The sequence below is a fragment of the Segetibacter sp. 3557_3 genome (assembly GCF_004354985.1).
Taxonomy (GTDB): Bacteria; Bacteroidota; Bacteroidia; order Chitinophagales; family Chitinophagaceae; genus Segetibacter.
The window spans coordinates 1-57,671 of the sequence record NZ_SMSK01000026.1; the positions used below are offsets into that span (position 1 = coordinate 1).

At 46.0% G+C, this 57,671-nt stretch carries 50 protein-coding genes and 2 pseudogenes (1 of these 52 running past the window's edge); 20 read left to right on the plus strand and 32 right to left on the minus strand.

Going from position 1 to position 57,671, the window contains the following annotated elements:
* From EXU57_RS23480 to EXU57_RS25985, 4 genes and pseudogenes are all read right to left on the minus strand, one after another.
* Positions 1 to 3,929: beta strand repeat-containing protein (locus tag EXU57_RS23480; protein WP_207955593.1), on the minus strand; the 3,929-nt coding region annotated here is incomplete at its 3' end.
* A 599-nt stretch (positions 3,930 to 4,528) separates the two neighbouring features.
* A pseudogene (locus EXU57_RS23485) lies at positions 4,529 to 5,782 on the minus strand (glutamate-5-semialdehyde dehydrogenase); the annotation flags it as partial.
* Positions 5,783 to 5,884: 102 nt separating this feature from the next.
* A complete protein-coding gene (proB, locus tag EXU57_RS23490) occupies positions 5,885 to 6,919 on the minus strand; it encodes a glutamate 5-kinase (RefSeq protein WP_133270713.1) in 1,035 nt (344 codons plus the stop codon).
* Positions 6,920 to 7,893: 974 nt separating this feature from the next.
* Positions 7,894 to 8,787: pseudogene (locus tag EXU57_RS25985) on the minus strand (sialate O-acetylesterase); the annotation flags it as partial.
* Positions 8,788 to 9,382: 595 nt separating this feature from the next.
* On the opposite strand from EXU57_RS25985, the gene EXU57_RS23500 reads away from it, so the two are divergent.
* The 4 genes from EXU57_RS23500 to EXU57_RS23515 all read left to right on the plus strand — a co-directional run bounded on the left by EXU57_RS23500 (position 9,383) and on the right by EXU57_RS23515 (position 12,886).
* A complete protein-coding gene (locus EXU57_RS23500) occupies positions 9,383 to 10,795 on the plus strand; it encodes an MATE family efflux transporter (protein WP_133270715.1) in 1,413 nt (470 codons plus the stop codon).
* Between the two features lie 91 nt (positions 10,796 to 10,886).
* The gene (locus tag EXU57_RS23505; RefSeq protein WP_133270716.1) at positions 10,887 to 11,405 is read left to right on the plus strand and encodes a hypothetical protein; all 519 of its coding nucleotides are present in this window, start codon (positions 10,887 to 10,889) and stop codon (positions 11,403 to 11,405) included.
* A 4-nt stretch (positions 11,406 to 11,409) separates the two neighbouring features.
* Positions 11,410 to 11,925, plus strand: a complete 516-nt coding sequence (locus tag EXU57_RS23510; RefSeq protein WP_133270717.1) for an AI-2E family transporter — start codon at positions 11,410 to 11,412, stop codon at positions 11,923 to 11,925.
* A 106-nt stretch (positions 11,926 to 12,031) separates the two neighbouring features.
* Positions 12,032 to 12,886, plus strand: a complete 855-nt coding sequence (locus EXU57_RS23515; RefSeq protein ID WP_133270718.1) for a murein L,D-transpeptidase catalytic domain family protein — start codon at positions 12,032 to 12,034, stop codon at positions 12,884 to 12,886.
* A gap of 333 nt (positions 12,887 to 13,219) precedes the next feature.
* Here the strand turns inward: EXU57_RS23515 and EXU57_RS23520 are convergent, their stop codons facing one another.
* Together EXU57_RS23520 and rpoN are read right to left on the minus strand one after the other, a co-directional pair.
* A complete protein-coding gene (locus EXU57_RS23520; RefSeq protein WP_133270719.1) occupies positions 13,220 to 13,876 on the minus strand; it encodes a hypothetical protein in 657 nt (218 codons plus the stop codon).
* A 15-nt stretch (positions 13,877 to 13,891) separates the two neighbouring features.
* The gene (rpoN, locus tag EXU57_RS23525; RefSeq protein ID WP_133270720.1) at positions 13,892 to 15,376 is read right to left on the minus strand and encodes an RNA polymerase factor sigma-54; all 1,485 of its coding nucleotides are present in this window, start codon (positions 15,374 to 15,376) and stop codon (positions 13,892 to 13,894) included.
* A gap of 156 nt (positions 15,377 to 15,532) precedes the next feature.
* Between rpoN and EXU57_RS23530 the strand changes: the two genes are divergently transcribed.
* The gene (locus tag EXU57_RS23530) at positions 15,533 to 15,862 is read left to right on the plus strand and encodes a hypothetical protein (RefSeq protein WP_133270721.1); all 330 of its coding nucleotides are present in this window, start codon (positions 15,533 to 15,535) and stop codon (positions 15,860 to 15,862) included.
* Positions 15,863 to 16,018: 156 nt separating this feature from the next.
* Here EXU57_RS23530 and EXU57_RS23535 read toward each other — a convergent pair whose 3' ends face one another.
* From EXU57_RS23535 to EXU57_RS23545, 3 genes are all read right to left on the minus strand, one after another.
* Positions 16,019 to 17,239, minus strand: a complete 1,221-nt coding sequence (locus tag EXU57_RS23535) for a DegT/DnrJ/EryC1/StrS family aminotransferase (protein WP_133270722.1) — start codon at positions 17,237 to 17,239, stop codon at positions 16,019 to 16,021.
* Positions 17,240 to 17,394: 155 nt separating this feature from the next.
* The gene (locus tag EXU57_RS23540; RefSeq protein WP_243745701.1) at positions 17,395 to 18,897 is read right to left on the minus strand and encodes a glycoside hydrolase family 10 protein; all 1,503 of its coding nucleotides are present in this window, start codon (positions 18,895 to 18,897) and stop codon (positions 17,395 to 17,397) included.
* Between the two features lie 13 nt (positions 18,898 to 18,910).
* Entirely contained in the window at positions 18,911 to 19,366 is a 456-nt protein-coding gene (locus tag EXU57_RS23545; protein ID WP_133270723.1) for a MarR family winged helix-turn-helix transcriptional regulator, read from the minus strand.
* Between the two features lie 362 nt (positions 19,367 to 19,728).
* Here EXU57_RS23545 and EXU57_RS23550 point away from each other — a divergent pair, with 362 nt between their 5' ends.
* The 3 genes from EXU57_RS23550 (at position 19,729) to EXU57_RS23560 (ending at position 22,799) form a co-directional block, all read left to right on the plus strand.
* Entirely contained in the window at positions 19,729 to 20,169 is a 441-nt protein-coding gene (locus tag EXU57_RS23550; RefSeq protein ID WP_133270724.1) for a MarR family winged helix-turn-helix transcriptional regulator, read from the plus strand.
* A 74-nt stretch (positions 20,170 to 20,243) separates the two neighbouring features.
* Entirely contained in the window at positions 20,244 to 22,037 is a 1,794-nt protein-coding gene (locus tag EXU57_RS23555) for an acyl-CoA dehydrogenase family protein (RefSeq protein WP_133270725.1), read from the plus strand.
* 219 nt (positions 22,038 to 22,256) lie between these two features.
* Positions 22,257 to 22,799 carry an RNA 2'-phosphotransferase gene (locus tag EXU57_RS23560; RefSeq protein WP_133270726.1) on the plus strand — a complete coding sequence of 181 codons (543 nt, stop codon included), beginning with the start codon at positions 22,257 to 22,259 and terminating at the stop codon, positions 22,797 to 22,799.
* A 171-nt stretch (positions 22,800 to 22,970) separates the two neighbouring features.
* Here the strand turns inward: EXU57_RS23560 and pgl are convergent, their stop codons facing one another.
* The 3 genes from pgl to gndA form a co-directional block, all read right to left on the minus strand.
* Entirely contained in the window at positions 22,971 to 23,684 is a 714-nt protein-coding gene (gene pgl / locus EXU57_RS23565; protein WP_133270727.1) for a 6-phosphogluconolactonase, read from the minus strand.
* On the minus strand, positions 23,681 to 25,207 hold the full coding sequence (zwf, locus tag EXU57_RS23570; protein ID WP_133270728.1) for a glucose-6-phosphate dehydrogenase: 1,527 nt from the start codon (positions 25,205 to 25,207) through the stop codon (positions 23,681 to 23,683). The genes pgl and zwf overlap by 4 nt, the downstream gene beginning before the upstream one ends.
* Positions 25,208 to 25,300: 93 nt before the next feature.
* Positions 25,301 to 26,725 carry an NADP-dependent phosphogluconate dehydrogenase gene (gene gndA / locus EXU57_RS23575; protein ID WP_133270729.1) on the minus strand — a complete coding sequence of 475 codons (1,425 nt, stop codon included), beginning with the start codon at positions 26,723 to 26,725 and terminating at the stop codon, positions 25,301 to 25,303.
* Positions 26,726 to 26,859: 134 nt separating this feature from the next.
* On the opposite strand from gndA, the gene EXU57_RS23580 reads away from it, so the two are divergent.
* Both EXU57_RS23580 and EXU57_RS23585 read left to right on the plus strand, forming a co-directional pair.
* Complete coding sequence (locus tag EXU57_RS23580; RefSeq protein WP_133270730.1) at positions 26,860 to 27,216, plus strand: carboxymuconolactone decarboxylase family protein; 357 nt, start codon at positions 26,860 to 26,862, stop codon at positions 27,214 to 27,216.
* Positions 27,217 to 27,365: 149 nt separating this feature from the next.
* Positions 27,366 to 28,427, plus strand: a complete 1,062-nt coding sequence (locus tag EXU57_RS23585; RefSeq protein ID WP_133270731.1) for a 2-oxoacid:ferredoxin oxidoreductase subunit beta — start codon at positions 27,366 to 27,368, stop codon at positions 28,425 to 28,427.
* 195 nt (positions 28,428 to 28,622) lie between these two features.
* On the opposite strand, the gene EXU57_RS23590 is transcribed toward EXU57_RS23585, so the two are convergent.
* Together EXU57_RS23590 and EXU57_RS23595 are read right to left on the minus strand one after the other, a co-directional pair.
* Positions 28,623 to 29,513 carry a cupin-like domain-containing protein gene (locus EXU57_RS23590; RefSeq protein ID WP_133270732.1) on the minus strand — a complete coding sequence of 297 codons (891 nt, stop codon included), beginning with the start codon at positions 29,511 to 29,513 and terminating at the stop codon, positions 28,623 to 28,625.
* A 103-nt stretch (positions 29,514 to 29,616) separates the two neighbouring features.
* A complete protein-coding gene (locus EXU57_RS23595; RefSeq protein WP_133270733.1) occupies positions 29,617 to 30,201 on the minus strand; it encodes a pseudouridine synthase in 585 nt (194 codons plus the stop codon).
* 742 nt (positions 30,202 to 30,943) lie between these two features.
* Between EXU57_RS23595 and EXU57_RS23600 the strand changes: the two genes are divergently transcribed.
* Entirely contained in the window at positions 30,944 to 31,894 is a 951-nt protein-coding gene (locus EXU57_RS23600) for a UDP-3-O-(3-hydroxymyristoyl)glucosamine N-acyltransferase (RefSeq protein ID WP_133270734.1), read from the plus strand.
* Here EXU57_RS23600 and EXU57_RS23605 read toward each other — a convergent pair whose 3' ends face one another.
* From EXU57_RS23605 to EXU57_RS23625, 5 genes are all read right to left on the minus strand, one after another.
* Positions 31,895 to 32,926, minus strand: coding sequence for an NAD-dependent epimerase/dehydratase family protein (locus EXU57_RS23605; protein WP_243745702.1), 1,032 nt, complete (start codon positions 32,924 to 32,926; stop codon positions 31,895 to 31,897).
* A gap of 14 nt (positions 32,927 to 32,940) precedes the next feature.
* Complete coding sequence (locus EXU57_RS23610; protein WP_133270736.1) at positions 32,941 to 33,813, minus strand: 3-hydroxyacyl-CoA dehydrogenase family protein; 873 nt, start codon at positions 33,811 to 33,813, stop codon at positions 32,941 to 32,943.
* A 148-nt stretch (positions 33,814 to 33,961) separates the two neighbouring features.
* Positions 33,962 to 34,774: a fatty acid desaturase gene (locus EXU57_RS23615; RefSeq protein ID WP_133270737.1), complete on the minus strand. Its 813-nt coding sequence runs from the start codon at positions 34,772 to 34,774 to the stop codon at positions 33,962 to 33,964.
* Positions 34,775 to 35,189: 415 nt separating this feature from the next.
* Positions 35,190 to 36,221 (minus strand): phenylalanine--tRNA ligase subunit alpha, encoded by a 1,032-nt coding sequence (pheS, locus tag EXU57_RS23620; protein ID WP_133270738.1) that lies wholly within the window; start codon positions 36,219 to 36,221, stop codon positions 35,190 to 35,192.
* A 74-nt stretch (positions 36,222 to 36,295) separates the two neighbouring features.
* Complete coding sequence (locus EXU57_RS23625; protein ID WP_133270739.1) at positions 36,296 to 36,997, minus strand: SDR family oxidoreductase; 702 nt, start codon at positions 36,995 to 36,997, stop codon at positions 36,296 to 36,298.
* Between the two features lie 135 nt (positions 36,998 to 37,132).
* Here EXU57_RS23625 and EXU57_RS23630 point away from each other — a divergent pair, with 135 nt between their 5' ends.
* Positions 37,133 to 37,828: a YjjG family noncanonical pyrimidine nucleotidase gene (locus EXU57_RS23630; protein ID WP_133270740.1), complete on the plus strand. Its 696-nt coding sequence runs from the start codon at positions 37,133 to 37,135 to the stop codon at positions 37,826 to 37,828.
* 7 nt (positions 37,829 to 37,835) lie between these two features.
* On the opposite strand, the gene EXU57_RS23635 is transcribed toward EXU57_RS23630, so the two are convergent.
* From EXU57_RS23635 to EXU57_RS23660, 6 genes are all read right to left on the minus strand, one after another.
* Entirely contained in the window at positions 37,836 to 38,084 is a 249-nt protein-coding gene (locus EXU57_RS23635) for a hypothetical protein (RefSeq protein ID WP_133270741.1), read from the minus strand.
* Between the two features lie 310 nt (positions 38,085 to 38,394).
* On the minus strand, positions 38,395 to 39,051 hold the full coding sequence (locus EXU57_RS23640) for a phosphatidylserine decarboxylase family protein (protein ID WP_133270742.1): 657 nt from the start codon (positions 39,049 to 39,051) through the stop codon (positions 38,395 to 38,397).
* 298 nt (positions 39,052 to 39,349) lie between these two features.
* A complete protein-coding gene (locus EXU57_RS23645) occupies positions 39,350 to 40,234 on the minus strand; it encodes a phosphatidate cytidylyltransferase (protein ID WP_133270743.1) in 885 nt (294 codons plus the stop codon).
* Between the two features lie 190 nt (positions 40,235 to 40,424).
* Positions 40,425 to 40,628, minus strand: coding sequence for a putative signal transducing protein (locus EXU57_RS23650; RefSeq protein WP_133270744.1), 204 nt, complete (start codon positions 40,626 to 40,628; stop codon positions 40,425 to 40,427).
* Entirely contained in the window at positions 40,625 to 41,557 is a 933-nt protein-coding gene (locus tag EXU57_RS23655; protein WP_133270745.1) for a CPBP family intramembrane glutamic endopeptidase, read from the minus strand. The genes EXU57_RS23650 and EXU57_RS23655 overlap by 4 nt, the downstream gene beginning before the upstream one ends.
* 25 nt (positions 41,558 to 41,582) lie before the next feature.
* Positions 41,583 to 42,791 carry a DEAD/DEAH box helicase gene (locus EXU57_RS23660; RefSeq protein WP_133270746.1) on the minus strand — a complete coding sequence of 403 codons (1,209 nt, stop codon included), beginning with the start codon at positions 42,789 to 42,791 and terminating at the stop codon, positions 41,583 to 41,585.
* A gap of 311 nt (positions 42,792 to 43,102) precedes the next feature.
* Here EXU57_RS23660 and EXU57_RS23665 point away from each other — a divergent pair, with 311 nt between their 5' ends.
* Together EXU57_RS23665 and EXU57_RS23670 are read left to right on the plus strand one after the other, a co-directional pair.
* A complete protein-coding gene (locus tag EXU57_RS23665) occupies positions 43,103 to 43,318 on the plus strand; it encodes a hypothetical protein (RefSeq protein WP_133270747.1) in 216 nt (71 codons plus the stop codon).
* Positions 43,319 to 43,354: 36 nt separating this feature from the next.
* Positions 43,355 to 43,642 carry a hypothetical protein gene (locus tag EXU57_RS23670; protein ID WP_133270748.1) on the plus strand — a complete coding sequence of 96 codons (288 nt, stop codon included), beginning with the start codon at positions 43,355 to 43,357 and terminating at the stop codon, positions 43,640 to 43,642.
* A gap of 85 nt (positions 43,643 to 43,727) precedes the next feature.
* On the opposite strand, the gene EXU57_RS23675 is transcribed toward EXU57_RS23670, so the two are convergent.
* Positions 43,728 to 44,054, minus strand: a complete 327-nt coding sequence (locus EXU57_RS23675) for an HPF/RaiA family ribosome-associated protein (RefSeq protein WP_133270749.1) — start codon at positions 44,052 to 44,054, stop codon at positions 43,728 to 43,730.
* Positions 44,055 to 44,221: 167 nt separating this feature from the next.
* On the opposite strand from EXU57_RS23675, the gene EXU57_RS23680 reads away from it, so the two are divergent.
* The 5 genes from EXU57_RS23680 (at position 44,222) to EXU57_RS23700 (ending at position 47,366) form a co-directional block, all read left to right on the plus strand.
* Entirely contained in the window at positions 44,222 to 44,776 is a 555-nt protein-coding gene (locus EXU57_RS23680) for a C40 family peptidase (RefSeq protein ID WP_165958273.1), read from the plus strand.
* Positions 44,777 to 45,024: 248 nt separating this feature from the next.
* Entirely contained in the window at positions 45,025 to 45,318 is a 294-nt protein-coding gene (locus EXU57_RS23685; protein ID WP_133270751.1) for a hypothetical protein, read from the plus strand.
* A 120-nt stretch (positions 45,319 to 45,438) separates the two neighbouring features.
* Positions 45,439 to 46,329 (plus strand): aldo/keto reductase, encoded by an 891-nt coding sequence (locus tag EXU57_RS23690; protein WP_133270752.1) that lies wholly within the window; start codon positions 45,439 to 45,441, stop codon positions 46,327 to 46,329.
* Between the two features lie 280 nt (positions 46,330 to 46,609).
* Positions 46,610 to 46,840, plus strand: coding sequence for a CDGSH iron-sulfur domain-containing protein (locus EXU57_RS23695; protein ID WP_133270753.1), 231 nt, complete (start codon positions 46,610 to 46,612; stop codon positions 46,838 to 46,840).
* A gap of 43 nt (positions 46,841 to 46,883) precedes the next feature.
* Positions 46,884 to 47,366, plus strand: a complete 483-nt coding sequence (locus EXU57_RS23700) for an ankyrin repeat domain-containing protein (RefSeq protein ID WP_133270754.1) — start codon at positions 46,884 to 46,886, stop codon at positions 47,364 to 47,366.
* Between the two features lie 179 nt (positions 47,367 to 47,545).
* On the opposite strand, the gene EXU57_RS23705 is transcribed toward EXU57_RS23700, so the two are convergent.
* The 4 genes from EXU57_RS23705 to EXU57_RS23720 form a co-directional block, all read right to left on the minus strand.
* Positions 47,546 to 49,549 (minus strand): thiamine pyrophosphate-dependent enzyme, encoded by a 2,004-nt coding sequence (locus EXU57_RS23705; protein WP_133270755.1) that lies wholly within the window; start codon positions 49,547 to 49,549, stop codon positions 47,546 to 47,548.
* Between the two features lie 12 nt (positions 49,550 to 49,561).
* A complete protein-coding gene (locus EXU57_RS23710) occupies positions 49,562 to 49,915 on the minus strand; it encodes a phage holin family protein (RefSeq protein WP_133270756.1) in 354 nt (117 codons plus the stop codon).
* Between the two features lie 184 nt (positions 49,916 to 50,099).
* Complete coding sequence (locus EXU57_RS23715; protein WP_133270757.1) at positions 50,100 to 51,380, minus strand: M16 family metallopeptidase; 1,281 nt, start codon at positions 51,378 to 51,380, stop codon at positions 50,100 to 50,102.
* A gap of 102 nt (positions 51,381 to 51,482) precedes the next feature.
* Complete coding sequence (locus tag EXU57_RS23720; RefSeq protein WP_133270758.1) at positions 51,483 to 52,721, minus strand: M16 family metallopeptidase; 1,239 nt, start codon at positions 52,719 to 52,721, stop codon at positions 51,483 to 51,485.
* 207 nt (positions 52,722 to 52,928) lie between these two features.
* Between EXU57_RS23720 and EXU57_RS23725 the strand changes: the two genes are divergently transcribed.
* Entirely contained in the window at positions 52,929 to 54,998 is a 2,070-nt protein-coding gene (locus EXU57_RS23725) for a DUF3857 domain-containing transglutaminase family protein (RefSeq protein ID WP_133270759.1), read from the plus strand.
* A gap of 5 nt (positions 54,999 to 55,003) precedes the next feature.
* Here EXU57_RS23725 and EXU57_RS23730 read toward each other — a convergent pair whose 3' ends face one another.
* Both EXU57_RS23730 and EXU57_RS23735 read right to left on the minus strand, forming a co-directional pair.
* Entirely contained in the window at positions 55,004 to 55,423 is a 420-nt protein-coding gene (locus EXU57_RS23730) for a DUF1810 domain-containing protein (RefSeq protein WP_133270760.1), read from the minus strand.
* 414 nt (positions 55,424 to 55,837) lie between these two features.
* Positions 55,838 to 57,671 carry the 3' portion of an endonuclease gene (locus tag EXU57_RS23735; protein WP_133270761.1) on the minus strand. It continues 932 nt past the right edge of the window, so 1,834 of the gene's 2,766 nt are visible here — the last part of the coding sequence; its start codon lies beyond the right edge, outside the window; it ends in the stop codon at positions 55,838 to 55,840.

Here is a 57,671-nt window from a genome sequence, read left to right on the forward strand (position 1 = left end):
CTGCCCGCAGTAGCCGTTCCATCAGCTGTTGCGATGTTAAAGCTTACTCCACCGGCTGGTGCTGGTGCACTCAGACTAACCGTAAAGGTGAACACGCTGGTTCCGGCATTACCCTCGGCTTGTGTTACGTCATTAATCGTAAGACTTGGAAGCGGGGTCGCATCGTCGTTGCTGATCGTACCAACACCCTGGCCATCTGCTATAACCGCCCCGGTTACACCGGTTACATTCACAAAGAATGTTTCGTTAGGCTCAACAGTATTGTCGCCATTTACGGTAACATCAAAAGTATAAGTTGAAGCTCCCGCAGGTATGGTTTGGTTTGTAAGCGAGCGTGCAACATAGTCGCTGCCCGCAGTAGCCGTTCCATCAGCTGTTGCGATGTTAAAGCTTACACCACCAGCTGGTGCTGGTGCGCTCAGGCTAACCGTAAAGGTGAACACGCTTGTTCCTGCATTACCCTCTGCCTGGGTCACATCATTAATAGATAGGTTTGGAAGTGGTGCAACATCGTCGTTGCTGATCGTACCAACACCCTGCCCATCTGCTATAACCGCCCCGGTTACACCGGTTACATTCACAAAGAATGTTTCGTTAGGCTCAACAGTATTGTCGCCATTTACGGTAACATCAAAAGTATAAGTTGAAGCTCCCGCAGGTATAGTTTGGTTTGTAAGCGAGCGTGCAACATAGTCGCTGCCCGCAGTAGCTGTTCCATCAGCTGTTCCGATGTTAAAGCTTACTCCACCGGCTGGTGCCGGTGCGCTCAGGCTAACCGTAAAGGTGAACACGCTTGTTCCTGCATTGCCCTCAGCCTGTGTTACGTCATTAATCGTAAGACTTGGAAGCGGGGTCGCATCGTCGTTGCTGATCGTTCCAAGACCCTGTGCCCTGGTTACGTTCGCACCGGTAACACTACTCAAGGTTACAAGGAAGGTCTCGTCAGCTTCAACAGTATTGTCGCCGTTTACCGTAACATCAAATGTATAAGTTGAAGCTCCCGCAGGTATGGTTTGGTTTGTAAGCGAGCGTGCAACATAGTCGCTGCCCGCAGTAGCCGTTCCATCAGCTGTAGCAATGGTAAAGCTTACTCCACCGGCTGGTGCCGGTGCACTCAGGCTAACCGTAAAGGTGAACACGCTTGTTCCTGCATTGCCCTCAGCCTGTGTTACGTCATTAATCGTAAGACTTGGAAGCGGGGTCGCATCGTCGTTGCTGATCGTTCCAAGACCCTGTGCCCTGGTTACGTTCGCACCGGTAACACTACTCAAGGTTACAAGGAAGGTCTCGTCAGCTTCAACAGTATTGTCGCCATTCACTGTTACATCAAATGTATAAGTTGAAGCGCCTGCAGGTATCTGGCCGGTTGCTGACCTTGCAACATAGTCGCTGCCCGCAGTAGCCGTTCCATCAGCTGTAGCAATGGTAAAGCTTACTCCACCGGCTGGTGCCGGTGCACTCAGGCTGACCGTAAAGGTGAACGCACTTGTTCCGGCATTACCCTCGGCCTGGGTTACATCATTTATAGATAAGTTTGGAAGTGGTGCAACATCGTCGTTGTTGATTGTGCCGACACCTTGTCCATCAGTAATGGTCGCACCTGTTGCCCCTGTTACATTCACAAAGAATGTTTCATTAGGCTCAACAGTATTGTCGCCATTCACTGTTACATCAAATGTATAAGTTGAAGCGCCTGCAGGTATCTGGCCGGTTGCTGACCTTGCAACATAGTCGCTGCCCGCAGTAGCCGTTCCATCAGCTGTAGCAATGGTAAAGCTTACTCCACCGGCTGGTGCCGGTGCACTCAGGCTGACCGTAAAGGTGAACACACTTGTTCCGGCATTACCCTCGGCCTGGGTTACATCATTTATAGATAGGTTCGGAAGTGGTGCAACATCGTCGTTGTTGATTGTACCGACACCCTGGCCATCTGTAATGGTCGCACCTGTTGCCCCTGTTACATTCACAAAAAAAGTTTCGTTAGGCTCAACAGTATTGTCGCCATTTACGGTAACATCAAAAGTATAAGTTGAAGCGCCAGCAGGTATCTGGCCGGTCGCTGACCTTGCAACATAGTCACTGCCAGCAGTAGCCGTTCCATCAGCTGTAGCAATGGTAAAGCTTACTCCACCGGCTGGTGCCGGTGCACTCAGGCTGACCGTAAAGGTGAACACACTTGTTCCGGCATTACCCTCTGCCTGGGTAACATCATTAATAGATAAGGTTGGTAATGGTGCAACATCGTCGTTGTTGATTGTACCGACACCTTGTCCATCAGTAATGGTCGCACCTGTTGCCCCTGTTACATTCACAAAGAATGTTTCATTAGGCTCAACAGTATTGTCGCCATTTACGGTAACATCAAAAGTATAAGTTGAAGCGCCAGCAGGTATCTGGCCGGTCGCTGACCTTGCAACATAGTCACTGCCAGCAGTAGCCGTTCCATCAGCTGTAGCAATGGTAAAGCTTACTCCACCAGCTGGTGCCGGTGCACTCAGGCTGACCGTAAAGGTGAACACGCTGGTTCCGGCATTACCCTCTGCCTGGGTAACATCATTAATAGATAAGGTTGGTAATGGTGCAACATCGTCGTTGTTGATTGTACCGACACCTTGTCCATCAGTAATGGTCGCACCTGTTGCCCCTGTTACATTCACAAAGAATGTTTCGTTAGGCTCAACAGTATTGTCGCCATTTACGGTAACATCAAATGTATAAGTTGAAGCGCCTGCAGGTATCTGGCCGGTTGCTGACCTTGCAACATAGTCGCTGCCCGCAGTAGCCGTTCCATCAGCTGTAGCAATGGTAAAGCTTACCCCACCAGCTGGTGCTGGTGCACTCAAGCTAACCGTAAAGGTGAACACGCTGGTTCCTGCATTACCCTCTGCCTGGGTCACATCATTAATAGATAGGTTCGGAAGTGGTGCAACATCGTCGTTGTTGATTGTGCCGACACCCTGGCCATCGGCAATTGTTGCTCCCGTTGGACTGGAAAGGTTTACAAAGAATGTTTCATTAGGCTCCACGGTATTGTCGCCATTTACCGTCACGGCAAAGGTATAGGTGGTAGCCCCCGCTGGTATCTGGCCCGTTGCTGACCTTGCAACATAGTCGCTGCCAGCAGTAGCAGTTCCATCCGCGGTACTGATATTAAAGCTTACTCCACCTGCAGGTGCTGGCGAACTAAGGGTAACGGTAAAATTAAACACGCTGGTTCCGGCATTGCCTTCAGCCTGTGTTACGTCGTTGATCGAAAGGGTCGGCACTACCAATGGCGCAAGACCAATATAAGACAGCGCAGCTCCGTCAGGACTTCCACCATTTACTGGTGTCGAAGACTGCGGATTTTGGTAGAATGGTGCAGGGTAATTGGTGATATCCCCAAGCGTATTTACCTGAACGTACCAATAAGAGTTGCCCTGCACGCCACCGGCCGGCAGGTTAACAAGCAGAATATTATTGAGTTGATCACAATTGGCGGTGCACCCGTTAAATTGAACACTGAAAATTAATTGTTCCTGCCCCGCTACCCAATCATGGTTGTTTGTGGCAGTACCGGCGAATATGAACGTATATATATAATAAGAAGCACCATTGATGGTTTGTGTTGTTACCATCACTTCACGCGAGGTCGCTCCATAATTTACAACAAGGAAATTTGGCTGTAATCCCGATATGTTCGACACCGGCCCCGTGGTATTTGGTGTTACTCCGGCTGAACCCATTGTTGGTGCAGGTGCAACGCTTGCGGGCACAGCAAGCACAAAAGTCAGGCTCTCGTCTTTTTGTGAAAACGATGCTGACGGCTTTAAATAAATGTCTACCGTATTTGGTGTGGAGCCACGTTTGATAGTGCCCTGCATGGTAACCTGACTAATTCCAGGCGTAATAATGCCCAATAACAACAGGAGTAAAAAAAAATTTTTCATAAGCAGATGAATTGAAAAATACTAGCCTTTTTGTCGACGTTTAATTTGATTATTTGAATGAGCATAGACACAAAATTTCACTGATGCATATCGATGATGTACCATTTCAAAGGATCCACCTCTAAATGATTTCATGTTATGAACAGTGACTTATGAGATTCTGCTTTTAAGGGTTGTCAATGATAAATATTGGATTACATTCCCGACGGGGAATACACTTGCAGGTAGCATTTGCAGAATAAAAGGATTAATACAAATTAAATTTTAATGTTTACCTGTGCAAATTTCAGGGTTGAAAAGTATCAAATTTATGTACACGAAAAGCTGTTAAGTAAATTTTAATTTTTCCACCATCTCCCGTTCCCAAAATGGGACAGATATGGGCATCGAAATCACTGGTTTTTAAGCCTTTTCAACGGTTATCATCGCACCCGACAAGATCATTTGTTGCATCAAAAACAAGCGAACATCAGCGCAAAAACCCTTGCTTATAGTTCCTCAAAAAGCATATCCAATTGGGGGTGTTATAATACCGGTATAACCGGGATCACTTTATCGATTTTTAATGTTGCGATCCCTTGCGCAAACATGTAAATCTATCAACGTATTTGACCGCTACCATGCACAAACCACTTTTCGGTTACCAGTTTTTCCAGCGCAAAAGGCCCTCTCGCATGAAGCTTTTGGGTAGATATCCCAATCTCTGCACCAAGGCCAAACTCCATTCCATCAGTAAACCGTGTTGAAGCATTCTTATATACCACCGCAGCGTCTACTTCATTCATAAAACGATCGCATTGCTTCTTGTTCTCCGACACAATTGCTTCGGAGTGCCTCGTAGAGTAAAGGTTGATATGCTCCAAAGCCTCATCTAAATCCCGTACAATCCTGATCCCGCACTTCAGGCTTAGGTACTCGCGCGAGAAATCTTCTGGGCCCGCCCGCTGCAGCATCGGATAACCTTTCAGCAAACGCCATGATTTTTTGTCTGCAAACACTTCTACGGAGCTCTGTTCGAAAAGCGGTCTTAGTTTAACCAAAAAGTCTGCTGCAATTTCCTCATCCAAGATCAGGGTATCCATCGCATTGCATACAGAGGGCCTTGACACTTTAGCATTAACAACGATATTCAGTGCTTTTTTAAGGTCGGCTTGTTTCTCCACATACACATGGCATACCCCTGCACCCGTTTCAATAACCGGAACAAGACTGTTTTTACGTACATATTGTATTAAAGCATCAGAACCACGCGGAATGATCACGTCAACATACCGGGTTGCCGTCAGCAGTTCATGCACGCTTTCGCGCTCCGATGGCAACAGGCATATGCTTGCAGCCGGTATCCCGTGTTCAGCCAATACTTTCCTGATCATCCTGATCGCAGCCTGGTTCGTTTGTTCCGCTTCCTGGCTGCCTTTTAGCAGGCAGCCGTTTTTACTTCGTAAACATAAGGCGGCAATGTCGAACGTGACATTCGGCCGCGACTCATAAATGGTACCAACAACCCCCATGGGCACCGTAAATTTGTGCAACAACAAACCATTTGGCAACTTCCGCTCTTCGAGCAACTTTCCCGAAGGGTTTGGCAGTTTACTCACCTGTTTAATTCCTGCTGCGATCAACCTGATCCGTTCAGGGGTAAGCAGCAGGCGATCCGCCTTCGGATCATCCTTTGCCATTCGGTCCACATCTTTTTTGTTGGCCTTTAATAACTCCGCCGAATTTGCTTCCAGCTCTTTTGCAAGCGAAACCAAAGCGGCCTTTATCAGGCGATCATCAATGGTTCTAAGCTCTGCCGCTGCTTTGTGCGTTTTGACTAAGAGTGGTGCGATAGATTTCATAGTTTTCTTTTGAGCCCGGCAGTGATTCTTTGGTTTATCTTCCGTTGCGTCGCACTCTTGTACCGGATAACCGGGTTCACCAGGTACCCTGCCCTATTGTGTCTGCGCAACTGATTAAAACAAAACGATATCATCTGAATGCGCGGCTATGGTATTCTTTTTCGATAAGCGTTCTGCGATCTCAGGAGAGTTCAGTTTTACTTTTGCTACTCCAATAATTTGCTGTTCTTCGTTGATCAACTGCACCACCTCCCCGGCTGAAAACATGCCTGTTACTGCTGCAATTCCAACTGCCAAAAGGCTTTTCCTGTTGTTTAAAGCTTTTTCAGCGCCTTTATCAACCTGTATACCTCCCAGGGTAATTGACCCGCTCGCCAACCATTTTCTCCTGGCTTTCAGGTTGGACTTTCTTGGTTTAAAGGTTGTACCGGCTTTGCCCTCCAACGCATCGGCAAAGGGCCGTAACCCACTAACCCCCGTCATAATTACCCGAATACCTAATGAGGTTGCCAGCTTGGTAAAGGTGAGCTTCGATAACATACCACCCAGCCCAAGTGAACTTTTTTCATTGCTCACAAAACCCATAATGGTTTGATCAATACGGTCAATAGCCGGTATAATCTTTCGTTCGTGATCCATAAAGCCGCCCACCGAAGTACATATTATAAGTGTATCAGCATCAAAGCCAATCGCCACAAGTGTCGAAAGTTCATCATTGTCCGAAAACTTCAGCTCCACATTGCTCACCAGGTCATTCTCATTAACAATAGGCACAATGTCGTTGTGCCAGAATTCATAAAAGGTGTCTTTAAGCTGAAGAAATTGCGAACGGTTCGAAAAATGATGACGCTCGCATAGCGCCTGCGCCACGGTAATACCATGAAATGACAGATGGCGTTGGTACAACTGTATCAGCATTGGGTTACCTACAGCTGCAGCAGCTTTTCGCTCAAGCAACGATCCCTTATAGTTTTTAAAAAAAGACTTTCCACTTCCCACCGCTCCACTTGAAACAATTACGATTCGGTATGCACCACAAAGCTCGGCAACTTCAGCAGCAAGTTTTTTTATAAATACTTCGTCGGGTTTGCCGGTGCTATCGGTAATTACCGCAGACCCTAACTTGATCACCAACACCGGCTTTTGCATGTTTATATTTTAGCGTTGTAAAATTATAGCTACGGCAAGCAAATTACCAACAGAGATTGCAAAGCGCATTGGGCCGGGTAAAAAAGCAAAAGCCCCGGTATAAACCGGGGCTAAGAAGTGGCTGTACTTTCAAGAATATTATGATGGTAGACTTTCGTTGTTCAGTTACATTATAGTTGTTCCATATAAACGGTTCCGATCAAACCACCAAAAACCAGGTTCAATAGAAAGTTCTGATCGTTATTTGGACCATTGGTTTTTATGCTGGCATCCAGATTAATGTCGTCGTAGGAATATACCGACGATACGACACCTGTTAGAGAACCACCAAGTGCCCCGTTTTGTATCCTGTCCTGGTCGTTCAAAGGGCCGTTGTATTTTACGTTGTTGTTCATATTTGCATTGCCTCCACGCATCGTCCAGGCATTGCCCATATGAACACTTGAAAAATAACCCATGTTCTGGTAACAATTGTAACCCGAAGTTGTGAAGTCGAAATGACCTGAACCACTATTGAAATCGATGACTTGCGAAGATCGGATGGAAAGGTGGTTTCTATGTTTCACTACTACATAGTACCCCCCGGATGGCACACCGGCAAACAATATTCGTGTAGTTGATCCATCAGTGTCTACGATAAGTCCGTCAGATCGCAGCAACCCTGCACGCCTTGCAACAACAGTTGAGGGAGAAGATGAATTTCTCAGCTCAACCAATACCCAATCAACGATATCCGTATGTGCGGCAAAGAATCCTCCGCTCACGCGCTCGGTTCCGCTGTAATTGAATGTTGAATTGTTATACGGCTGGGATGATGCATAATTTTGTAAGACCCCCGATGAGTTCAGCAACGTACTCATTCGTCCACTGGATGGACTATAGGCACCTTGCAAAAAAACCTTACCGGTAAAATAAACCCCGGTGCTTGCAACAGGAGCTCCGGTTTCATACTGGTGTGCATTGTAAACGTCGGTACCAAATTGTATTTGTCCGGTTGCATTATAGTGTACCCAATCCTGTAAAGGATATGAGTCGGTGTTTATCAGTATTGCATTGTTTGAACTATTTGCGCAGTAGTTTGCCTGGGCTGCTCTAACCATATCGCGGTATGGATATCCTGTTGGCGCGTAAATTCTTCCGATTACTTTCTTGTATACTGTTGATGGTAGCCCATGTCGGGAGATCAATCCCCGCCACATGGCATCAATGTTAGTAAAAAAGTTTACCAGGTTGTTTTGGTAGGCCGAAGCATCCGCTGCTGTTTTTGCATCGTCTTCACCCTGCATCCAGATGATTGCTTTCAAATCGAGCTTAACTCCTTGCGCATCGGCCTGGGCTACTGCGGTTGGCAACCACGATGATAGCTGTTGCCACCTGATCCCGGCTTCATAGGGTTGTTGACCGGGTGACTGTGGCCTCCAATCAACTGCCAGTGTCGTTCCGCCTACTCCTTGTTTGTAAACAAACCGCTTGCGACTTTGCCTGCTTTCCAGGCTTTTCATCAACGATGCTTCCGGCCCAAACTGGGATGGATCGGCATAGTTTTCACACCTTGTGTTAACGCCTACATTCATCGTTTGCCATGTTGCTGAAAAGCCACCTACACCAGGGTTCCAGATACTTGTATTTGATTGCACCCCGGCATATAAAGCTGCCTGTTGAGTATTCATACCGTTGGTAGTTGCCCAACCGGTATTGGATTGGCCAATTATGATGTAAAACGGAACAAGAGTTTGTGCGTAGGATCGGGAGAAAACAGCAATTGCTACAATTACCAGGATAGAGGTTATGGCCGTTAGTTTCAGGTTCTTCATCAATGATACTTCCTTTAAAATGATCAATACATTACTGTGGTGGCTTAAAGCCATCAAGGAATGAACCCACGTTTTCACGCAGCCTCACTCTGCCAGCATTGAAACTATTTACATTGGGTAAATCAACTCATCCAATTAGCAACTGACAACGGGGATCAGCAGAATATTTGTCAAAAAATCGAGGTGTTAACAATACCAAACAGTCCTGTACGTGCGCCAGGCAATCTCTTAGAACCTCTGAAATGAAACATAGATTATTAGCGCAATGATAAAGTAATATCAAGTAAGGGAGCCTTAGCGTTTCATTAAATTATACTTAAACAAAGCTGATAAACAATGAATTAAACAATCGTTCTATTGAAAAACCATATTCTCCGATACAGATTTTCACTGGCTATTAAAAAAGCTTTGCGGCACCAAAGCCTGGCGCACTCGACGGGGAAGAAAGGATCATAGTGCACCATATTTTACCACCTATGATCAGCTACTTTCATGCTGTTGCTTTTTTTTGTAACCTTACGCCGGTAAGGTTGTGTTGTCAATCACGGCAGCAGTCAACCACCATTGCAATGGATACCGTTTACCTGCCTTAACTACAGGTTGTTTTTATTGTAAAATGTTCATCTGAGAAGAGACTGAGTTTTAAATTATGAGTCAAAATTCCAATGCAAGAAGCTTTAGCAGCATATTCCAATTTGTTCGCCAGGCAATAAAGGGTGGCGAACAAGACTTTACCCAGGGCAGTATCAGGAGAGCAGTTTTCTTACTTGCAATACCAATGATACTGGAGATGTGCATGGAGTCGGTGTTTGCCGTTGTTGATATATTTTTTGTTGGCAAGCTTGGCCGCGAAGCAGCTGCTACGGTAGGCTTAACCGAATCAATCCTGACACTTATTTATTCTATTGCTATTGGCTTAAGCATGGCTGCAACAGCCCTTGTTGCAAGAAGGGTTGGAGAGAAAAACAGCGAAGAAGCAGCAAAAGCTGGTGTGCAATCCATATTGGTTGCATTAGCAGTAACTGTGCTAATCAGCATAGCGGGTGTTGTGTTTGCCCGACCTATTCTTAGGTTTATGGCCGCTCCTGAAGGGGTACTTGCAATAGGTGTACCCTATATGCGCATCATGTTTGGTGGCAGTGTTGTTATCATGTTGCTGTTCCTGATCAATGGAATATTCAGGGGCGCCGGTGATGCATCTATCGCAATGCGGAGCCTTTGGCTAGCTAATATTTGCAACATCATACTGTGCCCGCTACTCATTTACGGATTGGGACCTGTGCCTGCCTTTGGTCTTACCGGTGCCGCCATCGCGACAACAATCGGCCGGGGAACAGGGGTATGTTACCAACTGTATCACCTATTTAAAGGCAATGGTGCTTTAACCATACGAAAGGAACACTTCATTCCTGATCCCGCCATCATCCGGTCTATAATAAAGGTTTCTTCTACAGCTACCGTTCAGTTTATCATTGCTTCAGCAAGCTGGATTTTTCTCGCCAGGATCATCAGCAGCTTTGGCAGTGATGCCATAGCGGGCTATACCATAGCGCTCAGAGTTATTGTCTTTTTTATTCTCCCCGCCTGGGGGTTAAGTAATGCTGCCGCGACGCTGGTCGGCCAAAACCTTGGGGCTAAACTACCGGACCGTGCAGAAAAGAGTGTTTGGAAAACCGCCCAGTACAACATCATATTCATGGTGTTTGTAACCATCGTCTTCTACTTATTTGCGGAGCCGATTATAGGCATATTTACCAGGCAAATCAACGTTGCTGCAATTGCTATCCAGGCCCTGCGTGTAGTGAGCATCGGATATGTTGGTTACGGTCTCGGCATGGTACTTATGAATGCTTTTAACGGCGCCGGTGACACCCGTACACCCACCTGGATAAATCTTTTTGGCTTTTGGGCCTTCCAGATACCACTGGCTTATTTCCTGGCAAAACAGATCGATCTCGGTCCGAAGGGCGTATTTTGGGCTATTGTGATTGCCGAATGCTCGATTACGGTAGTTACTTTGTATTTATTCAGGAGGGGTACCTGGAAAACAGTAAAGATCTAACTGGTACTATTGTCATTCTGCCAGTTGGGCGAACCGTTGTCGTCGCCCGTACAGGCCACAGAATACTCATCATCCTCAACATCGTTCTATTATGCCCAACTATGTTAGCGCACAACAATTGCGGCAGTTAACCTTCTTTTCGCTGTTGGTTTTCCTGTTCATCTTTCTCTTTTTACAGATCGCTTCTTTTTTACCGGCATTACTGGGCGCCATTACGCTTTATGTGCTGCTCCAAAAACGCATGCATTGGCTCGTAAACGAACGCAAATGGAACAATAAGGTCGCAGCAGGTGTATTACTGTTGCTGTCGTTCCTGGTTGTATTGGTGCCCACCTGGATAATGGCTAACATGATTACCTCGCGACTTGCCGGTGTAATCCGGAACTCAGAACAGGTAGTGGCTGTGATCAACAAAACCATACAATTTGTTGAATTCAAGTTACACCTTCAGCTACCTGGGCCGGATGCCGAGGGCATCAATAAAACCGTAACCTCTTCACTTCCGCGGGTACTTGGTGCAACTTTCAATACGCTTACTTCTATTGTCATCATGTACTTCATCCTCTATTTCATGCTGGTGAGCACACAGACATGGAAAATGGTTACATGAATACATCCCGCTTAAACAACACAATGTTGACCTGGTGGCGCACGAGATGCGGACCCTTGTTATATCAAATGCGCTTGGTGTTCCCCTGGTGGCACTATTACAGGGGCTGGTTGCCCTGGCCAGTTACGTGTTATTAGGCGTACCCGATGTTTGGTTCTGGTTCCTGTTTACCTGCGTTGCTTCGATGTTGCCGTTTGTGGGGGCAGCGCTTGCCTATGTGCCACTTAGCCTCGTGTTGTTTTCGCAGGGAGAGAACTGGAAAGGTATTGTGCTGCTGGTTTACGGAATTGCCATCATTGGCAGCGTAGATAATATCTTCAGGTTTGTGCTTCAAAAAAAGCTTGGAAACATTCATCCGCTGATTACGGTATTTGGCGTGATCATCGGTATCAACCTTTTTGGGTTTATCGGGCTCGTTTTCGGTCCCATTTTCATCTCCATGTTTATCCTCCTGGTCAAGATTTATATGAATGAATTTGTTAAGGTCAGTACCCCTTCAGAGGAACAACTGAAAACCTAAAACTTTGTTTTTTCGGTCCGGTTTGTTAGTACCCCCACAATAATTTACTTACTTTAGCTGTTAGCTATTGGTATAATATCAGACAAACGAATACTTCAAGGCACATATGCAAAGAATATTTAAGTTCGTTCCGGGATTAATGATAGCTGCCGTATGTTCGGCTTTCAACCCCGTTTCAGCAGGAGAAAATGGCAACCTGCCCGACGACAAAAACATGCCCTCGCTCCTTTCTTCCTCAATCGGTTCACCCGCATTTGTACGTCATTGCGATTCGGTTTATGAAAGTATTGGTTTACTTACCTATGGACTTGAGAGAGACGTATTTTCCAAAGCTTATAAGGGTTACCAGTACCTCCTGAACAAGGGTGTGCTTCGAAAAACCAGTACCTTAACCATATGCGACTACAGCCAGAGCAGTAATAATAAAAGGTTGTACGTTATCGACCTGAAAGAAGGCAAGCTATTGTACAATACCTATGTTTCGCATGGCAAAAACAGCGGACAGGAATTTGCAACCAGTTTTTCCAACATCACCAACTCGAACAAAAGCAGCCTTGGATTCCTGGTTACTGCCGAAACTTATTCTGGAAAAGCTGGCTACAGCATGCGGTTCGACGGTATGGAAAGTGGAGTAAATGATAAGGTGAGGATGCGCGATATTGTGTTACATGGGTCTCGTTTTGTAAACGAGCACTTTATGGATATGCGTGGCGCAATTGGTAAAAGCCTGGGCTGTCCTGCAGTTCCACTGGTTCAGGCAAAAAAGATTATTGATGCCATCAAAGGCGGTTCCTGCTTTTATGTAAATCATCCCGACGATTGGTATACGCGCACTTCTACCATACTAAACGCCAATGTAGACCTGATGCTAAGCCCGGCAGCAACGGCGGTTAATCCCAGCCCGGCTGTTGTTAATCCGGAATTAGGCGAGCACAATAGCTCACCTGCTAAAATGCTCTAATAAGATCCCAGGATATAAAATACTCAGCCCCTTTGCAGGGGCTTTTTTGTGGGTTTTACTTTCTGTTTGTTTGGTATTAGGGATTGGGTATTGAGGTATTAGGGTATTGGGTATTGAGGTATTGGGTATTGAAGTATAAAGGTATTGAGGTGGGGGGGTGGTATGTGGGCGGCGCGGGTATCGGGCGCTGATATTTACGGAATGATCGCTATCATTAGAACGCCGCACTGGCAGACTACTGATCATAAGCGCGTTGCCGTTGAACTGAGCGTAGCAACGATGTCTCCCCAGGGCTGTCCAGCTGGTCACCAAAAAAAACTTAACAGGAGCAGGTTACAGAACGATTACGCAGGCAATTACCTGGAACAGTATGCCGATGAGGAAACCCCAGATGATCTCGACAGGGTGATGGTCGGAAACTGCGAGCCGGGCGGTACACACCAAGCCGGCAATAATCGTGGCAATGCTGATGGGCACACCCATCGGATCAAATGTATACAGCCCGATCAAGACCATAAACGCCAGCACCCCACCAACTCCCAGCGCATGCATGCTGATTTTAAAATAGCTGTTTGCCATGAGTGCAGCGGATGTGGTTAGAAACAAGCCGAGCAGAAATGACACCAGTATCAAGGGGTTTTCTGTTTGGTTTTTGCTGACATACCACGCCCAAAAGAAGTAAATGATGGAGGCGATATAGGGAATGATCCTTTCCTGCTGGGTTCGTAATTTGATGGACTCAACAAACTTTAGTCGCCATAGCAGAAAAACGGTGAGGGTTGGAAAAAACACCGTAAGAATAAAGAATGAAACCAGCTTCATCAGCTTTTGTTTCTCCTGAAGCGAAGCATAAGAATAGGGGTGGATAAAGATGAGGTAGGCAATAACGTAAATGGGCAAAAACACCGGGTGAAAAACATAGGAAACGAACCTGGCTCCTGCTCTTACGGCTGGGTGCATCGGGGGCGGGTAAGCATATTCGTTTTCCATATACCAGGCGGTTGATTAAAGTTGTTTGCGCAACCGGGCTACTGGCAGGTTTAGCTGTTCGCGGTATTTTGCTACGGTCCGGCGGGCGATGTTGTATCCTTTTTCCTGGAGCATGTCGGTAAGCTGCTCGTCGCTTAGTGGTTTGCGTTTATCCTCGGCCTCGATGAGGTTGCTAAGGATCTTTTTAACTTCCCTGGTGCTCACTTCTTCTCCGCTGTCGGTACTTAGCGACTCACTAAAGAAAAACTTGAGCCGATAGGTGCCGAATTCTGTTTGTACAAACTTGCTGTTTGCCACCCGGCTGACGGTACTGATGTCGAGCCCTGTCATTTCAGCAATATCTTTAAGGATCATCGGTTTCAGGGTGGTTTCATCACCGGTCAGAAAAAACTCTTCCTGGTAGTTCATGATGCTCTGCATGGTACCGATAAGCGTTTGCTGCCGCTGTTTGATCATATCGATAAACCACTTTGCCGAGTCGATCTTTTGCTTGATGAACAGCACGGCTTCTTTTTGCCGTTTGTCTTTTTTCGCACCCTTCTCATAATCTTTTATCATGTCGCGGTACCCCTCGCTGATCCGGAGGTCGGGGGCATTTTTGCTGTTTAGTGTAAGCTCAAGCTTACCCGCGTTATTGAAGATAAAAAAGTCGGGAACGACATAGCTTTCAGCCTTGTTTACAGAGCCGATATTTCCCCCGGGCTTAGGATTAAGCTTGATGATCTGGGTGATTACCGCCTTCAACTGGTCGTCGGACAGGTTAAGGCCACGTTGAATTTTTTCGTAGTGTTTTTTGGTGAATTCATCGAAGTACTTCTCCATGACCTGCAGTGCCAGCTCAACCTCTTTTCCCTCTTTTAAACGGCGATTCAATTGCAGAATGAGGCATTCTTTAAGATTGCGGGCACAGATACCGGGCGGATCGAATTGCTGGATTTTTTTGATCATAGCCTCGATTTCGATCTCCGATGCTACCACGTTCTGGCGAAATGCAAGATCGTCGGCGATGGAAGACAGCTCCCTCCTGAGGTAACCATCATCATCAATACTACCTACGATTTGTTCGGCCATTTTGCGGGCCCTTTCGTCAAGGTCCATCATACCCAGCTGGTCGAGCAACATTTCGTGGAACGAGGTTTCAACCCTGATCGGGATCACCTTTCCTTCATCAGCTTCAGGATAGTTTTCGTCCCGTAGTTTATAATCGCCGACTTCATCGTCGCCCTCATTGATGTATTCGCTTAAGTCCAGGTTGTCGTATTCGTCGGCGCTTCCTTCAGCTTCAAATTCCTCATCACCCGACTCAAATTCGTCTTTCAGGTTGTCGTCATATTCGTCGTGCCCGTCTTCACTAACCTCAAGGGCGGGATTTTCTTCGAGTTCTTCCTTTATTCTTTCTTCCAGGTTGGCCGTAGGAACCTGCAACAACTTCATCAACTGAATTTGTTGAGGTGATAACTTCTGTAATAGCTTCTGCTGTAATGATTGACTTAATGACATTTCTTAAACTCCTCTCGAATACTAAACGGAACAAAGGTTAATACGTTTCTAAGGGTAACCTAAACAAATACACTTGGGTTTATGTTAACGTTAAAATCTGGCATAAATTTTCCTGCCAGCTTTTTGCGGTAAATTTACATACAAAAGCACCATAAGATGAGGCACCGTTTGATTTGTTTCTTTATTATATTATCAGTATGCTTTTACCATCGGACCTCTGCCCAACGACCATTCCGGCTTATTCCTCTAAGGGCTGCAACATACTCTGCACCCGCCGACACTACAGCCAAAATATTCTTAAATAATCCTATATACCCGAAACCCGGGCAGTTTGGCAACCCCATGATACCGGCAGATTATTACACCAAAACCATTGGCTTTTTCTGCACCAAAGAACTGCAGGTTGAAAAAGCGGCTAAGTTTCCACTCCGCTTCCGGCTTGGGTCGGTTAATTACTGTGACGGGCTCGAAGGTAAAAACAGGTAACTATCCGGCTAATGCTGCCCGGAAAAGGATAGCGTGACGCTCGTGTGCATACAAAGGAAACTTGCCCTGTAAGTTTTAGTACCGCCTGGCTATTGGCGGTGAATTTATCAAAGGATGGTGCCGGATTTATGGTTTATCGGCTTGAACATTGGGTAGTTAACCCATTGTAACCATTGTCTTACTAAGCACTTGTTTAACAATATCAGCAATTTTTTCTCCTTTTTCGTTAACCTGGCTCTCCGACCAGCCGAGGCTGATGGCCGTACTAATACAGCGGCTCATTACGCGATCGCTTGCAGGAAATGATTTGGTGGCAAGTTGCTTTAATGTGTTTGTGATTTCTGTGCCTTGACCATTCAGGAAATCGGCATTTTTCAGGTGATCCCATTTGCTGATATAGTGCCAGTTATTATTGTACCAATAGAAGTTTCCGGCCAGTATACCGGCTTCTTTAAGTTGTTCGACAACCGTTTTGGTAATCTCTTCTGTTGGCAGGAACCAGCTCAGGAACGTACAGCTGTCTACCCCACCATCAGGGATCTCGCGGAAGGTAATTTCAGGTATTGCAGAAAGTATGTTTTTTAGCACAGACTGATTGGCCCGTTGTATTTCAAGAAATTGGTCAAGCTTTCGGATCTGGGCCAGACCAACTGCGGCATGCAGTTCACTTATGCGGTAATTGTAACCAATAAAAGGGTGCAGGTCGGCGCCGCGGTCAACCCCGGCGTGGTCGTGCCCATGGTCGGTATAACCATCACACTTAACATAAAGGGATTCATTGTTTGTCATCACCACACCGCCTTCTCCACAGGTAATCGTTTTTACAAAATCAAAACTAAAGGTTCCGGCATCGCCAATTGTCCCCACTTTTTTGCCATTGTAAGTAGCCCCTATACTCTGGCAGGCATCTTCAAGCAAAACCAGGTTGTGCTCGCGGCAAATGTCCATTAATGCTTCCAGGTCGGCCATACTGCCGCACATGTGTACGGGCATGATACAACGGGTTTTTGGTGTTATTGCCGCCCTTACGGCCAGCGGATCAAGCGTAAGTGTTTCATTGATGTCGACCAACACCGGTATGGCGCCAACACTGATGACGGCTTCGAAACTTGCGACAAAGGTGAAGGTTGGCATAATGACTTCATCGCCATAACCGATACCTAAAGCAGCCATTGCTGTTGTAAGGGCAGCAGTGCCACTGCTCGTAAGCTGGGCGTATTTGCAGCCAAATGTGTTGCAAATCTCAGTTTCCAGCTCCTTCGACTTCCAGATACCTTTACGGGGACCATCAAAACCATAACGCATTAGTATACCGGTTTCCAGTACGTCATTAACTTCCTTACGTTCTTCGTCGCCCCAAAATTCGAAACCTGGCATATGCAAATGTTTGATGGTTATACAATAGTTGCTGCAAAGCTATTGATCATTAGGGATCACCTGATTTGCAGTGATAAAATTATTCACTTTTACGTGCGGCGTCAAACCAGATACCGCAACCTGGTTTGCTTACAACATCCTACCGCTATAAAGGTTTAGCGCAGCGAAACCCATTCACTCACGTTATTATTCCTGTCGACGGCGGCAATAAACAGCTTTTCAATTTTTGGAATCTGCAGTTCCTCAAGGTCTACATCCACAAACTTTTCGGCAACATACAGCTTTACCAGTGTGGCATTTTCACGGGCAACTGCCTTGCCGGGTGATACCGTATACAAAGCGAAACCCTTGATTGGCTCAGCTCCCCGGTACATTATGCGTTGCTGCTTGCTGCCCCTGATTTTTTCGATCAGCGGAACGATCGGTGCAATGCTATCGATCCAGGGCATAGGTGGTACCAGCGCCGGCAGCCGGTAGTAATTGTTTCGAAGGCTGTCGTTCCAACCGTAAGGGTTTCTGGCAAATGACTTGCTGCTAAAATATACGCTACCCTGTATCTGGGGTCGTTCGCGAAGTTCCTTGATCTGGTTTGGAATTTCAGAGGGTCTTCTCCAGCCACCGCTTTTCTGTTCGTAGCCGCGGTAGATTCCATGGCCCACGAAAACCTGCTTTCCAAAGCTATTGCCAGACCACCAATCGAGCAATACATTGTAATCGCATAAAGGGTGCCCGATCTCCCAGTATAATTGAGGAGCAACGTAGTCGATCCACCCGTTTTTCATCCACAGCAGTATGTCCGCATAAAGGTCGTCGTAGTTGGTAAGCCCAGCCCTGGTTGAACTACCAGCCGGGTCCTTGCTTTTGTTTCGCCAGACACCAAAGGGCGAGATCCCAAATTTGATCCGCGAATTTGCGGTCTGAATGGTTTCGTGTACCATCCTGATGATGGAGTCAACATTACTTCGCCGCCAGTCGTTGCGGGTCATGCCCACTCCATATTTCTGGTAAGTGGCTTCATCGGGGATGGTTTTACCGGCAATCGGGTAAGGATAAAAGTAGTCATCGAAGTGTATGCCATCGAGATCATATCTTGATACTACGTCTTTGATCACCCCATTTACGTATTCACGTACCTCCGGCATACCCGGGTTAAAAATTTTTATTGTGCCATAGTTCAAAAACCACTGGGGATTTAGCCGGGTGACGTGGTTGTGTGCTACCGACGATTTGTTTACGTTAAACACAGCCCGGTATGGGTTTAACCAGGCGTGAAACTCCATACCACGTTTATGCGTCTCTTCGATCATAAACTGTAACGGATCGTAATAAGGTGATGGTGCAAGGCCCTGTTTACCGGTAAGATATTCACTCCAGGGTTCAAAAGCCGAAGGATAAAAAGCGTCGGTGGAAGGCCTGACTTGCATCAGGATCGCGTTCATCCCGTTCCGCTGGTGCAGGTCGAGTAATTTGATGAACTCGGATTTCTGGTCTTCAGTGGGGAGCCCTCTTTTACTTGGCCAATCAATATTTTCTACTGTTGCCACCCAAACTGCCCGGAATTCGTATTGTGGTGGCACCTGGGATTTGGCCATCATGAAAAACCCCAGCAGAAATAATAGTGTAAAAACGCCTTTGATGTTAGTCCCCGTAATGTTCATTCTTCTTGTCTTTTTAGCGATCGCCTCCCCTCATTTTGTCAAGCAGGCTGTTCAATGTTTTAGCCTCTTCAGGGCTAAGGTTGCCTGTGATGGCGTCTAATTGTGTATTGTTAACCGTGAGCCGCTCCAGCAGTTCCATTCCTTTACCGGTTAAAGAAATTTCTACCAGGCGCTTATCGTGCGAACAAGTAATTTTATTCAGTAACCCTTTTTTCATCAGTCGTTCAACAATCCGGCTGGTATCGCTCATTTTGTCGATCATGCGTTCGCGTATCTGGAGCGTTGATAATGGTTGGGAGCTCCCTTTTACGATCCGCAAAATATTGTACTGTTGCGGTGTAATGTCTTCTTTTTCGAGCAGGAGTCTTATTTGCTCCAGTACCCAATTGGAGGAAAACAAAAGATTGATCGTGACCTTCTGGTATTCGTTCCGGAAAGTTTCCTGCTGTATTTCTTGTTCAATCTTCATTGGCCCGTTTATGCAAAAATATGGTTCCTGCTCATGAGCGACGCCTTTTTTAAACCATAGTATTATGCGTGTTCCTTCATTGATCCATCCTAATCTAATGTCGTCTGGTTGAAAAATTTCTGGCCCAGGCTGAAGCTGCAGTGTTACACTTGCTTGCACGCTCCGGCATCAAATACAAGGAGGCGCAACTCCTGTCGGTTCCTTTTTTCATACGCCGACAGGTGAAAAAGACCAGTTTGCCACCCAGCATAAAAGCATAATTAATGTATATTGACGGGCATATTAAAAGAACACTAAAATTTTGCAAAACTTAAACATTACCACTAAAGAAACTATCTTTGAATAGTTGTTTAACTAACTATATGCCAAACAACCAATTTAAGAAAGGCGAGCTATACAGTTTTATAACGGGCATGGCTTCAACAGCAGTAGCGAGGAGATTACAACGGAACTTCAAACAGGCAGGATTAGAAATTACCATCGAACAATGGAGCGTTCTTTACCATTTGTGGAAAGAGGATGGGCTAAGTCAACAGGAGTTGTGCAATCGCAGTTTTCGCGACAAGCCCAGCATAACCCGGCTTTTAGATAACCTCGAAAAACTAAAGCTGGTAAAGCGTTTCCCATCAAAAAACGACAGGCGAATAAACCTCGTTAAACTTACCGACGAAGCCATACAACTACAGGAGCAAACGATGGATATGGCAAACCAAACCCTAAATGAAGCGCTGGATGGCGTTAGTAAAGAACACGTCGACATGTGTAAAGCGGTATTGGCCCAGGTATATGAAAACCTCAAGTAAATCTTGCTGAGCACCTTTACCACCAGTATATACTGCTTTAGTCACCTCATCAATTAAACCTCAAACCCAATCATATGAATACGACAACACTAAATACACAAAGCGTAAAAGGTGGTGAATGGCTGGTAAAGGATCTCTCTCCATTTGAAACTTTCATTCCGGAAGATTTTAATGAAGAGCAGCAGATGGTTAAAGATATGTGCCGTGGTTTTTTGGATAGCGAAGTAATGCCTGTAGTTAACCAGATTGATAAAATGGAACCCGGGTTGATGTCGTCGCTGGTTGCAAAGGCTGGCGAGCAGGGTCTGCTGGGTGTTTCGGTACCCGAAGAGCTTGGCGGCCTGGGCAAGGATTTCATTACCAGTACACTGGTTAACGAAGGTCTTGGCGGGGGATTTTCATTTTCTGTAGCTGTATCAGCGCATACCGGTATCGGCACTTTACCAATCCTTTACTTTGGCACTGAGGCGCAAAAGCAGCAATACGTAACTAAACTCGCTACCGGCGAGTGGAAAGGCTCCTATGGACTTACCGAGCCAAACAGCGGAAGCGATGCACTTAGCGCAAAAACGACTGCGCGGTTGAGCGATGACGGCAAATATTATCTTTTAAATGGCCAGAAGTGCTGGATCACAAATGGTGGGTTTGCCGACGTTTTTACGGTATTTGCAAAAATTGACGGCGACAAGTTTACCTGCTTCATCGTTGAAAAAGGTTTCGAAGGCTTTACTCATGGCGAGGAAGAGCATAAGATGGGTATTAAAGGCTCTTCTACCGTGCAGTTGTACTTCCAGGATTGTAAAGTACCGGTTGAAAACGTACTTGGCGAAGTAGGTAAGGGTCATATCATCGCTTTCAACATACTGAATATCGGCAGGTTAAAACTTTGTGCGGCAGCATTGGGCGGCAGCAAAAGAGCACTAAACACTTCTCTGGAGTATGCACTCACACGCGAACAGTTTAAACAACCCATCAGCAACTTCGGCGCGATACAATATAAACTCGCTGAGATGGCAATTCGCATCTGGATTTGCGAAAGTGCCTTATACCGTACCGGAAAATGGATCGATGATAAAGAGACCGAGCTGGCAAACAGCGGCAAACCAGTTACTGAAGCGTTGCTTGGAGCCGCGGAAGAGTTTGCAATTGAATGTGCCATGCTAAAGGTTTACGGCAGCGAGGTATTGGATTATGTGGTAGATGAAGGTGTGCAAATACATGGCGGTAATGGTTACAGCGACGAATACATCATCTCGAAAGCCTACCGCGATAGCAGGATCAACCGTATTTACGAAGGCACAAACGAAATCAACAGGTTGCTCACAGTCGACATGATGCTGAAACGTGCAATGAAGGGCAGGCTCGACCTGATGGGACCCGCAATGAGCGTTCAAAAGGAATTGATGAGCATTCCTGATTTCAACAGCGACGATGAGGCACCTTTTGCAAAGGAACTAAAGGCCATTGCAAACTTTAAAAAAGCCATACTAATGACTGCCGGAGCTGCGGTTCAAAAGTTTATGATTAAGCTTGAGCACGAGCAAGAGGTACTCATGAATATTGCCGATATGGCGATTGAAACCTTTAATGCAGAAAGTGGATTGCTCAGGTTGATCAAACTGGTGGAAAGAAATGGCCAAGCTTCGGTACCTGTTGAGCACGATATGGTTAAAACCTATATCGCTGATGCTGCTGACCGGATCAATAAAAATGGTAAAGATGCCATCAACGCGTTTGCGGAGGGTGACGAACAGCGGATGATGCTGCTTGGCTTAAAACGCTTTACGAAAACTGAACCTTTTAACGTTAAAGACGCGCGCCGGAGAATTGCTGCAAAGTATATCGCCGACGGAAAATATCCCCTATAGAAGAACCATAAGGTTCCCGGGCCTCGCTTTTAGCGGGGCTTTTTTTTGCCCATATTACAAACTTTTGCAGCTGTAGTTTTCATATGTAATCGTAGTGTGATTGTTGTTGATGATTGACCTGAATGATGACTATGGGCAATTAAAAATTAAGCTTTGTACTGTCCAAAAAGATTAGCATTATTAACCCAGGCGTTTACAAGCAAACAGGAGCAATAATTTATGAGCAAAAATGTGGTACAACTCAGCAAATTGTTAAGCCTTGTGCTCCGTCACCAACCCGGTTATATCGGTATACAGTTGGACGAAAACGGCTGGACACCTGTTCACGAGCTTATCGCAGCAATCAACACTATTGGCACCCCGATTAATTTGGCTACGCTCGAAAATGTAGTGCACACCAATAACAAACAACGGTTTGCCTTTAACGAGGATCAAACACTTATTCGTGCCAGCCAGGGGCATTCGGTTAACGTGTCCTTAAACCTGGAACCGGAAGTTCCAACCGCAGAGCTTTACCATGGAACCGCACAACAGTTTGTTGCATCCATCCTGCAAAATGGCTTGATGAAGCGAAGCAGAAATCATGTACACCTGAGCGCCGATACCAACACTGCTGTGCAGGTTGGTTCACGGCGGGGAAAACCTGTTGTACTCATTATTGACTCGGCTGCCATGCACGCCAACGGTTATACGTTTTTCTTATCCGAAAACGGGGTGTGGCTAACTGATCATGTGCCCCGAGAATATGTAAGGCTCGCTTGAGCATGGAGCATGGAATTCCGTAATAAAACATTGTGCCCCTCCAATGCCCAGCTAACCCCATATAAATCCGTACACGAATTAACTGTTGCCTGCAACGCAATCCTGTATGAATCCCATCATTCCTGGTGAGGGGTTCAGCAATATCTTAAGGCTTATGGGTTCCACGACGAACTAGCCCCTGTAATCCTTTGCCGCTGCTGCATCAAGGAACCAGTGTACATCACCATTCGCAGGCTTAATCAATTGTGCGGGTAAGCGAACAGGGTCCGCAGGGCCGTTGATTACGGCTGCTACTTTCTCTGCCTTCTCATCTCCTGCAACCAGGAACACCACCTGCTTCGACCGGTTTACGATTTCCGGGGTAAGCGTTAACCTTAAGGTTTCGGGTCCCCGGACCGAAGCGGTCCATGTTGAGAACTCATTGTTGTTCGTCGGAAAAAGGGAAAGGGTATGTCCATCGTTGCCGAGCCCCAGCAAGATCAGGTCAAATGAATGTTGCGACTCTTTAAAATAGGTTTCCAGGATCTTCTGGTATTCGTCCACAGCAGTATTTTCATCAACCCCGGTGTTCATCCGGTGTACCTGGCTATCCGGAACATCGGTATGACATAAAAATGCGTCGATGGCCAGACGTGCATTGTTCCGCTCATCATGGTATGGCACATATCGCTCATCGCCCCAAAAGAAGTGAACCCTTTCCCATTCTATGCTATCGCTATAACGCATTGCAAGTATATGGTATAGGTCCTTTGGTGTTGATCCGCCAGCGAGACAAAAAGTAAATCGCTCCTGTTTTTGCAGCGTGTCCGTAATATAGTCGGATATCCAGTCGGCAAGCGTCGCTACTACTTCGGCCACAGAAGGATAAACGTGTAGTTTCATCATGACTTTTGTTCTTTTGTATCTTTTGCTGAATTGATGTTGATCCAGTTGTGACCATCACGTGCAATAAGCGCTTCTGCATCTTCAGGACCCCATGAACCCGGCTGGTAATTTGGAAAGTCCACAGGTTCACGTTTCTCCCAGGCCTCCATAATAGGTGTAACTACCCGCCATGCGGCCTCAACCTGGTCGGCGCGCATAAACAGGGTAGCATCGCCCTCCATAACGTCGCGCAGAAGTGTTTCATAGGCTTCCGGTTCGGCTCCGCCATACTCTTCTTTATAATTGAAGATCATATCAACGGGGTGAAGCGACATCTCCGGCCCCGGACGCTTCGACTGGAATCGCAAACGAATATCCATCTCGGGTTGTATGCTGATGGTTAACCTGTTTGGCCGCCAGGTATGTGTAGCTTCTTCGGGAAACGAATAATTCGGGGCCGGTCTGAATTGTATTGTAATCAGTGATGTTTTTTCATGCATACGCTTACCCGTGCGAACATAAAAAGGAACACCCTGCCAGCGCCAGTTATCGATAAAAAACTTTACTGCAGCGAATGTCTCAACCTTCGACTGCTCCTCAACTTTTTCTTCTTCGCGATAAGCCTTCACTTCCGTTCCCTGGATCCACCCACTATTGTATTGGCCGCGAACAGCTACACTTGCAACATCTTCTTTATTTATTCGACGAAGCGCATTGAGTACATCAACTTTTTTGTTCCGGATTTCGTTTGAATTAAACGATACAGGTGCCTCCATTGCAATCATGCACAATAGCTGGAGGATGTGGTTTTGTACCATATCCCTTAACGCGCCGGATGTCTCGTAATAGTTTCCCCTCGACTCTACACCAACCGTTTCGGCAACGGTGATCTGTACGTGTTCGATGTAGTTCCTGTTCCAGATGGGTTCAAACAAAGCGTTTGCAAACCGCATCACAAGAATATTTTGAACCGTTTCCTTACCGAGGTAATGATCGATCCTGAAAATCTGTTCTTCCTTAAACATCGAACTCAACAAGGTATTCAGTTCATGCGCGCTCTTAAGATCGTGGCCAAAAGGTTTTTCCACTACAATCCGCGTAGCTTTGGTGTTAGCACAAAAATCCAGCTCTTTCAACTTTGAAGCAATATCGGGCACCAGCTGTGGCGCTACTGCCATATAGAAAATAACAATTGGATCCTGCCCAAATTCGTCCGTCTTTTCTTTGACTATCTGACCTATCTTCTTAAATACTTTTTCGTCGTCCAGCTTACCCGGAAGGTAACTGATCTGCTTTGAGAATTCTGCCCAGTCGCCGTTTTCGTCTTTTCTTCGCGAGTAAGCGTGAATGCCGTCGTAAAGGTATTTTCTAAAGGTCTGGTCTGTGTACTTGGTCCGCCCCTGGCCCACGATGCTAAAGTTCTCCGGCATAAGACCGTCGAGAAAAAGATTAAACAGCGCTGGTGATAACTTGCGTTGGTTGAGGTCGCCACTGCCACCGAAGATGAATAAGATCGTTGATGCTAACGGCTTACTATTTTTCATTAGTAGTTTTTAAAAGTTGGGGTCTCTGGTTCTGCAGAAAGCCCTTGTATAAGCTAAGAGCTCAACTGCAAACCTGTGCCAGAAAATAATTGTTTAAGGTTTTACCACGTTCCACTCGGTATGAAATACCCCGGGTTGATCAATTCGCTCATAGGTATGCGCACCAAAAAAGTCGCGTTGTGCCTGTACAAGGTTTACCGGTAAACGTTCTGCCCTAAAGGCATCGAAGTAGTACAAGCCAGATGTCATAGCACCCATGGGTAAACCTGCTTGAATGCCTTTTGAAACGGCGGTTCGAACACTGCCCTGGGTTCTTAAGATAATCTCGGCTATGTCGGGGTGTAAAAACAGGTTTTGCAGGTTTGGATCACTCGAGTAAGCAAGCTCAAAAACTTTTAACAACGATGACCGGATGATACATCCGCCTTTCCACACATTGATAACCCTCAGCATGTCTATTTGCATGTTGAGGTGAACTGATGCAACGCTAAGCATATTTAGTCCCTGCGCATAACTTGCGATCACAGCAAAAAGCAGGGCATCGTGTAGCTCTTTTATCAATTCCGCTTTATTCACGTCCTGCGTTTGCCGTTCAATGGGGTATAATGCTGATGCTTTTACACGCTGGTCTTTCAGGGAGGAAATGTTTCGCATTGTTACTGCCGCATCAATGCAGGGTATAGGTACAGAAATATCCAGCGCGTCCTGCGAGGTCCATTTACCTGTTCCTTTTGCACCTGCCTTGTCGAGGATCATGTCAACCAGACTTCCGGATGTTTTGTCATCGGCTTCCTTAAAGATGTGCGCCGTAATTTCCACCAGGAACGACTGAAGTTCTCCCTGGTTCCAATCGGCAAACACCTGTGCAAGTTCACTGTTTGATAAGCCCCCAACGTTTTTTAGTAAGTCATACACTTCGCTAATGAGTTGCATGATCGCATACTCAATTCCGTTATGTACCATCTTTACATAATGGCCTGCTGCGTCTTTACCCAGGTATGCTACACAAGGCACATTGTCGACAGAAGCAGCTACAGAAACGAATAACGGCTCGAGTCTTCGATAGGCCTCTTCGTCGCCTCCAGGCATTATGCTTGGACCCGTACGTGCACCTTCCTCTCCACCTGAGATTCCGGCACCTACAAAATGTATCTTTTTATCCTGCAGGTAAGTAATCCTTCTTAAGGTATCGGTATAGTGAGAATTGCCCCCATCAACAAGTATATCACCATCATCAACAAACGGCAGCAGGTCGTTAATTACATCGTCAACAATCTTACCTGCCGGAACGAGAAACATGATCTTCCGGGGTTTCGCCAAAAGGTCCATCATTTCGGGGATAGTGTTTACTCCTTTGATGGTTGTTCCCGGGCGTGCAGATTGCTCGAGGAGGTGGGTCTTTTCTTTGTTTTTATCGTACCCAAGAACTTTGAACCCATGATCTGCTAAGTTCAGTAACAGGTTACTTCCCATTACGCCAACGCCAATGATGCCAAAATCGAATTGTGCAGTTTCCATTGTTTAGGTCTTGTTTCGACTAAAATTACAGAAACCCTCAACAGCAGTCCCAATAAATTGTTTACCCGTAGTGCAGGTACCGTGCTTACGGGTGCAAACAACCACTACCCTACCTTTGCCAAAACTTTAATCATATGTCAGCACTAGTAAATGAATTCAATGAATACCGGGAGAAAATGAACGAGGTGATCTTAAGCAAAAACAACCTGGTGATGAAGCGGCTGTGGAACCTGGATACCAATACTTACGACGAAGGTGCCATTGATAAGAAAACAAAGGAAATGCTGGGTTTGGTTGCGAGCATGGTTTTGCGTTGCGACGACTGCATCAAATATCACCTGGGCAAAAGCCACGAGCTTGGCGTAACAACTGAACAGATGTACGAAATCTTTGCGGTTGCGAACATCGTGGGCGGAACAATCGTAATACCGCATACCCGTAGAGCAGCAGAATATTGGGAAGAACTACAAGGTAGCAGCTCAACAGATTAGCTTTGAGTACTTTGTCAACACTTTAGCCGGGCTTTGATTCTCCTAAATCCCTTGCCGGTACAAATGCGGCACCTTTCTCTTAAACTCTTATTAAAATAAGAACGATTTTGTTTAATTTAGTGACCTTTGGTTTTTAAATTCTACTATTAATGTCTACTATAACAGAACAACTGGTACCCACTCCTACTGCACCAGCACTGCTTACCGCAAAGGATTTTGCTACCGATCAGGAAGTAAGATGGTGCCCGGGTTGTGGTGATTATTCAATCCTTGCACAGGTTCAGAAGATTATGCCGGGGATTGGTGTACCGAAAGAGAATATCGTGATCATCAGCGGTATTGGTTGCAGCAGCCGTTTTCCATATTACATGAATACATATGGTATGCATAGCATACATGGCAGGGCAACCGCTATTGCAAGTGGTTTGAAGGCAAGCCGGCCGGAACTCAGTGTTTGGATTGTGACAGGTGACGGCGACAGCCTGAGCATTGGGGGCAACCACACCATGCACCTGTTACGCAGAAACTTTGATGTAAACGTATTACTGTTTAACAACCAGATCTACGGTTTAACAAAAGGGCAGTATTCCCCGACCAGTGAACGCAACAAGGTAACCAAGAGCACACCTTATGGTAGCCTTGATCATCCATATAACCCGCTTGCACTGGCAATGGGTGCCGATGCTACATTTGTGGCCCGGAGCATGGATCGTGATCCTAAACATCTTCAGGCTATGTTATCGCGTAGTCATAAACACAAGGGCACATCTTTGTTGGAGATCTACCAGAACTGTAACATTTTCAACGATGGGGCATTCGAAATCTTTACGGAGAAATCCTCAAAGCCCGAAGAAACGCTGTTCCTTGAACACGGCAAACCGTTGATCTTTGGTGCTGCTCAAAATAAGGGCATACGCATCGACGGTCTCCGCCCGGTGATAGTTGAACTTGGTAGTGAGTATAGTGCCAGCGATCTGTGGATACATGATGAAAACGACTTTTACAAAGCGCAAACCCTGGTTAGAATGTTTGATGATCCTTTACAGGGGCAGGCACACTTCCCGCGCCCGTTTGGTGTGTTCTACGAAAACCACCGCGACTGCTATGAGGACCTGATGCAAATGCAGATTGAAGAAACAATAGCGTTAAAAGGAGAAGGTGATCTTGATAAATTATTAAGGGGCAGAGAAGTTTGGGAGATCATGTCCTAAGTTTGTTAATACATGTAAAAGCCCCGGCAAAAACCGGGGCTTTTTTATTGCTTATTTGCAAAGTGTTGAACCACCATATCAGAATGCTAAGCGTGAGTTGATAACCTGAAACCTTGGCGACAAGTACAATCACCTATCGATAAACCCAGTTGATGGCAACCGGGTATCGTTTGCAAACCGTGGATCAACAGCCAATCAAAAACCGCTTCGTTCAAGTAAGGCCTTGTCTGCAAGTTCATACAATCTCTTCTTCTTCCAGTCGTACCATGGTTTGGTCAGGGTTTTCTTCATAACGGTATCAATGTTTCGCATACCAAACAAGTTCCATGCGCCGTGGAGTTTGCCACCGACCGACGACTGTAGCGCCCTTAAGCTCATTGCAAAGCCGCTGTCCAGGTACTCCATATGGTGCCAGTAGCCTGCAGGCATAAACAAGGTATCGCCGTGTTCAAGAATCACCTCGTAACCCTTAGCGAGTTTCAATGCCGGGAAGGCGCTATAGTCAGGTGTTTTTCCACCTTTATAGTAACCGGAAAAATCTGCCAGGCTTAATACTTCGAATGGCTTCCGATAGAGTTTATATTGTTCTTCGTATGGGAAAAGCAACACCCTTTTCCGACCAACAAACTGGGTATGCAGGATATGTGAAAGGTCGATATCAAAATGCATATGCGTGATGCTTGTTGCACCTCCTGTAAACAACATCGGATATCGTTTAACAAAGCCCTTCATCAGGTGGTCGGGCCAGCTGAAGTCACGCGTTAATTCGGGTGCATGTTCAAAGATGTTGAAGAGAAAAATTCGCCAGCCTGCCGGACCCGAACTGATCATGTCGATGTACTCACCAAAAGTTTTATAATCGTCGGCAGTGTTGATGGGGGTATAGGCGTCACTTTTAATGTTATTGTATAAGGCAACTTTTTTGTCGCCGATCAATTTTTTAAAGTAATCCCAGTTCCATTTTTCAAGTGCGTCCCACTGCTTAGCAAGGTCTTTAATGATCAGCGGGCGCTTGGGGTTGTAGTACTCCAACCTAAACGCTTTTGCGCTGATGTTGTCTACCACATCTATTTCTTCAAGAGTCATAAAAGCGCGATGTTTTAAGAGCTCAAAATTAGGTTGATTGCCTTTTGCTTACCGAAGTTTATCGGCCTCGCACACTGCTTAATATTCCAGCTTACTAATCGATTCAAAGTTTCAACAAAGCATAAAATACAGCTTTATTCATTGGTATCAAATCCCCGGGCTGCATCCCGTTAAGTGTCAGCTGCTCTATACGATAACGTATGAGGCGAAGGGTAGGAAAACCAACGTGTGCAGTCATCCTTCTTACCTGCCTGTTCTTTCCTTCGGTCAAGACGATTTTCAGCCACGATGTAGGAATACTTTTTCTGAACCGGATCGGCGGCACACGTTCGCTTACATCAGGAGAAGCCGGAAAGATTTCGACTTTAGCCTTCGCCGTTTTGTATGGCTTACCATCTATATTAATGACCACCCCGTTTTGAAGTTGTCTCACAGCATCAGTTGTAACCAGGCCGTCAACCTGAACCCAATATTCACGTTCATGTTTATGTTTCGGATTCAATAATCGTTGGTTTACCTGGGCATCGTTTGTAAGCAACAGTAAGCCTTCGCTATCATGGTCTAAGCGACCAACAGGATAAACATCAGCAGGAAGGTCGAAGTAATCGGCAAGTGTTTTTTTTCCTTCTGTACTTGTAAATTGGGAGAGTACCAGGTAGGGTTTGTAGATGGCAAAGTAGCGTTGCATAGCAATAAAAAAGCCCGGCAAATTACCGGGCTTTGATATATGGATGGGTTAGTAAGTAGTGGGAAATAATATTCCCTACACAATATTAAAAATTGTTTCCGCTAACACAAAAATTTTCTTACAATATTTTATACACAATTTCAAATCGATTTGTGAATAAGAAGCATCTACTCCGGCTTCAATCAGGGTAACGTGCATATCCATGATCTCCCGGTTAACACCTGGCTCAACATTAACTCCCTTCTGAAACCCGCATGTACAAAGGCTTTCAGCGCGCAGGTGCTAACGTGTTGCTACGGATCGTGTTTGCTAATGAGCGATGCCACACTGGTTGATTCTAATGTGCGGGTTGCGCGTAACCATTGTTTGCATCGGCAACACAAGAAAGTTGTAGCGGCAAAATGTATCAGCAAAGTTGCTATGCAAAACTTCATTCCCGTTGCTTCATCAGCCTTTAAATTTAAGCACATAAAGACCGGGATACCTTGCTTCATCTTAAAGCTGCGAATCGTGTTAAGATGCGAAAAGGTTGTAACGAATTATGCTAATGACAAGCAAGTATTTTTCTGATGCTTGCCTACAACTGCGGGGCAGTAAGAGTAGTCACTGCTATCGGAGGGACAAACGCCTGAGATAGCGTTTGCTTTTCACTTTGCGCTGACCAACTTTCTAAACCACAATAGAATTACATGAGAGCGGTGGTTTTATGGTCAAACACTACCTTTGACAAAACACTTCAGTTATGAAATTTCCTGCACCTGTTACTTTAGATTGGCTGGCTGAACTTCTTGAGGCAGAGATCATGGGCGATAAGGATATGCAGGCAACAGGGATCAACGAGATCCATCGTGTTGAGGCGGGTGATCTCGTTTTCGTTGACCACCCGAAGTATTACAACAAATGCTTGAACAGTGCTGCAAATTTCATCATCATCGATTCCCGGGATGTTGAGGTACCGCAAGGAAAAGCGTTGTTGGTTGTTAAGGAACCCTTTGAAGCATACCTGAAAATAGTCAGGCACTTCAGACCCTTCCAGCCTGCTGATAAATCTATCAGTGATAGTGCAGTAATTGGAGAAGGAACGGTAATCATGCCGAACGTTTTTATTGGCCATCACGTAACGATCGGCCGTAATTCGATCATTCATCCAAATGTTTCGATACTGGACTATTCCGTAATTGGCGACAACGTTATCATCCAGGCAGGAACCGTAATCGGTAGTGATGCATTTTATTACAATACCAAAAAGAACCGTGAGTTATGGTATAAAAAAATGCTCAGCTGTGGCAATGTCGTAATTGAAGATGATGTTGAAATTGGGGCAGGTTGCAACATCGACCGCGGTGTAACTTCAGAAACAAGAATCGGCAAGGGCTCGCGGTTGGATAATATGGTTCATATTGCACACGATGTAGTAGTTGGTAAAAACTGCTTGTTTGCAGCACAGGTTGCCATTGCAGGAGGAACAACCATTGAAGATGGTGTTGTGCTTTGGGGCCAGGTTGGCGTGAGTAAAACGCTTACCATAGGTGCAAATGCTGTTGTGCTTGCACAAAGCGGAGTGGGTGTTGACGTTGCACCAGGCAAGGTTATATGGGGATCACCTTCGGATGATGCGCTCACGAAAAAAAGGGAACTGGTATGGGTGAAACGTATACCAGAGCTGTGGAAGAAAGTGATGGACACAAAGTAACTATATCGTTCTTGCACCTGATTTGATACCCTCTGATAATTCAGCACAAACCCGTGCGATTGTTTGCTCAACCGGCCGATACTTAAACCCGGGGAGAAACTTAAAGAGCTTTGAATTATCATATCGCACAACAGCCTGTGCGCTGGTGGCAGTTTCTTTTGTCAGCAGCGGATCGGTGTGGTTGATCAATGATTTAATCTTTTCCACGCGCCACACAATCCCGGCAATTAGTGGATTAACTTTTTTGTGTGGCGGTCTTTTTCCAAACGACTTTGCCATCGCTGTAAATACATCTTTGAAAGGTACGTTTTCACTGCTGATGATGAATCGTTCGCCACTTAGGCCAAGACCCACCAGTTCAGTCATAATCTTCACCACATCTTCAACATCCACAAAGCCCGTTACACCTTCAGTATACCAGGGAAATTCGTTATAAGCCGATTTAAATATGCCAGATGAACCTTTTGTCCAGTCGCCGGCACCAAGGATAATGGATGGATTTACCACTACTGCGCGCAGGCCCTCGCCCACCCCTCGCCATACTTCCATTTCCGCCAGGTATTTACTTTTGCCGTAGTTGCTGTTGTTTGTTTCTTCTGACCAGTACATCTCTTCTGTTACAGGCTGGCCAACCTTGTTGCGACCTAGCGCTGCAACTGAACTTACAAAGCAAAGATGCTCTACATCGCTGGCCAGGCAAGCATTTACTACATTGGCAGTCCCTTCTATGTTTACCCGAAACATGTCCCTGACCTTTGCCGGATTATAGGAGATAATAGCTGCGCAGTGGTATACCTGGCGAACATCCGTTAGCGCTTCTTCAAGTGAGATGATGTCGAGAATGTCACCCTTAACCCATTGCACCCCTTCGCCATAGCTATTTTCCGGAACATTATTGCGGTACAAAGCCTTCACCTTTTCGCCCTGCCGGAGTAGGGCTTTAATGAGGTGTGAACCCACCAATCCAGTACCCCCGGTTACCAGGATTGCTCCCTTACCGTTAGATGTTTGCTGGCTTAGTGTCTCTGTCAAAACGGGTATTTACTTTATGATTTATTGTAGATGTAAAAGCCCTCGCCCGATTTACGGCCAAGCTTTCCTGATTCAAGAACCTGCTTCTGAAGATCTGATGGTGCAAGCCGGGGTGGCCTGCCCAGTTTATCCCATACCAATGTGCTTACCTGGTAGTTGACGTCCATCCCGATTAAATCCATCAACCTGAATGGACCCATCTTAAAACCTGTTGCTTCCATAACCTGATCGACCAAAGCGGGTGTAGCAATGCCCGATGCTACTATTTTCAGGGCCTCCAGGTAGTAAGGCCGTGCTACCCTGTTAACGATAAAGCCGGGACTATCGTTGCAAATAACAGGTGTTTTACCAAGCCTGATTGCGAGATCATAAATGCTGTTTACAACCGCTTCTGCTGTGTCGGTGCCCTTCACCACTTCTACCAACCTGAGTATCGGGGCTGGATTAAAGAAGTGCATTCCCACGAGCCTTGAAGGGTTAGAGAGCCTTGCACCAATGGCACTTACCGGAATAGAAGATGTGTTTGTTGCAAAAATCGTTTCAGGTGGATTAAGTCCGGCAAGCGTGTTAAACAAACTTACTTTTTCGTCCTCGTTCTCAATAATTGCTTCAATCACCACATCAGCCCGGCACTCGGTGATATCCGGGGTAAAACGCAGCCGGGAGAGGATGCGAGCTACTTCATCAACCGTAACCTTTCCTTTGCCTGCGAGTACATCCAGGCCAGCCCTGATGCTATGCTCGCTCCGCTGGAGCATTGCTGCATTAACATCAAATAGCACCGTATTAAAGCCCGCTACGGCACATACCTGCGCTATCCCGCTGCCCATTGTTCCTGCACCGCATATACAAATGCTTTCGATCATATTGCCTGGTAGTATCGCCATTGCGATCCCTGTAAAATTAGGCTGTTGTAATTAAAGCACCACGATAATTGGGCTAACGTAAAAAGGGTTCCGCATTGCAGAACCCTTTTATCGAGTAAGTATCAGGAAGCAAACATTGTTCAATTAAAACAGATGTTCACCATGTTGCTTATTGCTGTAACATCTGCTTGCGACGTTCGTGTTGAACCACTCTTTCAGTGCCATGCGCTTCATGGCTGTGTTGCACTTCGAGCGGTTTAAGCTTGATGATACCAAAGAAATGCATGCCTTTCATCACCAGGTAGGTGGTATCGAATTCGTACCATTTGCGGGCGAAGTTTGGATTTGACTTTGCGTGGTGGTGATTGTTCTGGAATAACTCTCCCATAAGCAAAACACCCCATGGCGTAGTATTACGGGAATGATCGCCATTGTTGTAATTGCTATAACCAAGCTTGTGGCCAAACCAGTTTACGATTGCTCCCTGGATCGGGCCCATCAGGAAGTGAATTGGCAATAACAGGAACCACCAATAACTTGGAGCAAAGTAAAAATAAATAGCAGTATAAGCGATCATGAAAGTTACACGAACGATATTATTGCTACCGAACCGATCAAGACTTTTCCAAATCGGAAGGTATTCCCGTGTGAACTGAGGATCGGGAAGGTCCTGGCCGGTAAGAAACCTGCGATAAATAGCCGCAGTATGCATCATCATATGATAAACGTCCTTGAAGAAGTGTGGTGAATGGGGATCCATCTCCGTATCGCTATAAGTATGGTGCATGCGATGCATTACTGCATATGCACGGGGCACCAGGAACGACGAACCTTGCACAAACCATGTGCTGAAATAGAAAACCCTTTCCCATCCCGGTGTAACATTATACATCTGGTGGGAAGCGTAACGATGAAGAAAAAAGGAGTGAAAAAACAAAGAAAGAAACCAATGGGTAAAGAAAAAGGTGAGAATAACTGCCATGCGCAAATGTTGAAGTGGAATTAAAAGGTGAAAGATACAGCTTATACCATTACACCACTTTCGTGCCGCGGCGTTGATTGCTTGCCTGGTTATTGATAAAATCCTTCTTACCAACAAACAGATCTGGAACACCGATCATGAGATATGCCGGATACCATTGGTTATGAAGAAGAAATGCACATACCTGAATACCTATGTGTTAACGCGATTGACGTTAAAATTTCATCGCTGTATGCAGTTAAAACACGCCTAATTTAACAGCTTTTTAAAACTAACGGAGAGGTTACAGGCACAATTAAGCCGGTTGCGACTACGTCCGCCTACTTTCCAGCTGATTACATGATCAACAAAATTCTAATTGGTCAAACGTTGCTGAACACCAGGCGCAAACGGTTCTGCAGTGTGTTGATGAAAATTAAACAGCCCCCGTAAACTGGCGCAGAAAGCGCACATCGTTTTGTGAGTAAAGTCGAAGATCGTTGATCCGGTATTTAAGCTGGCAGATCCGTTCAATGCCCATTCCAAATGCAAAACCTGTGAAGGACTCGGGATCGATTTTGAAATTTTCCAACATTTTTGGGTGAACCATTCCACAACCCAGAATTTCTACCCATCCCGTGTGCTTGCACAAGCTGCAGCCCTTGCCGCCGCAAACCGTACAGCTGATATCCATCTCAGCGCTGGGCTCAGTAAAAGGGAAGTAACTGGGCCGGAAACGGATTTTGGCATCGGCACCAAACATTTCTTTTACGAAAAAGTAAAGTGTTTGTTTCAGGTCGGCAAAGCTAACCGCATCATCTACGTAGAGGCCTTCAACCTGGTGAAAAAAGCAATGTGCCCGTGCGCTAATGGTTTCATTGCGATATACCCGACCCGGGCAGATGATACGAATAGGTGGACGTTGTTTTTCCATCACCCTTGCCTGTACGCTGCTGGTATGTGTGCGCAGGAGGTAGTCTGGATTTTGGTTCAGGTAAAAGGTATCCTGCATATCGCGGGCAGGATGATTTTCAGGAAGGTTTAAGGCCGTAAAGTTGTGCCAGTCGTCCTCAATTTCAGGACCTTCAGCAACAGCAAATCCCAAACGCTTGAAAATTGAAACAATCTGGTTTCGCACAATGCTAAGCGGGTGACGGGTTCCTACAATAAGGGGATCACCGGGAAGTGACCAGTCCTGCTCAGGGCTTGCAGCATGTGTGCTGCTATTTGCCGCCATTTTAAGGCCTTCTAATTTATCTTCTGCAAATTGTTTGAAATCGTTTAACAGGAGACCAAATTCCTTGCGCTTATCTGCGGGAACATTTTTCATCTCAGCCATTACCGATTTCACAAGACCTTTTGTTCCAAGATACCTGATGCGAAAGGCTTCTAATTCATCGGCATTGGTAACCTTTGCGGCTTCGATTTCCTGTTTATAACCTTCAATTTTTTGCAGCAGTTCTTCCATTCCACGAAGATAATGAAGTTAAAAATACCCGGGTTGCCATCGCAACTTAGTGCATCTTTCAAACCTGAGGAAGGTTAAAGGTCACCCAGCTGCGGGCGTAAAACAATATCCTCAACAACTGCCCTTGGCGACAGTTGTGAGGCGACATAAATCATTTCAGCAACATCTTTCGGATCCATTATTCTTTGCGGATCGATGCCCGATCCTTCCCAGCTTGCCGTCATTGTTGCGCCAGGTAAGACGGCTGTGACTTTGATGTTGTACGGCTTCATCTCTTCCCGGAGGTTTTTAGAAAAACCCAGCAACGCAAATTTGCTGATGCTGTAAGCGCCGCCGTTTGCATAAGCATTCAAAGAGGCAATCGAACACATGTTGAAGATGTGACCGGTTTTTGCTTCCATCATTCGCGGCAGCAGCAAACGGGTAAGGTGGTAAGCACTGTACAGGTTAACAGCAATCATTTGTTCAAGTGTACCGGCCGGTTCGTTATGGATGCTTCCCGGCAAAAACTGTCCTGCGTTGTTTACAAGTATGTCTGGAACAAGGTCCTTTTCCAATATCCATTTACCAAATGCTGCAACGTCTTCAGGCTGGCTTAAATCTGCTGCCTTTGCCCGTACGGTACAATCCGGGTATTTCGTCTGCAACTCATCCATCATCCCGTACAAGCCTGTTTCGCTGCGCGAACATACCACGAGGTTTGCACCGGCGGCAGCAAACCGCTCAGCAACCGCCCGTCCTATTCCTTTTGAGGCACCAGTAACAATTACGTTCATATTATCTGTTGTGTACGCGAAGTAAGAACAATTTTAACGCTTCGGGCAATGTGCCTGATTAACTAATGGCGTGGGTGGCAGCACGCAGGAGTCCGCAGGCCCGAACTTTGCACGCTTACTTTTGTAATTTTATCCATGCGCTACCAACACCTGTTTTTCGATCTCGATCATACCTTATGGGATTTTGAAACCAATGCAAAAAGTACGTTGAGGGAATTGTTCGATACACACCGGCTTCATGAAACAGTAACCCCGCAATTCGACGAATTTTTTTCAGCTTATTCTTACCATAACAAACGATTATGGGATCGTTACCATCATGGGTTCATCAGGCAGGAAGAATTAAAGTGGAAGCGGATGTGGCACGCACTCCTTGAATTTAAGCTCGGCGACGAAAAGCTTGCTAAACAACTCAGTGCCGACTTCCTCGAAATCTTACCAGGCAAAAAAGAGCTCTTTCCGCATACTATTGAGATACTTGAATACCTTACGGGAAAGGGCTACCAGCTTCACCTGATTACAAATGGCTTCGAAAAAATACAATGGAGCAAATTAAGGACCGCTAATATCGGCCACTATTTTAAAGCAGTTATCACCTCTGAACTAGCAAACAGCCTGAAGCCAAAAAAAGAAATTTTTAATTTTGCAATGCTGCAAACCGGGGCCAGCCTTAAAGAAAGTGTAATGTTGGGTGACAACCTGGATGCAGATATTTCCGGGGCGCTTAATGCCGGCATGGACGCCATATTTGTGAACCACATCAGGGAAGAAACAACCATAAAGCCAACCCATACGATCTACCATTTACGCGAACTGGAGCAAATATTATAAGGCCCGACTACTTAACCAATTCGCCAAGCGTGCCCGCAATAGCCTGTAACAAACCCGTATTTACATGTTTAAGGTCGGCCAGCTTTTCCGGCTCAACCACTGCACGGTAGTTGTTTTCTTCATCCGGCTCAAACATGATATTCGTGTCCTCTACCTCTACGTTGAACTTATACGTATAACCGGCTTTTACCAGCTGCGCCTTTAGCAGGAGCTCGGCATTATTATAAATTACCGGTATCTCAAAAGTGTCCGTCATCTTAAATGGTTGTGCTTTGTAACTGCAGCCGGTGTACCTGTATTTTCTATACCAGTTAATACCAGCAATTGGCTTCACTACACGCTGTTCGCTCCTTCAACTTGTATGGTTTTTATGGAGCCGGCCTTTGTTCCATGATGTTTCTCCGGTTGCGTCGCACTCTTCAACTGAATCACTTTATTGAACAGTCCATTGCCAATGTTGATTGCATCAAGGATAATCTGCCAGGGAACTTAATTGTATGTGGTATAAAGGCGTGCAGAAAGGATTCTGCAATATGATTGAAGATGGGAAATAGCATTGTCGATTACTAAAATCTTGCAAGAACGGTTACCCCACCTTTTACCTTTTGGTTTAGCGACACTTCCACCTTGGTGCCAGGCGGTAACAATACATCAACCCTGCTACCGAATTTAATAAAACCCATTTCTGCGCCCTGCTCTACCGCCTGGCCTGCAGAAAGATAGTTTACAATTCGTTTGGCAAGTGCGCCGGCAATTTGTTTTACCAATACGCTGCCTTTTTCATTTTCAATTACTACACTATGCCGCTCGTTTTCTGTAGAAGATTTAGGGTGCCATGCCACCAGGTACTTGCCTTTGTGGTATTTGCTGTAAACAACCTCACCGCTAACCGGGTTACGATTTACGTGCACGTTTGCGGGACTCATAAATATACTTACCTGTATACGCCGGTCTTTAAAATATTCCTCATCTGTTATCTCTTCGATAACAACCACCTTTCCATCAGCAGGGCATATAACCTGTTGTTCGCCGCTGATCATATTGCGATAAGGAATTCTAAAAAACGATACGATAAAAAGGAATAAAAGCAAACTGCTCCAGAAGATGATGCCTGCAATAATGGGGTATTGTGCACTTAAAAAGATAAACGAGGCAATGTTGATGATACCAAAAATCAGCGCAGCAATACCGATACTTTTATATCCTTCTTTATGAATGGTCATTCAATGAATTTATGCTGCAAATATAACAGAGAACGTCCATTATTCCGCTCTTGTACAAGGGCATCGTGCTGCCGTGTTTGGGCCCTCGGTGCACGGGCAGGCCCGATTGTCGGAACCCGGGTGAGGGATTGCATTGGAAAGCCCGCAGGCCCGCCCCTGTGTTTTGGGGGGTGGGACGAGGACTTGGAAAGGAAAGCCCGACCCCTGCTATCGCCGGCGTTCGCGATAGCAGGGGGCACCCCCAAAATCTCGTACAGGCTAAGCTGGCAGTGGTTTTAGCTCAACAAAAAACAAATAGCTAAAGCTTTTGAAGCCACGTAATGTACAGCCAAACAAACGGGGTTGCCAATACCAGGCTGTCGAACCGGTCGAGAAAACCACCATGACCGGGCATAATTTGCCCACTATCTTTTACCCCTGCCATACGTTTTAATTTACTTTCAAGCAGGTCGCCAAGGGTACCAATAACGGCTGCAATAGCGGAAATGATTATGATGGATGTGATATCGGCTGTGCTGATAAGTGAATACGAAACAAGGGTTACGGTGGCAATTGCGAGTACCGCCCCGCCAATCGTACCTTCCCAGGTTTTTTTAGGCGAGATGGCAGACAGCGGTGTTTTGCCGATGAACGAACCAACGATATAGGCCATGGTATCGTTTATCCAAATGGCTGAAATAAGCAGTACCGGTATAATCCAACCCAGGTCGAGTGATAGGAGTGAGTCGGTAAACAACATACCATGTGTTCTTAAGCCGATCATCATTGCCCAGCTCAGCGATAGGTAAATGAGTCCGAATGCGGAGTAGCCGATTGAACGGATGTTGAAATTTTTGGTAAACAGGACTTCAGTTAACGGCAATACAACACCGCATACAAGTAGTATAAACCAGCCTATTTCGTGAAGGGTAATATTGGCGACCTGGAAGGCATTGTTGGTCATAAAAAGCATGATTGCCCAACCAGCAATCATAACACCGTACTTATGAAACGGGGTGATGTCGCGGTACTCTTTATCGATTAAACCAACGAGTTTCTGGTACTCGAACCAGCAGCCAAAGTGGATAATGGTAAACAGCAAGAAAAACGTCCAATGGTTCCAAAGCAAACCCGTTAACATGATAGCAACAAAAACAACTGCGGTAAGTGCTCTTGTTTTGAACGTTTTGAAATTGAAGGCCATTTAGGGTTGTTATAATGGAAAATAGCGGCAGGAATATGAAGTTAGCGAAAGCTTACATTCGTTGCTGTTACAATAATCAGGTAATGTTGATACCTCCATAAAACAACAGTTAAGCACAAGGAGATTCATGGTGCCTTTGTAGCGGATGATTGTTTCTCACCGGAGGATACGCTCTATCGAGGCCAGCCAATCAGGTGAGCCCCTGGTCCATCAGTTCCCGGGCTTCGTCTTTTTGATGGGTGGGAACATAAACTTCAATTTCACCGAAAACCAGGTAGCTGCTGTCTTGACGGTTTAGCAGCATTACCCTTATTGCATGTTCTTCAAGCATACCCTTTAATATACTTGCCTCTGCGTTGCTCGTGGTGGTATGTAGTAAAAACCAATTGTTCATATGGTATGAAAATCGCCCTGTTCTTCTTCGGTCATGAGCACCGGCAGCACAGTTTCGCTTTTTTGTTTCATATAGTAGATAATGGCAATTGTAATGGCCAGGCTGGCCAGTACCAGGTAAAATGGAGCCGTGAGTTTGTCATCCGCAAATTGTTTCAGGGTTACACTTTTATGCTGGTAATAAACAGCAAAAACCGCAATTGCATTGTTTAGAAAGTGGATGATAACGGTGTACCAAAGGTTCCTGGTTACAAAGTAAACAGTACCCAACATTACACCAAGCGCAAAGATGGGCAGGAACTTGAAAAAGGTGCCGTGTAACAGCGCAAAGATGAGCGAGGAAAGGAATATAGCCACCCAGGGCTTTTTGCTCATACGCAGCAATACGTTTTGCAATGCACCCCTAAAGAATAACTCTTCCCCTATCGCAGGAAGCAGTGCCATCATAAACAGGTTAACGACCAGGTCGGATGGTTGCTTCATATAAAGAAACGTTTGCATCGACTGGTTGTAGGTAGCCTCGGCCTGTTGAAGTTGCTGGTGTATACTACCAAAGTGAACTTTTGAATTAAGCATACCCAGCCACCCAGCCAGGGGCTGAACGGCTATGAGCAATACAACAGCAAGCAATATCAGTGAACCTGAAAAGCGCGGGTAAAGGCCCACATAACGGAGCGGCTTAGGACTTGAGAAATAGCCAAACAATAAGGCAGGTACAACAAACGAAAGTGTTGCACTAACCAACTGCGCCCACTTTAAACGACTGATCAGGTGCGGGCTGGAGGTAGCATTCTTGTTTACCAGTATCTCACCGATGTCGGGAAAAAACAACATGGTAGCGTACGAGGTGAGCAGTAAAAAACCTAAGGAAAGCGATATAAAAATACCAAACTGGTTGCCAGGAGATTTATACTTAAGGTATGTGTTCATTGCAGTTCAATAAAATGCCGGGTGTTTAGTTTCTCCGGCTCTTTTGTGGAAATCTTTTATTGCTGCTTCTGCCACTGCGTGGCTGGTAAGCCGGTGTTTCGCCAAATTGTTCGGGGACGGGGGTTTTTGTTACAGGCTTTCCCAACAGCTCTTCGATAGCAGCAAATTTGTTCTGCTCCTTTTCGTTAATCAGTGTATAGGCTGTGCCGTCCGTTTCTGCACGTGCGGTTCTACCGATCCGATGGACGTAGTCTTCGCCGTCGTTTGGAACATCATAGTTAATCACCAGGTCGATGTTGTCGATATCGATACCCCTCGAGAGAATGTCGGTTGCCACCAATATTCTAACCCGGTGATTGATAAATGCCGCAAGTACCTGTTCGCGCATCGCCTGTTCAAGGTCGGAATGTATCTCTTCTATTGAGAAACCCGATCTTTTTAGGTCGCGGCTCAGGTCTTTAACATTATTCTTTTTAGAACAAAAAATGAGTACGCTTTTGAAGTCTTTCGAACGCAGCAGGTGTTTTACCAAGGCCGATTTTTGCGCATCAAATACAACGTAGGCCTGCTGAACTATTTTTTCGGGTGGCTTGCTTATGGAGATATTAACTTCTTCAGGATTGTGCAGGATCCTCCTGGCCAGTTCCCTGATCTTACCGGGCATGGTTGCAGAAAACAACAGGTTCTGCCGTTTGGGAGGTAAAAACGATATGATCTTCATGATATCGTCGTTGAAACCCATATCCAACATACGGTCAGCCTCGTCGAGCACGAGGTACTGCAGGTGTTTAAGTTTTACATAACCCATCGCAAGGTGACCAATCATTCTTCCCGGTGTACAGATTACGATATCTGCACCTCTTGATAGCGCGTTTTTCTCCTGCGAAAATGAAGCGCCATCGCCACCACCATATACGGCTATGGAACTAATGGAAGTAAAGTAAGAAAGGCCTTCGAGGTTCTGGGCGATCTGTACGGCCAGTTCCCGTGTGGGAACAATGATCAGGGCATTGATGTGATCGTCGTGACCGTTTGAAGAAGATATTATCTTATGTATAATTGGTAACAGGAAAGCCGCCGTTTTACCGGTCCCGGTTTGAGCCGACGCAATGATGTCTTTGCCGGCGAGTATATATGGAATAACCTGTTCCTGTACAGCCGTTGCTGTTTCGTATCCTGTGGCATCTATTCCTTCGAGCAGTCTTTCGTCGAAACCAAAATCTTTAAAATTCAAAATTCTTTAATAATTAAATGAAAAAAGGCAATTTAACCCGATTAGTGCGCATATTGTACTTTGGCGGGATTATTAACCAAAAATTTAGCTAGCACGAATCACAACACAGGCTCCACCGTGTTTAAAAACAACAGATTAATCAAAACTTTTCCTCGGGGTTATAGGCTCCTGCTACAAATGGGTGGCGCTTTCACCTTGCAAGGCTAACATCCTGGCTTTTAACCGGGTATAATCCAGCATACGTCTGCAACTTAATACCCCCGAACCATGAGTTGTTTGGCCTGATTGTTTTACTAGGTTTAATAAACAAAATGAAACCAGCAATCATCAAGCTAAACCTTTCAGGAACAACAGTGCATGTAAATACGAACCAGATCCTGTACTATTATGCAAAGAAGACACAGGACGGAATGGTTGTAACTGAACTGTTTTTCACTGAAAAATTTGGGATCGAAGTGCTGGAAACACCTGAAGAAATTGACCGGCTGATATCAGGCAATTTGTACAGCTCTGTGCATTCCGTGTAGTGTTGAGTCTATTCTTAACCTTTAAATCTTTGAATTATGAACAATCCGGATAACAAATCATTTCCACTGGAAAATGAGGATCCAACCAGGAGCCATCATGGTGAAGCACCTCCTGACCCAAGTAATACGAGCAATATTGGTCAGCCGATTGAACAAGGGGTAATCAGTAAAAAAGCAGGGATTACTGAACAGAGCAGCGACTGGGAACACCTGCAGGATGCAAATATTCCCGGAGAAGGAGATAACTCAATAGAGGAGAAAGTTGAAAGCTACCTGAAGAATCCATCTCCCGAAGACCTGACAGGCAACAGTGATGCAAGCTAAATAACCATTGTTTTGAAGCGATAAAGATCAGACATCAAAAAAGAGGCTGACCGTGTGGGTCAGCCTCTTTTTCATTGTACTCGTTTTATGCGATGTTCGGATCAGGCTCAACCCGGCGATGACTATTTTGTTTTTCTTTATTCCGGCGGAAAACCTTTTGCAAAGTTTCTATTGCGTCTACGATCGCCACCTCAAATACCTCGTTATTCCTTTTCACAAAATGATCATTGCCTGGCACCTCTAATCTGATCTCGCAGTAATTATTTTGGTTGCCCCCCGAACCCTGGTAGAGGGTTACGTTTGCTCTTACGATTTTTTCTGCCTGGGTGTTGAGCTTATTAAGTCTCTCCTGTATAAACAATTCGAGGTTGTCGCTATGCTTGAAACCCAATGATTGAATGATGATATCCATGTGTTTAAATTATAGTACAAAAATATTGTTGACATAACGGGCGCACCACAATCGTACCAGTCCGGGACATGAACACGCATTCAATTTATTCATCATCAGTGGAATGGAAAGGTTTTTGCCGTTGTTCACCTATGCGCATTTTACCATTGATAATCATTTTTGCCGGCGTGAGCTGCAAGCAACCTACAAAAGAAAAAGTGCAGCCTGAGCAAAATGTGGCTAGCGAAGTTGTGCCCGAAACGATGCCCAGGGATACGCCCAAAGTAGTTGCAGTAAAACCTTTTAACCCGCCAAAAATCGAAACCGGGGCTACTACGCCGGCAGAGTTGCTGGCATATGCCCGAACGCTCACGGGTACCACCTATAAGTATGGCTCTACTGACCCACAGCAAGGTTTTGACTGCTCAGGTTTTATTACACACGTGTTTAACCACTTCGACATTGCTGTACCCCGATCTTCCGTTGATTTTACCGATGTGGAAAGGGAAGTTGAATTATCTGCCGCAAGGCCGGGTGACCTGATCCTGTTTACCGGAACCGACAGCACTACCAGGATTGTTGGCCATATGGGTATTATATCGGATGTTGAAAGCGGTGAAATGTCGTTTATCCACTCCAGCTCAGGGAAAGCAAACGGGGTAACGATAACCCCATTGAACGAATATTATATGGGGCGGTTTATGAAGATCATCCGCATCTTTCCACAGAATGATGGTGTTTAACGCGGATTCCAGTTCAGCTACAGAGTAAGTTATACAACGGGGTTCAACAAGGAGCGATGATCCTGGCCAGGTGAGCCCGCCTGATAGCATACTAAACAATCGTTAGCTCCCGGTAGTCCCTGTTTTCATGTGAAGATATAACCCACTAATAATCAAAACGGTGTGCAGAATTTGGCGCAGTTCTTGAACGTCTTACAAGGTCCCTCGCGGGACTAATGAAACGTATTACTAACGCTTAAAACAGACACATGAAACATCTAACCGGAGGGCTTACCATCAAAACTTTTGCTGCCCTTTTTTTGCTCAGCCTGCTGCAAACAATGGCCGTGGCGCAGGAGGGCGGCAGTTCAAGTTCTTCCAGCAGTACCAGAACCGTAACCACCACCACTACGGAAACCGTATGGTATACGCAACCATGGGTATGGGTAGTAGGAGCAGTGGTGTTACTTTTATTGCTGATCCTTTTATTACGTGGTAATTCTGGAGGCGCAGCCCGCACCGACCAGGTTACTGTTACTAAAACTACCAGTACAGACGTTTAGAAAGTCTGAAGTTGATCTTAGAATAGCCGTGCTTGTCGCGGCTATTTTGTTTATATCATGCCTCTGTTGGTTTTAAAGATGGTGGTTTCATCTTTGCATCTTATCGAAATAACTTTTGACATGGAATACAAACTTCTCGGGAAATCAGATTTGAAGGTTAGTCGTATAGGCTTCGGTTGCATGTCGCTTAAGACAGATCAAAAAGATACTGCCGCTATAATCCATGCTGCCATTGAACAAGGCATTAATTATTTCGACACAGCAGATCTCTACGATAAAGGCCTGAACGAAACTGCCCTTGGCGCCGCGCTGAAAGGAAAGCGAGACAAAGTAATTGTTGCAACCAAGGTGGGCAACCAGTGGAGGGCGGATGGTAGTGGCTGGGATTGGAACCCTCGTAGAGACCATATTTTGGAAGCCGTTGAGCAAAGCCTACGGCGATTGCAGACCGACTGCATAGATTTTTATCAACTCCATGGTGGAACCATTGAAGACCCCATCGACGAAACAATTGAGGCATTTACCGCATTACAGCAGCAAGGCAAAATCCGGTTTTATGGCATTTCTTCCATTCGTCCGAATGTCATACGTGCTTATGTTGAGCGATCCAATATCGCAGGAGTGATGATGCAGTATAGCCTGCTCGACCGGCGGCCGGAAGAAAGCATACTCGACTTACTTCAACAAAACGGGATCGGTGTATTGGCCAGGGGAACGGTTGCGAGTGGCTTGCTGGTAAACAAACCCCCTAAAAATTACCTTGATCGTTCGACTGAACAAGTGGCACAAGGTGCACAAGCGATCCGGCAGGTAGCAGCTGGCAAAGACCCGGCGCAGGTAGCAATACAATTCGCCTTAGCACGTGAGGCAATAACAGCAGCAGTTGTTGGTATACGAACTATGGAGCAACTGAAAGTGGCAGTTGAAGCAGGCAGCCAGTCGGTCCCGCTACCCGCCATCGAGCAATTGAGGTCGAATGTGCCGGTGAATACTTATGCTGAACATCGCTGACCAAACGTTGGACCGGTTAACTTCCATCTTGCTGTTTAGTTGGTTTTATTCAACGCTCTTTTAACAGTCTTAACTATAAACGAGTAATCGCAGGCAGGTTGCAGGGTCGTCTGTTTTGCTCCCTCTTTTTGTAGTGTTACCCAACACGCACAGGTGGTAAGCGCTTCATTCCGGTTTAGTGAAAACTGGTGGCATATGCTTTTTTATTGATGGATCACAACCATTTGCCAGGGGCAGGGGTTGTTTAATTATATACTTTTATCGCAAAGAAAAATTTACCATGGCAGCAACAAAGATTACCGTAAACAGTAACGGATCACTAAAGATTGAAGGGGATTTCGAGATCGTAGACAGGAATGGCGGTGTATATGACCTTGGTGGCCGTGATATTGTCTCTATTTGCCGTTGTGGCCTCTCGATAAACAAACCATTTTGCGACGGTTCGCATAAGGGTCATTTCGAACACGATGCAGTTGCATTTAGTCTGCCGCCGAAGAAGCCGCTCCTCTAAGGCCATACTATTATGATACATCAATATTTGCAATTACCATAACATGCAAGCACAACAAGGCGACGTATTTGATGCCTGTCGTAAAGGCGACCTCGGGATGGTGCAAGAATTATATGCCGCGGATCCAACCATCATTCAGCAGGAAGATATGAAGGGCTTTACTCCCTTGATTATTGCGGTATACAACAATCAGCCTGAGGTAGTAGACTTTTTATTGGAAAAAGGCGCCCAGCCGGATGAACAGGATCGTTCGGGAAACAGCGCGCTGATGGGTGTTTGTTTTAAGGGCTACACGGCGATTGCACAAAAACTGGTTGCTGCAGGTGCCGACGTAAACCAACGCAACTCGCAGGGGGCTCCCGCACTAACTTTCGCTGCAACATTTGGTCACCTAGAAATTGCCAGGCTTTTGCTGGAGCATGGCGCTGACACAAGCCTTCGCGACTCGCGGGGAAAAAGTCCCCTCGACCACGCTATGATACAGGAGAATACGCCTATGGTGGAGTTGATACAGCAGTATGTATAGATATGGAACACGGATGAGATGGATGAGAACAGATAAGTTTTCCAGGGTGGATTGCAGGTGATCATGCCTGGTATGCTTCTTATAGAACACGAATGAGAGGAATGGTCGGATTTCTATGATGAGCAGATGCAGGTATGGTCACCTGCATCATCTTACAAGAACAACCCAGGATGGGGGAATCAATAGCTCAGCACTTTTTTGATGACCTCATCGAGGCGGCTTTTTGCGAGGAAATTATCTTCGAGAATGGGATTAAAGGGTACTGGTGTATCCAGGGAGGCACATCGGAAAACCGGTGCATCCAGCAACTCAAAACAGTTTTCCGCAATCCAGGCGCTTATTTCACCACCAAGTCCACCCGTTAACGTGTCTTCATGTAAGATCACCACCCTGCCGGTAGCTGCAACCGCTTCCCTGATTGCCGGGTAATCCAGCGGCAGCAGGCTTCTCAGATCGAGCAGGTATATGCTGTGTTCAGGATGAAGCGACGCATATTCCTGTGCCCATAATACCCCGGCACCATAAGTTATAATTGTTAGTTCCTCTCCGTTTAAAGCCACCCTGGCTTTACCAATTGGGGTTTCGTAACATGCGGGATTTACCGGTCCCGATATACTTCGGTACAGCCACTTATGTTCAAAAAACATTACCGGGTTTGGATCGTTTATGGCAGCAATCATCAATCCTTTGGCATCTTCAGGGGTAGATGGATAAACAACCTTTAACCCGGGAGTATGCACAAACCAGGCTTCATTGCTCTGACTGTGAAAAGGTCCGGCACCTACACCTGCTCCTGTTGGCATTCGGATAACCACATCGGCCTGCTGGCCCCAGCGGTAGTGGATTTTTGCCAGGTTGTTGACGATCTGGTTGAAACCAACGGAAACAAAATCGGCAAACTGCATCTCTACCACACTTTTTATTCCTTCAAGGCTTAAGCCTAACGCAGTACCTACAATTGCGCTTTCGCAAAGTGGTGTGTTTCTAACCCGGGCTTTGCCAAACTTTTTGACAAACCCCTCTGTGATCTTAAATGCCCCACCATATTCTGCAATGTCCTGCCCCATCAAAACCAAACCGGGGTGTTGCTCCATGCTCTGGAACAAACCTTCACTAATGGCATCAACAAAACGGATTTCTGCTGCGGCCTCCCTTGTGGAAACAATCTCCCTCTCCTGTTTTCCCGCGCCCTTAGCGTTCTGCGGTACTGCATAAACATCATTTAGCTCGGTGCCCGTGTCAGGCACAGGTGGATTGCCCTGGATAGCATGCGTCCATTCATTGTCAATAAAAGTCTTCAGGTCCTTTCGGATTGATTCAATGCCGATCTCGTTGGTTACCCGCTGTTGTAAAAGAAAAAGCTCATAGTTATTTACCGGGTCAAATGCTGCCCATTTTTCCAGCACCTCCGGCGGTACGTATTTAATGCCGCTTGCTTCTTCATGCCCGCGCATTCTAAAGGTCATGCACTCAACCAGGTAAGGCTTCTGGTTCTTCAAGCAATATTCACGAACACCCTTTATGGTATCGTAAACTGCCAGGATGTTGTTACCGTCGATTTGCACACCCTCCATACCATAACCCTTCGCCTTTTGTACAAGACTTTCGCAGCGATACTGTTCGCTTACAGGTGTGCTCAGGCCATAACCATTATTCTCGATGATAAATATTACGGGTAGGTCCCAAACTGCGGCCACATTTAAGGCCTCGTGAAAATCACCTTCGCTTGTGCCGCCTTCACCTGAAAAGGCCACTGCTATTCTCGACTGGTTTCGCAATTTCCCGGCAAGTGCAACACCATCGGCAATTGCAAGTTGCGGACCCAGGTGTGAAATCATTCCACAGATATGGTGCTCCCTTGTACCAAAATGAAAGCTGCGTTCCCGCCCTTTACTAAAACCATCCTTTAACCCCTGCCATTGCATAAACAGCTTTTGCAGGGGCACATTTCGCGTGGTAAAAACACCCAAATTCCTGTGCAATGGCATAATCCATTCATCACGCTGCAGTGCAAGTGTTGCCCCAACAGAAATAGCTTCCTGCCCGATCCCGCTAAACCATTTACTCACCTTTCCTTGCCGAAGGAGTACAAGCATCTTTTCTTCGACCATACGGGGCAGCAATAGCGCCCGGTAAAACCTCAGCAAAACCTCGTTCGACAGTGACTTCCGATCAAAATGCATATCAATGATGCGTTAAGTTTTTTCTTTTGTGCCCAGTATGCTTTCCAGGAGGGCAGACACCAAAGCCAGCAGCAAGCTGAAAAGTAATGCCCATCCCCAGCCATCAACGGTGAACCCGGAAACAAGGGTTGCAGTCCACATGATGATCACAATATTGATTACCAGGAGGAACAACCCAAGCGTTAATATCGTGATCGGAATAGTTAGAACGATCAGGAGCGGCTTAATGAATGTGTTTAAGATTGCAAGTACCAAAGCCACTAAAACTGCTGCCGTTGCATTTGCAACATGAACCCCACTTAAAAGGTAAGCCGATATAAGTACTGCAAGGGTATTAATTAATAAGCGCGTTAAAACTTTAGACATATTGGAGCATTAGCAGCATAAAAGTAGATAACCCGCTGCATAAAACGCCTTTACCCTGGCAGAAGGGTCACATTAAAAACGATGGCAGAATTGACGTGGATGGATGAGTCAACAACGAAAAAACAACAGGTTCAATAAATGAAAAACCGCCCCGGGGAGGGCGGCTTTCCTGGTAGATTCTTTGTTAGACGACTACCAATTCATAGAAGTCATCGGGAACAAGGTATTTTTCAGCCAGTGATTTTAATTCTTCAGCTGTTATAGTTTTGATGGTCTCGATGGATTTATAAAAGTAATCTTCGGTAATCCCGTTAAGGATATAATTTTTCCATCGCGCAATCATCTGAAAAGGGCCGTCAAGATCGGCAAGAATGGTACCCATCATATAATTCCGAACCAACATCAGCTCCTCTTCGTCAACCAGCTCTTCGCGCAGGTCCTCCATTTCATTGTAAATCTCCTTGATGGTTGGTTCGCATACCTCGCGGCCCGCTTCTGTGCTTACCATCCATGCACTTTGCTGTATGTGGTTCTGGAAATAGCTGTGAATGCCATAGGTATAACCTTTGTCTTCACGGATATTACCCATCAGGCGTGACCCAAAGAATCCCCCGAATATATTATTCAATACCTGGCATTTTACAAAGTCGGGGTGATGCCGGTTTGGAAAGTCACGGGCCACCCTTATTGCACCCTGTACCCCATGCTCATCGTTGATGACCCGGTGTTTTTTCTTTTTCGCAGGTACAATCTTGTGCGCAATTGAAGGTATCGGGCCCGACTTTAATGGTAACCTTCCGAATACCGAATTCAACTGTTCCTGCATATCTGCAGGCAACTTGCCCGCAACAAAAATCAGGCACTGGCCATTGACATAAAACGTTTTGAAAAACTCAAGAATTTCGTCGCGATGGAGTGCGTCGAAATCAGCTGCTGACGTGTATTTGCCATATGGATGATTACGGCCGTACAGGTACTCGTCGATAAACCGGTTTGCAACAAAGTCACACTTCTTCAGGTTTACTTCCAGGCGTTGCTTTTGGTTCTGTTTGTATATCGCAAGCTCTTCTTCCCTGAAAACAGATTCCGATATCACCTCAGCAACAACCGGTAAGATTTCGCGAAGGTGCTTGTTGAGGCAATGGAGACTTACCGTAGCGGTTTCATTTACACAGGTCCGGTTTAAGTAAGCGCCATAGTATTCGAATTGTTCATTGATCTCAAAGGCTGTTTTCGAGGTTGTGCCGTTCTTCAACATAAAGTTTGTTGTTGCGGCTACGATATTCTTGCGTTCAAAAGAATTTCCTGCAAAAAAAACCAGTTCAACCATCGTCACTTCCTGCGCACCTGCATTAACACTATAAACCGGCACCCCATTATCGAGGGTGAAACGATCACAGGGTTTAAGTTGGAGGTTAAGGTCGACAGGATCTTTTATTACCGGGGAAACACTGCGGTCGGGCATAATAAGCATATATAACTTTCAAATGAGCGCGTTTGTGTTTTATCAAACGCGGAATCCATTGGCATAAACAAAAGACTACAAACGAAACAACACCTGCGCCGCTTAACTACGGCTGTAGTATTGCAGGGTGTTGCTGTTGTTCTCCGTAAAGATTGTTGAACATCCTGCTTTGATGTCGTCAACGGTCAGCTCATGGTACTTCGACAACTCGGTGTTCATGAGGTTTGCATCGCCCAACAACTCGTAAAAAGCAAGACTGTTTGCCCGATTCATGATGGTCATGTCTTCAAAAGCGATTAGGCTTTCCGTTTTGTTTTTAACCTTTTCGAGCTCCTTTTCTGCAACCGGGCTTTCTTTAATTTTTTCTATCTCTTCCTGAACGGCCAATTCGGCGTCTTCCATCCGGGTTCCTTTAACGAGTTTGCCCTCTATGGTGAGCAGACCTGTTTCGACGCTGCCCATATGGTAACATTCGATATTACTAAACAGTTGCTTTTCTTTTACCAACGCCTGGTACAAACGGGAAGATCCGCCACCACTTAATATATCGCTGATCAGGTCGGCTACATAATAGCCTTTTTCGAGGCGGGATGCAATGTGCCAGGTTTTGTAAAAGGCATCCAGGGGAACATCAGCTTCTACACGCATCCTGCGGGGTTCCTGTTGAGGAGGTTCCAAGGGAAGCTTACGCTCATATTTTGTACCCATTGGAATATCGCCAAACCATTTTTCAGCAAGCCTTTTTACCTGTTCCAATGTGATTGCACCGGCAACCACCAGTATGGCATTAACCGGTCTGTAATGTTTGAAAAAGAAAGCCTTTACATCGTCGAGATTGGCATTCTCCACATGGCTCAACTCTTTACCAATCGTCATCCAGCGGTAAGGGTGTTGCTTGTATGCAAGTTCCCGCAGTTTGTGCCACACGTCACCATAAGGTTTATTGATGTAGTGTTCTTTAAACTCTTCACAAACGACTTTCCGTTGTACGTCGAGGCTTTTTTCGTCAAAAGCCAAACTCAACATTCTGTCGCTCTCGAGCCAGAAAGCGGTTTCAAGATTTTCAGCCGGAAGCGAGATATAATAATTGGTTAAGTCGTTTGTCGTATAAGCATTGTTGTCGCCCCCTGCTCTTTGTAACGGGTCGTCGTATTCTGGTATGTTGATGCTGCCACCAAACATCAGGTGTTCAAACAAGTGAGCAAATCCTGTCTTTTGCGGGTCCTCATCACGGGCGCCTACATCGTACATCACGTTGACCACCGCCATTGGCGTACTGTGATCTTCATGTACCAATACCCTAAGACCGTTATCTAAAGTAAACCTGTCGTAATGGATCATATTTTTAAAAATAGCGGTGCAAAATAGCCCATTTCACTATTATGAAACCCTATTTTTTAAACGCACACTGCGCATCGATGGTCAGCCGACACATGCATTGCCGGGTATGCTAACCTTTACCCAAACGGATGATATGCCCTTTACATATTATAAGTGTGATTTCCGCGTTATTAACCCGGCAAATTTTACTTCATATATCATACATCGATGAAACCCTTACTTACCTTAACCCTGATGTTCTGCTTCTTTGTGCCTGTTGGTTTGTTGGCGCAGACGAAATACCTGGGTACTTCAAAGGCCCCACAATGGATTACGTTGAACCCGGTCGACTACAACTCTACAACGCTCGAAAGCGAAGCCGAAGACGGTTGCATCGATATAGCGCTCGAACAACAGCGAAACCTCGCCAAGCAGACCGTTTACGTCAAAAGAAGTATGCGCATTCTTTCGGAAACAGGGGTTGAGAACAATTCAGACATCAGCATATCCTTTGACCCTGCTTATGAAAAGATCATCCTGCACACCGTGCGCATTATGCGCAACAATCAAACGATTGACAAGCTGCAAATTTCAAAATTCAAGACTGTACAGCAAGAGGAAGAGCTTGCACGCCACCTGTACAACGGTTCGTTAACTGCTTTTCTTGCACTGGAGGATGTGCGTAAAGGTGACGTAATAGAGTACAGCTATAGTCGAAAGGGTACCAACCCGATCTTCGCGGGAAAGTTTGCTGATGTATTGAGTACGCGCTTCCGTGTGCCTGTTCTTAATCTCTATTACAAAGTAATTGTACCTGCCGGGCGAAAACTGAACATCAGCAACCGGCTTGAAACAGTAAAGCCCATAGTCAGTTCCGAACCGCAGGCAACCGTTTACGAGTGGAAGCTGAACAATGTTGGCGGTATGCAGGCGGAAGAAAATACACCATCGTGGTATGACCCATACCCGGTTGTATTGTTAAGCGAATACAGTTCGTGGAATGAAGTCAGCCGATGGGCGAATACGTTGTTTCCGGCGACACCCGCGCTTGGAAAACCCCTTGAACAAAAAGTTGCACAGATCGTTGCTGAAAATGTAACAACGGAATCAAGGGTACTGGCGGCGCTGCAATTTGTGCAGGACGATATTCGTTACATGGGGGTTGAAGTAGGTGTAAACTCGCACAAGCCACACGATCCAAACAAGATTTTTACGCAGCGCTTTGGCGACTGCAAGGATAAAAGCTACCTGCTGGTGACAATGCTAAACAGGATGAATGTTGCGGCACGACCTGTTCTGATCAACACAACAGCAAAGCATAGCCTGAAGGATTGGCTGCCAGCGGCAACAGCATTTGATCATGTAACGGTAAGGGCAGAAGTGAATGGAAAAGCTTACTGGCTTGATCCGACGATAAGCTTTCAGCGAGGTCCGCTGTCGGCCATCAGCTATCCGGACTACCAGTGTGGGCTCGTGGTGTCCGATACCACCACGGCACTTTCAACAATCCCCTTGCTGGCAACAGGTTCGATTGCTACACGTGAAATCTTTGATGTTCCGGATATGTCGGGAACGGTGAAATTAACTGTAATCACAACCAACACCGGAACGTTCGCCGACGACAACCGTTACAATTTCAACAGCACCAGTAACTCCACCATCAAAGGCAACTACAAAAAATTTTACGCTGGCTTCTTTGAGAAAATAGCAGCGGACAGTCTGTCGTATAAGGATGATGAAAAGACCGGGGCATTTATCACGTATGAATATTATACGATCAAAAATGCATGGACGAACAACAAAGGTTCCAAGGAGTGGATGTTTTCACCTTATATCATTTCCAGTATCCTGAAGAAGCCCACTGAAAAGCAACGGAGCATGCCGTATAAACTACAGTATCCCGCCAGGTACACCGAAGATGTGGAGATAAACCTGCCCGAAGCCTGGAACTTTACCGACTTTAACCGGGACATTGCCTGCGCAGGTTTTACCATGCATGCGGAATCGTCGCACAGCAGGAAACAGGTGGTACTCAATTATGATTATACAGCAGTTAAAGACCATGTCACACCCGAGGAGCTCAAGCTTTACTTTGAACAATATGCTGTTGCAACAGAACATACGTCCTTCAACATCAGCTATGATGATACCGGTGCAACAGGGCCAGGTGTTGACCTGGCGCAGTTTACCACGGGATCTACCAACGCGGTTTTTGTACAGCTGTACCTCCTTTTAGGTGCCTGCGTGCTGGTGACCATCCTGTTGAAACGGCGTAATAAACAAAATGCCCGCTCCTGACCAGGCTAGCTGCCCTGGAGCAATTGTAACGTTTTTTCATCCTTACTGCCGCCGTAAAACTTTTCGAGTACCGCCTGGAAAACGTCGCTGGTATCTAGTGCCGCAAACAAGGTCATAGAAGATTTTAGTTTTACATCATCCGGACTACCCAATATTGCGTGTGCATCGGCCGAGTCGAGGGTGAGCAAAACGTTTGAGATCTCAAGGAGCCGTTTGCCTAGTACGGGATGTTCAAGATAGGCAACTGCTTCTGCCTTGTTTTTTATACCATAAAACCGGGCAGTTTCGCTCATCCCCAATCCTTCCAGTTGCGGGAAGATGTACCACATCCAATGGCTGCGTTTTTTACCATTTGTTATTTCGCCCAGGGCGGTTTGATAAGCTGTTTCCTGGGCCTTGATAAATCTGTTTAAGTCGTTGGTCATGGAGTTGGGTATTGGGGGATTAGCGGATTGCGGATTGGCGGATTACGGATGGTGATTGGGGTATTGAGGTATTAGGTATTTGGTATTAAGGTATTTGGGTATTGGCGGATTACGGATTACGGATTGGTGGATTAGGGAATAAGATATTAGGGTGACGGATTAAGGATTGGGTGCCGGGCGGATTTTTTTCGAAGAACGGTTTTTTTTACAATAACCCATTGGGGAACTGCTTTGGCTTTTTGTCGGCTGCGGAGGGTACAACAGTACAAGCGAGCGTGGCAACGGCTGCCCAATAGTCTTTCACCGCCGGTAACAAAAAAATCCCCTGATTAGCTACCGGGACCCAACCAGGGTGACTTAAAATCAACAAGCGCCGGGTGATCCGACGCTTGTTGAGCAGGTGTTAGCGCCATGTTATTTTGTGACAACCAGCTTTTGTACATACTGTTCTCCACCATACCGCATTTTCACCAGGTAGGTTCCGGCAGCAAGATTTGTGGTGCCAATCTTAAAGTTGTTGCTGTTTCCATCAACGGACCTTTGTTGCAGCACCTTGCCCGAAAGATCGGTGATGCTAACCTCTATTTTGCCGGTAACGGCTTTGCTTACCTGGATTTGAAAATAAGTGGTTGCCGGGTTAGGGTAAATGCCGAACCTCGTGTTTAACGGCACATGGATGTTGAACACCGGGCTATACGTTGCTGACCCATCTTTATCCACCATCTTCAGGCGATAGTATACGCGCCTTCCCCGTAATGGTTCTGCATCATCATTAAACGCGTAAATGCTTTTACCTGAAGCGTTCACCTCGCCTACTTTGCTGTAGGTATTACCATTTAAACTGCGCTCGATTTCGTAGCGGCTGAAGCCCACTTCGCTCAACACGGTCCATTCAAGTTTTACCATACCGCCAGCAAGTTTACCACCAAACACAGCCAATTTCACCGGTAGGGCTGTTAAGCCTGGGCAGGTGCTGTTCCAGGTTTGTGTAGCAAATTCGGGCCGGTCAACAAACGGGTTGCGGTTACCCTGGTAATTGTAGGCCGCATTATTCCGGTCGATCTCTTTGGGGCTCACAGGATCCTGCTGGTGCCATTTGAGCATAAGTTGCAGGTAAGGAATGTCTACACTTGGGTAGGTATTGGGTTCGAATGCCTGGGTACCGTTTAGTCCGCCCGGCCAGTTCGGCATGTTTTCCTCGTACCGCGTAACAAAATACAGGAATGCCCTTGCCAGGTCGCCTTTGTACTCGTTAATGGGTTCGAAAACCGGGCCGGTAAAACCTGCAATCGCCGACGATCCCAGCTTACTTCCGTTAAGGCTGGTAAAGGTAGGTGCCGCCACTTCGCCGAAAATATAACTGCCCCTTTGGTTATTTACCAGTTTGTCGGTTGGAAACAGGTGAATGTAGTCGGTTGCTGCACCTGGTACACCCGTGCTTCCGCTGAACCAGTTGAGTGGTACGGAGTGTTCGCGGTTATATTTTTCGCCTTCGGTATTTCCACCTGTTCCATTATCCTGCTGGCCTTCGGGAGTAGGACCGGGCGTAAAATTATATGGATCGGGACCGGTTGGGTTATCGGAATATACATCCCAGATGACGGTAGGCGATGTGCCGGGGCCAACTTCGCGCGGCTTGATGTCCGACACCAGGTATTGTGTCCAGAGCTCGTTATAAGTTCTTGGCGTATGGCCGGTAGAAACAATCGTCTTAAGCGTGGTTTTAAGATCTGCACAAGCTTTGCCCGTTGTACTTACATAATACCCGGCGGGCTCACCAGTGGTGCTGCTGGTGGTCGTGACCGATGTTGAAGCAGGGTTTGTATTGTAAACCGGGCCACCGGTACAGTTAAATCCGTTAAGCGCATAAACAAAGAAATAGTAGGTAGTATTGGTGGTTAGTCCTGTCGAAGAAAACGTGTTGCCCGTACTAAACTTTACAACTGTGCCCGTACCTGCTGTCTGTCCAACGTTATAGGTGGTGCCGTTAACGGGGGTAAAGGCAAACGAAGGCGAAGTTGAACGGATTACCAGGTAGCCATCGGCTCCGCTGGCATTTACAAAAGAACCATTAACCGAGGTTCCTGCGGCTGTAGTTGTAATCGTACCTGGGGCTGATGTGGGGGCAACACAGGGGGGCGGAGTGGTGGTAACTACCGGACCGGCAAGTGGCGAATTAAGGTTATAAAGCGGTCCGCCCGAACAGTTGGTGTTTGCTGAAAAGATATAGAAGTAGTAGGTTGTTCCG

What these genes read in the sequence shown, in the direction of transcription:
- EXU57_RS23610 (WP_133270736.1), bottom strand. Translation starts at nt 33,813, where the DNA reads ATGGCGATACTACCAGGCAATATGATCGAAAGCATTTGTATATGCGGT.
- zwf (WP_133270728.1), bottom strand. Translation starts at nt 25,207, where the DNA reads ATGAAAAATAGTAAGCCGTTAGCATCAACGATCTTATTCATCTTCGGT.
- EXU57_RS23500 (WP_133270715.1), top strand. Translation starts at nt 9,383, where the DNA reads ATGAGTCAAAATTCCAATGCAAGAAGCTTTAGCAGCATATTCCAATTT.
- EXU57_RS23720 (WP_133270758.1), bottom strand. Translation starts at nt 52,721, where the DNA reads ATGATCCATTACGACAGGTTTACTTTAGATAACGGTCTTAGGGTATTG.
- EXU57_RS23675 (WP_133270749.1), bottom strand. Translation starts at nt 44,054, where the DNA reads ATGGATATCATCATTCAATCATTGGGTTTCAAGCATAGCGACAACCTC.
- EXU57_RS23710 (WP_133270756.1), bottom strand. Translation starts at nt 49,915, where the DNA reads ATGTCTAAAGTTTTAACGCGCTTATTAATTAATACCCTTGCAGTACTT.
- EXU57_RS23700 (WP_133270754.1), top strand. Translation starts at nt 46,884, where the DNA reads ATGCAAGCACAACAAGGCGACGTATTTGATGCCTGTCGTAAAGGCGAC.
- EXU57_RS23630 (WP_133270740.1), top strand. Translation starts at nt 37,133, where the DNA reads ATGCGCTACCAACACCTGTTTTTCGATCTCGATCATACCTTATGGGAT.
- EXU57_RS23715 (WP_133270757.1), bottom strand. Translation starts at nt 51,380, where the DNA reads ATGCCCGACCGCAGTGTTTCCCCGGTAATAAAAGATCCTGTCGACCTT.
- EXU57_RS23650 (WP_133270744.1), bottom strand. Translation starts at nt 40,628, where the DNA reads ATGAACAATTGGTTTTTACTACATACCACCACGAGCAACGCAGAGGCA.
- EXU57_RS23580 (WP_133270730.1), top strand. Translation starts at nt 26,860, where the DNA reads ATGTCAGCACTAGTAAATGAATTCAATGAATACCGGGAGAAAATGAAC.
- EXU57_RS23590 (WP_133270732.1), bottom strand. Translation starts at nt 29,513, where the DNA reads ATGACTCTTGAAGAAATAGATGTGGTAGACAACATCAGCGCAAAAGCG.
- rpoN (WP_133270720.1), bottom strand. Translation starts at nt 15,376, where the DNA reads ATGTCATTAAGTCAATCATTACAGCAGAAGCTATTACAGAAGTTATCA.
- EXU57_RS23595 (WP_133270733.1), bottom strand. Translation starts at nt 30,201, where the DNA reads ATGCAACGCTACTTTGCCATCTACAAACCCTACCTGGTACTCTCCCAA.
- EXU57_RS23625 (WP_133270739.1), bottom strand. Translation starts at nt 36,997, where the DNA reads ATGAACGTAATTGTTACTGGTGCCTCAAAAGGAATAGGACGGGCGGTT.
- EXU57_RS23600 (WP_133270734.1), top strand. Translation starts at nt 30,944, where the DNA reads ATGAAATTTCCTGCACCTGTTACTTTAGATTGGCTGGCTGAACTTCTT.
- EXU57_RS23550 (WP_133270724.1), top strand. Translation starts at nt 19,729, where the DNA reads ATGCCAAACAACCAATTTAAGAAAGGCGAGCTATACAGTTTTATAACG.
- pheS (WP_133270738.1), bottom strand. Translation starts at nt 36,221, where the DNA reads ATGGAAGAACTGCTGCAAAAAATTGAAGGTTATAAACAGGAAATCGAA.
- EXU57_RS23685 (WP_133270751.1), top strand. Translation starts at nt 45,025, where the DNA reads ATGAAACATCTAACCGGAGGGCTTACCATCAAAACTTTTGCTGCCCTT.
- EXU57_RS23635 (WP_133270741.1), bottom strand. Translation starts at nt 38,084, where the DNA reads ATGACGGACACTTTTGAGATACCGGTAATTTATAATAATGCCGAGCTC.
- EXU57_RS23695 (WP_133270753.1), top strand. Translation starts at nt 46,610, where the DNA reads ATGGCAGCAACAAAGATTACCGTAAACAGTAACGGATCACTAAAGATT.
- EXU57_RS23505 (WP_133270716.1), top strand. Translation starts at nt 10,887, where the DNA reads ATGCCCAACTATGTTAGCGCACAACAATTGCGGCAGTTAACCTTCTTT.
- EXU57_RS23640 (WP_133270742.1), bottom strand. Translation starts at nt 39,051, where the DNA reads ATGACCATTCATAAAGAAGGATATAAAAGTATCGGTATTGCTGCGCTG.
- EXU57_RS23615 (WP_133270737.1), bottom strand. Translation starts at nt 34,774, where the DNA reads ATGGCAGTTATTCTCACCTTTTTCTTTACCCATTGGTTTCTTTCTTTG.
- EXU57_RS23645 (WP_133270743.1), bottom strand. Translation starts at nt 40,234, where the DNA reads ATGGCCTTCAATTTCAAAACGTTCAAAACAAGAGCACTTACCGCAGTT.
- EXU57_RS23705 (WP_133270755.1), bottom strand. Translation starts at nt 49,549, where the DNA reads ATGCATTTTGATCGGAAGTCACTGTCGAACGAGGTTTTGCTGAGGTTT.
- EXU57_RS23730 (WP_133270760.1), bottom strand. Translation starts at nt 55,423, where the DNA reads ATGACCAACGACTTAAACAGATTTATCAAGGCCCAGGAAACAGCTTAT.
- EXU57_RS23560 (WP_133270726.1), top strand. Translation starts at nt 22,257, where the DNA reads ATGAGCAAAAATGTGGTACAACTCAGCAAATTGTTAAGCCTTGTGCTC.
- EXU57_RS23655 (WP_133270745.1), bottom strand. Translation starts at nt 41,557, where the DNA reads ATGAACACATACCTTAAGTATAAATCTCCTGGCAACCAGTTTGGTATT.
- EXU57_RS23520 (WP_133270719.1), bottom strand. Translation starts at nt 13,876, where the DNA reads ATGGAAAACGAATATGCTTACCCGCCCCCGATGCACCCAGCCGTAAGA.
- EXU57_RS23585 (WP_133270731.1), top strand. Translation starts at nt 27,366, where the DNA reads ATGTCTACTATAACAGAACAACTGGTACCCACTCCTACTGCACCAGCA.
- EXU57_RS23690 (WP_133270752.1), top strand. Translation starts at nt 45,439, where the DNA reads ATGGAATACAAACTTCTCGGGAAATCAGATTTGAAGGTTAGTCGTATA.
- EXU57_RS23670 (WP_133270748.1), top strand. Translation starts at nt 43,355, where the DNA reads ATGAACAATCCGGATAACAAATCATTTCCACTGGAAAATGAGGATCCA.
- EXU57_RS23540 (WP_243745701.1), bottom strand. Translation starts at nt 18,897, where the DNA reads ATGAACATTACGGGGACTAACATCAAAGGCGTTTTTACACTATTATTT.
- pgl (WP_133270727.1), bottom strand. Translation starts at nt 23,684, where the DNA reads ATGATGAAACTACACGTTTATCCTTCTGTGGCCGAAGTAGTAGCGACG.
- EXU57_RS23665 (WP_133270747.1), top strand. Translation starts at nt 43,103, where the DNA reads ATGAAACCAGCAATCATCAAGCTAAACCTTTCAGGAACAACAGTGCAT.
- gndA (WP_133270729.1), bottom strand. Translation starts at nt 26,725, where the DNA reads ATGGAAACTGCACAATTCGATTTTGGCATCATTGGCGTTGGCGTAATG.
- EXU57_RS23535 (WP_133270722.1), bottom strand. Translation starts at nt 17,239, where the DNA reads ATGCCAGGTTTCGAATTTTGGGGCGACGAAGAACGTAAGGAAGTTAAT.
- EXU57_RS23545 (WP_133270723.1), bottom strand. Translation starts at nt 19,366, where the DNA reads ATGAAGATTGAACAAGAAATACAGCAGGAAACTTTCCGGAACGAATAC.
- EXU57_RS23725 (WP_133270759.1), top strand. Translation starts at nt 52,929, where the DNA reads ATGAAACCCTTACTTACCTTAACCCTGATGTTCTGCTTCTTTGTGCCT.
- EXU57_RS23530 (WP_133270721.1), top strand. Translation starts at nt 15,533, where the DNA reads ATGAGGCACCGTTTGATTTGTTTCTTTATTATATTATCAGTATGCTTT.
- EXU57_RS23555 (WP_133270725.1), top strand. Translation starts at nt 20,244, where the DNA reads ATGAATACGACAACACTAAATACACAAAGCGTAAAAGGTGGTGAATGG.
- EXU57_RS23515 (WP_133270718.1), top strand. Translation starts at nt 12,032, where the DNA reads ATGCAAAGAATATTTAAGTTCGTTCCGGGATTAATGATAGCTGCCGTA.
- proB (WP_133270713.1), bottom strand. Translation starts at nt 6,919, where the DNA reads ATGCAAAAGCCGGTGTTGGTGATCAAGTTAGGGTCTGCGGTAATTACC.